Source organism: Streptomyces sp. NPDC052020 (assembly GCF_040680575.1).
Taxonomy (GTDB): domain Bacteria; phylum Actinomycetota; class Actinomycetes; order Streptomycetales; family Streptomycetaceae; genus Streptomyces.
The window spans coordinates 1-56361 of sequence record NZ_JBFAWY010000027.1 but is presented as its reverse complement, the minus strand read 5'-3'; the positions used below and the strand labels follow the sequence as shown (position 1 = coordinate 56361).

The 56361-nt window shown below is 74.8% G+C and carries 52 protein-coding genes (1 of these 52 only partly in view); 26 read left to right on the top strand and 26 right to left on the bottom strand.

What is annotated here, in order from left to right; genetic code table 11:
- Positions 1-393, top strand: partial view of a DUF4291 domain-containing protein gene (locus AB0L74_RS25075; RefSeq protein WP_365656519.1) — the 3' portion only. 207 nt of this gene lie to the left of the window's left edge; 393 of the gene's 600 nt are visible here — the last part of the coding sequence; the start codon falls outside the window, past its left edge; the stop codon is at positions 391-393.
- 40 nt (positions 394-433) lie between these two features.
- A complete protein-coding gene (locus AB0L74_RS25070) occupies positions 434-1174 on the top strand; it encodes an SDR family oxidoreductase (RefSeq protein WP_365656516.1) in 741 nt (246 codons plus the stop codon).
- Between the two features lie 176 nt (positions 1175-1350).
- On the opposite strand, the gene AB0L74_RS25065 is transcribed toward AB0L74_RS25070, so the two are convergent.
- Complete coding sequence (locus tag AB0L74_RS25065) at positions 1351-1530, bottom strand: hypothetical protein (protein ID WP_078969477.1); 180 nt, start codon at positions 1528-1530, stop codon at positions 1351-1353.
- Between the two features lie 186 nt (positions 1531-1716).
- Here AB0L74_RS25065 and AB0L74_RS25060 point away from each other — a divergent pair, with 186 nt between their 5' ends.
- The 3 genes from AB0L74_RS25060 (at position 1717) to AB0L74_RS25050 (ending at position 4744) form a co-directional block, all read left to right on the top strand.
- Positions 1717-1857, top strand: coding sequence for a hypothetical protein (locus tag AB0L74_RS25060; protein WP_365656513.1), 141 nt, complete (start codon positions 1717-1719; stop codon positions 1855-1857).
- A 214-nt stretch (positions 1858-2071) separates the two neighbouring features.
- Positions 2072-3838, top strand: a complete 1767-nt coding sequence (locus AB0L74_RS25055) for a hypothetical protein (protein ID WP_365656510.1) — start codon at positions 2072-2074, stop codon at positions 3836-3838.
- An 84-nt stretch (positions 3839-3922) separates the two neighbouring features.
- Complete coding sequence (locus tag AB0L74_RS25050; RefSeq protein WP_365656507.1) at positions 3923-4744, top strand: hypothetical protein; 822 nt, start codon at positions 3923-3925, stop codon at positions 4742-4744.
- Positions 4745-4833: 89 nt separating this feature from the next.
- Here the strand turns inward: AB0L74_RS25050 and AB0L74_RS25045 are convergent, their stop codons facing one another.
- Together AB0L74_RS25045 and AB0L74_RS25040 are read right to left on the bottom strand one after the other, a co-directional pair.
- On the bottom strand, positions 4834-5709 hold the full coding sequence (locus AB0L74_RS25045; RefSeq protein WP_365656504.1) for an undecaprenyl-diphosphate phosphatase: 876 nt from the start codon (positions 5707-5709) through the stop codon (positions 4834-4836).
- 346 nt (positions 5710-6055) lie between these two features.
- Positions 6056-6853, bottom strand: a complete 798-nt coding sequence (locus AB0L74_RS25040; protein WP_365656501.1) for a TVP38/TMEM64 family protein — start codon at positions 6851-6853, stop codon at positions 6056-6058.
- A gap of 521 nt (positions 6854-7374) precedes the next feature.
- On the opposite strand from AB0L74_RS25040, the gene tuf reads away from it, so the two are divergent.
- A complete protein-coding gene (gene tuf / locus AB0L74_RS25035) occupies positions 7375-8544 on the top strand; it encodes an elongation factor Tu (RefSeq protein WP_365656498.1) in 1170 nt (389 codons plus the stop codon).
- A 103-nt stretch (positions 8545-8647) separates the two neighbouring features.
- Positions 8648-9493 carry a fused MFS/spermidine synthase gene (locus tag AB0L74_RS25030; RefSeq protein WP_365656495.1) on the top strand — a complete coding sequence of 282 codons (846 nt, stop codon included), beginning with the start codon at positions 8648-8650 and terminating at the stop codon, positions 9491-9493.
- Here the strand turns inward: AB0L74_RS25030 and AB0L74_RS25025 are convergent.
- The gene (locus tag AB0L74_RS25025) at positions 9455-10765 is read right to left on the bottom strand and encodes an MFS transporter (protein WP_365656491.1); all 1311 of its coding nucleotides are present in this window, start codon (positions 10763-10765) and stop codon (positions 9455-9457) included. The genes AB0L74_RS25030 and AB0L74_RS25025 overlap by 39 nt on opposite strands.
- Positions 10766-10946: 181 nt before the next feature.
- On the opposite strand from AB0L74_RS25025, the gene AB0L74_RS25020 reads away from it, so the two are divergent.
- Positions 10947-11384: a DUF4442 domain-containing protein gene (locus tag AB0L74_RS25020; protein WP_365656634.1), complete on the top strand. Its 438-nt coding sequence runs from the start codon at positions 10947-10949 to the stop codon at positions 11382-11384.
- Between the two features lie 206 nt (positions 11385-11590).
- Positions 11591-12241 carry a DedA family protein gene (locus AB0L74_RS25015; RefSeq protein ID WP_365656488.1) on the top strand — a complete coding sequence of 217 codons (651 nt, stop codon included), beginning with the start codon at positions 11591-11593 and terminating at the stop codon, positions 12239-12241.
- An 11-nt stretch (positions 12242-12252) separates the two neighbouring features.
- On the opposite strand, the gene AB0L74_RS25010 is transcribed toward AB0L74_RS25015, so the two are convergent.
- Positions 12253-12786, bottom strand: coding sequence for a gamma carbonic anhydrase family protein (locus AB0L74_RS25010; protein ID WP_365656631.1), 534 nt, complete (start codon positions 12784-12786; stop codon positions 12253-12255).
- Between the two features lie 107 nt (positions 12787-12893).
- On the opposite strand from AB0L74_RS25010, the gene AB0L74_RS25005 reads away from it, so the two are divergent.
- Positions 12894-13661, top strand: coding sequence for an acyltransferase (locus AB0L74_RS25005; RefSeq protein WP_365656485.1), 768 nt, complete (start codon positions 12894-12896; stop codon positions 13659-13661).
- A 27-nt stretch (positions 13662-13688) separates the two neighbouring features.
- Here AB0L74_RS25005 and AB0L74_RS25000 read toward each other — a convergent pair whose 3' ends face one another.
- Positions 13689-14546: a DMT family transporter gene (locus AB0L74_RS25000; protein WP_365656482.1), complete on the bottom strand. Its 858-nt coding sequence runs from the start codon at positions 14544-14546 to the stop codon at positions 13689-13691.
- A gap of 97 nt (positions 14547-14643) precedes the next feature.
- Here AB0L74_RS25000 and AB0L74_RS24995 point away from each other — a divergent pair, with 97 nt between their 5' ends.
- Entirely contained in the window at positions 14644-15216 is a 573-nt protein-coding gene (locus tag AB0L74_RS24995; protein ID WP_365656479.1) for an XRE family transcriptional regulator, read from the top strand.
- A gap of 43 nt (positions 15217-15259) precedes the next feature.
- Complete coding sequence (locus AB0L74_RS24990; protein WP_365656476.1) at positions 15260-15817, top strand: YbaK/EbsC family protein; 558 nt, start codon at positions 15260-15262, stop codon at positions 15815-15817.
- Positions 15818-15864: 47 nt separating this feature from the next.
- Here the strand turns inward: AB0L74_RS24990 and AB0L74_RS24985 are convergent, their stop codons facing one another.
- Together AB0L74_RS24985 and AB0L74_RS24980 are read right to left on the bottom strand one after the other, a co-directional pair.
- Entirely contained in the window at positions 15865-17085 is a 1221-nt protein-coding gene (locus AB0L74_RS24985; RefSeq protein ID WP_365656474.1) for a 4-hydroxybenzoate 3-monooxygenase, read from the bottom strand.
- A 150-nt stretch (positions 17086-17235) separates the two neighbouring features.
- The gene (locus tag AB0L74_RS24980) at positions 17236-17643 is read right to left on the bottom strand and encodes a CoA-binding protein (RefSeq protein ID WP_365656471.1); all 408 of its coding nucleotides are present in this window, start codon (positions 17641-17643) and stop codon (positions 17236-17238) included.
- Positions 17644-17771: 128 nt separating this feature from the next.
- On the opposite strand from AB0L74_RS24980, the gene AB0L74_RS24975 reads away from it, so the two are divergent.
- On the top strand, positions 17772-18398 hold the full coding sequence (locus tag AB0L74_RS24975) for a YigZ family protein (protein WP_365656468.1): 627 nt from the start codon (positions 17772-17774) through the stop codon (positions 18396-18398).
- Between the two features lie 26 nt (positions 18399-18424).
- On the opposite strand, the gene AB0L74_RS24970 is transcribed toward AB0L74_RS24975, so the two are convergent.
- On the bottom strand, positions 18425-19621 hold the full coding sequence (locus tag AB0L74_RS24970) for an ABC transporter substrate-binding protein (RefSeq protein WP_365656466.1): 1197 nt from the start codon (positions 19619-19621) through the stop codon (positions 18425-18427).
- Between the two features lie 463 nt (positions 19622-20084).
- Here AB0L74_RS24970 and AB0L74_RS24965 point away from each other — a divergent pair, with 463 nt between their 5' ends.
- The 4 genes from AB0L74_RS24965 to AB0L74_RS24950 all read left to right on the top strand — a co-directional run bounded on the left by AB0L74_RS24965 (position 20085) and on the right by AB0L74_RS24950 (position 26136).
- Positions 20085-21014 (top strand): hypothetical protein, encoded by a 930-nt coding sequence (locus AB0L74_RS24965; RefSeq protein WP_365656463.1) that lies wholly within the window; start codon positions 20085-20087, stop codon positions 21012-21014.
- A 306-nt stretch (positions 21015-21320) separates the two neighbouring features.
- Positions 21321-21695: a peptidase inhibitor family I36 protein gene (locus AB0L74_RS24960; protein WP_365656460.1), complete on the top strand. Its 375-nt coding sequence runs from the start codon at positions 21321-21323 to the stop codon at positions 21693-21695.
- A gap of 207 nt (positions 21696-21902) precedes the next feature.
- Complete coding sequence (locus AB0L74_RS24955) at positions 21903-23063, top strand: exonuclease SbcCD subunit D (RefSeq protein ID WP_365656456.1); 1161 nt, start codon at positions 21903-21905, stop codon at positions 23061-23063.
- Between the two features lie 79 nt (positions 23064-23142).
- Positions 23143-26136 carry an SMC family ATPase gene (locus AB0L74_RS24950; protein ID WP_365656453.1) on the top strand — a complete coding sequence of 998 codons (2994 nt, stop codon included), beginning with the start codon at positions 23143-23145 and terminating at the stop codon, positions 26134-26136.
- Between the two features lie 6 nt (positions 26137-26142).
- Here AB0L74_RS24950 and AB0L74_RS24945 read toward each other — a convergent pair whose 3' ends face one another.
- Positions 26143-26589: an Lrp/AsnC family transcriptional regulator gene (locus AB0L74_RS24945; RefSeq protein WP_365656450.1), complete on the bottom strand. Its 447-nt coding sequence runs from the start codon at positions 26587-26589 to the stop codon at positions 26143-26145.
- A gap of 123 nt (positions 26590-26712) precedes the next feature.
- Here AB0L74_RS24945 and AB0L74_RS24940 point away from each other — a divergent pair, with 123 nt between their 5' ends.
- Together AB0L74_RS24940 and AB0L74_RS24935 are read left to right on the top strand one after the other, a co-directional pair.
- Positions 26713-27198 (top strand): rhodanese-like domain-containing protein, encoded by a 486-nt coding sequence (locus AB0L74_RS24940; RefSeq protein ID WP_365656447.1) that lies wholly within the window; start codon positions 26713-26715, stop codon positions 27196-27198.
- 107 nt (positions 27199-27305) lie between these two features.
- Positions 27306-28151, top strand: a complete 846-nt coding sequence (locus tag AB0L74_RS24935) for an SDR family oxidoreductase (protein ID WP_365656444.1) — start codon at positions 27306-27308, stop codon at positions 28149-28151.
- Positions 28152-28163: 12 nt separating this feature from the next.
- Here the strand turns inward: AB0L74_RS24935 and AB0L74_RS24930 are convergent, their stop codons facing one another.
- The gene (locus AB0L74_RS24930) at positions 28164-29852 is read right to left on the bottom strand and encodes a DUF885 domain-containing protein (RefSeq protein ID WP_365656441.1); all 1689 of its coding nucleotides are present in this window, start codon (positions 29850-29852) and stop codon (positions 28164-28166) included.
- Between the two features lie 94 nt (positions 29853-29946).
- Positions 29947-30426, bottom strand: a complete 480-nt coding sequence (locus tag AB0L74_RS24925) for an Lrp/AsnC family transcriptional regulator (protein ID WP_365656438.1) — start codon at positions 30424-30426, stop codon at positions 29947-29949.
- 71 nt (positions 30427-30497) lie between these two features.
- Here AB0L74_RS24925 and AB0L74_RS24920 point away from each other — a divergent pair, with 71 nt between their 5' ends.
- The 3 genes from AB0L74_RS24920 to AB0L74_RS24910 all read left to right on the top strand — a co-directional run bounded on the left by AB0L74_RS24920 (position 30498) and on the right by AB0L74_RS24910 (position 33998).
- Positions 30498-31661 (top strand): PLP-dependent transferase, encoded by a 1164-nt coding sequence (locus AB0L74_RS24920; RefSeq protein WP_365656435.1) that lies wholly within the window; start codon positions 30498-30500, stop codon positions 31659-31661.
- A gap of 253 nt (positions 31662-31914) precedes the next feature.
- Complete coding sequence (locus AB0L74_RS24915) at positions 31915-33429, top strand: carboxylesterase family protein (protein WP_365656433.1); 1515 nt, start codon at positions 31915-31917, stop codon at positions 33427-33429.
- Between the two features lie 98 nt (positions 33430-33527).
- The gene (locus AB0L74_RS24910) at positions 33528-33998 is read left to right on the top strand and encodes a hypothetical protein (protein ID WP_365656430.1); all 471 of its coding nucleotides are present in this window, start codon (positions 33528-33530) and stop codon (positions 33996-33998) included.
- A 142-nt stretch (positions 33999-34140) separates the two neighbouring features.
- Here the strand turns inward: AB0L74_RS24910 and AB0L74_RS24905 are convergent, their stop codons facing one another.
- From AB0L74_RS24905 to AB0L74_RS24895, 3 genes are all read right to left on the bottom strand, one after another.
- Complete coding sequence (locus tag AB0L74_RS24905) at positions 34141-35577, bottom strand: GNAT family N-acetyltransferase (RefSeq protein ID WP_365656428.1); 1437 nt, start codon at positions 35575-35577, stop codon at positions 34141-34143.
- Between the two features lie 233 nt (positions 35578-35810).
- Positions 35811-37397: an alkaline phosphatase D family protein gene (locus tag AB0L74_RS24900; protein ID WP_365656425.1), complete on the bottom strand. Its 1587-nt coding sequence runs from the start codon at positions 37395-37397 to the stop codon at positions 35811-35813.
- Positions 37398-37525: 128 nt separating this feature from the next.
- Positions 37526-38359, bottom strand: coding sequence for an alpha/beta fold hydrolase (locus AB0L74_RS24895; RefSeq protein ID WP_365656422.1), 834 nt, complete (start codon positions 38357-38359; stop codon positions 37526-37528).
- Between the two features lie 197 nt (positions 38360-38556).
- On the opposite strand from AB0L74_RS24895, the gene AB0L74_RS24890 reads away from it, so the two are divergent.
- Both AB0L74_RS24890 and AB0L74_RS24885 read left to right on the top strand, forming a co-directional pair.
- Positions 38557-39438 (top strand): RNA polymerase sigma-70 factor, encoded by an 882-nt coding sequence (locus AB0L74_RS24890; protein WP_365656419.1) that lies wholly within the window; start codon positions 38557-38559, stop codon positions 39436-39438.
- 323 nt (positions 39439-39761) lie between these two features.
- A complete protein-coding gene (locus tag AB0L74_RS24885; RefSeq protein WP_365656417.1) occupies positions 39762-40523 on the top strand; it encodes a GntR family transcriptional regulator in 762 nt (253 codons plus the stop codon).
- 81 nt (positions 40524-40604) lie between these two features.
- Here AB0L74_RS24885 and AB0L74_RS24880 read toward each other — a convergent pair whose 3' ends face one another.
- The gene (locus tag AB0L74_RS24880) at positions 40605-41765 is read right to left on the bottom strand and encodes an ROK family transcriptional regulator (protein WP_365656415.1); all 1161 of its coding nucleotides are present in this window, start codon (positions 41763-41765) and stop codon (positions 40605-40607) included.
- A gap of 347 nt (positions 41766-42112) precedes the next feature.
- Here AB0L74_RS24880 and AB0L74_RS24875 point away from each other — a divergent pair, with 347 nt between their 5' ends.
- The gene (locus AB0L74_RS24875; RefSeq protein ID WP_365656412.1) at positions 42113-42553 is read left to right on the top strand and encodes a hypothetical protein; all 441 of its coding nucleotides are present in this window, start codon (positions 42113-42115) and stop codon (positions 42551-42553) included.
- Between the two features lie 34 nt (positions 42554-42587).
- Here the strand turns inward: AB0L74_RS24875 and mug are convergent, their stop codons facing one another.
- The 5 genes from mug to AB0L74_RS24850 form a co-directional block, all read right to left on the bottom strand.
- Positions 42588-43085, bottom strand: a complete 498-nt coding sequence (gene mug, locus AB0L74_RS24870; RefSeq protein WP_365656409.1) for a G/U mismatch-specific DNA glycosylase — start codon at positions 43083-43085, stop codon at positions 42588-42590.
- 44 nt (positions 43086-43129) lie between these two features.
- Positions 43130-44572: an adenylosuccinate lyase gene (purB, locus tag AB0L74_RS24865; RefSeq protein ID WP_365656406.1), complete on the bottom strand. Its 1443-nt coding sequence runs from the start codon at positions 44570-44572 to the stop codon at positions 43130-43132.
- Between the two features lie 97 nt (positions 44573-44669).
- The gene (locus AB0L74_RS24860) at positions 44670-45452 is read right to left on the bottom strand and encodes an SGNH/GDSL hydrolase family protein (protein WP_365656403.1); all 783 of its coding nucleotides are present in this window, start codon (positions 45450-45452) and stop codon (positions 44670-44672) included.
- Between the two features lie 114 nt (positions 45453-45566).
- Positions 45567-46580: a hemolysin family protein gene (locus tag AB0L74_RS24855; RefSeq protein ID WP_365656400.1), complete on the bottom strand. Its 1014-nt coding sequence runs from the start codon at positions 46578-46580 to the stop codon at positions 45567-45569.
- Entirely contained in the window at positions 46577-47992 is a 1416-nt protein-coding gene (locus tag AB0L74_RS24850) for a hemolysin family protein (protein WP_365656397.1), read from the bottom strand. Before AB0L74_RS24850 ends, AB0L74_RS24855 begins: the two co-directional genes overlap by 4 nt.
- A 388-nt stretch (positions 47993-48380) precedes the next feature.
- On the opposite strand from AB0L74_RS24850, the gene AB0L74_RS24845 reads away from it, so the two are divergent.
- Entirely contained in the window at positions 48381-49976 is a 1596-nt protein-coding gene (locus AB0L74_RS24845; RefSeq protein ID WP_365656395.1) for a carbohydrate-binding protein, read from the top strand.
- 140 nt (positions 49977-50116) lie between these two features.
- Here the strand turns inward: AB0L74_RS24845 and AB0L74_RS24840 are convergent, their stop codons facing one another.
- The 5 genes from AB0L74_RS24840 to AB0L74_RS24820 all read right to left on the bottom strand — a co-directional run bounded on the left by AB0L74_RS24840 (position 50117) and on the right by AB0L74_RS24820 (position 55920).
- Entirely contained in the window at positions 50117-50542 is a 426-nt protein-coding gene (locus tag AB0L74_RS24840; RefSeq protein ID WP_365656391.1) for a GNAT family N-acetyltransferase, read from the bottom strand.
- 71 nt (positions 50543-50613) lie between these two features.
- The gene (locus AB0L74_RS24835) at positions 50614-51513 is read right to left on the bottom strand and encodes an LLM class F420-dependent oxidoreductase (protein ID WP_365656388.1); all 900 of its coding nucleotides are present in this window, start codon (positions 51511-51513) and stop codon (positions 50614-50616) included.
- 45 nt (positions 51514-51558) lie between these two features.
- Positions 51559-54126, bottom strand: coding sequence for an ABC transporter permease (locus tag AB0L74_RS24830; RefSeq protein ID WP_365656385.1), 2568 nt, complete (start codon positions 54124-54126; stop codon positions 51559-51561).
- Positions 54127-54130: 4 nt separating this feature from the next.
- Positions 54131-54955, bottom strand: a complete 825-nt coding sequence (locus AB0L74_RS24825) for an ABC transporter ATP-binding protein (protein WP_365656382.1) — start codon at positions 54953-54955, stop codon at positions 54131-54133.
- A gap of 284 nt (positions 54956-55239) precedes the next feature.
- On the bottom strand, positions 55240-55920 hold the full coding sequence (locus AB0L74_RS24820; protein WP_365656379.1) for a class I SAM-dependent methyltransferase: 681 nt from the start codon (positions 55918-55920) through the stop codon (positions 55240-55242).
- Between the last annotated feature and the right edge of the window lie 441 nt (positions 55921-56361).

Sequence of the window (56361 nt, the reverse complement as noted above, 5' to 3'; positions counted from 1 at the left end):
CAGGAGACCGTCCTCGCCGTGGAGATCAGCCGGGAGGGCTTCGCCTGGGCTCTGCGCCACGCGTGCCTGTCCCACTTCGTCCCCGCCCTGCACGGTGACACGGCCGCCTGGAAGCGGCGGCTGAAGCGGACCCCCGTGCGGGTGCAGTGGGACCCCGAACGCGATCTGCGCCTCGATCCGCTGCCCCACCGGTCGCTCCAGCTGGGACTCGGGGGCGAGGCGGCGGCGCGGTACGCCGACGAGTGGATCACCGGTATCGAGGAGGTGACGCTGCTGGCCCGCGAGATCCACGCGCTGGTCCGCGCGGGCGAGCTCGAACGGGCCGCTGTGCTGCTTCCCGAGGAGCGGCCCTATTCGCTGGAGGGGGGTGACCTCGCGCACCTGTGCCCCTAGGATGATCGATGATCGATCAAATCCGCTCCAGGAGGTTCCCATGTCACGTCCGGTCACGGTGGTCACCGGCGGCAGCCGCGGTATCGGCGCGGCGACCTGTCTGCGCCTCGCGGCGGACGGCCACGACGTGGCGGTGGGCTACGTCCGGGACGAGGCGGCGGCCGAGGCCGTGGCGGACGGCGTGCGCGAGGCAGGCGGGAGCGCGGTCGCGGTACGGGTGGACACCGCGGTGGAGGCGGACGTCGAGCGGCTGTTCGACGTGACGCGGGAGCGGCTCGGCCCGGTGACCGGCCTGGTGAACAACGCCGCGGTGACCGGGCCGCTGGGCCGCCTCGCCGACACCGCCACCGACAACCTGCGCCGGGTCGTCGACGTGAACCTCATGGGGGTCCTGCTCTGCTCCCGGCGCGCGGCGCAGCTCATGACGGAGCGGGGCGGCGGCGTGATCGTGAACGTGTCCTCGGGCGCCGCGACCCTCGGGAGCCCGGGGGAGTACGTGCACTACGCGGCGACCAAGGCCGCCGTCGACGCGCTGACCGTGGGGCTGGCCAAGGAGCTGGGCCCGGACGGGGTCCGCGTCAACGCGGTCGCCCCCGGGGCCATCGACACGGAGATGCACGCCGCGATGGGCGACCCCGACCGCGCCTTCCGGGTGGGGGCCTCCGTCCCGCTGGGCCGCCCGGGCCGGGCGGAGGAGATCGCCGCCGCCATCGCGTGGCTGATGTCGGCGGACGCCTCGTACACGACGGGGGCGGTGCTGCGGGTGGCGGGCGGACGCTGAGCGGCGGCGGCCTCGGGTGCCCGGGCGGGCCCTGCGGGCGGACCGCGGCCGTGACGCGGCCGCCCGGCGACCCGCAGGGAAGCCCTTCCCGGGCCCGGCAGGCCGCCGGGGCGGCGAGCGCACCGCTCGGCCGCCGCCCCGGGAACCGCTACGGCGGCGCCGGGGGCCTGTGCCGCTCACGCCGCCTCGATCACTTCACCCCTGATGGCGGCCGCCCACTCGACGACCAGCAACTCGTACTCGGCGCGGTCCTGGGCCGACAGGGACCCTCCCGCACGCCGCCACAGGTCACGGATCCGCTCGTTCAGCTCTGCGGCAGAGCGCACGGAACCAGGGGTCACGGAATCGGGGGACATGCGGACAAGCCTAGGGGCAAGCACTGACACTGCGCTACCGGACGGCTACAGAGCCCGTCACAGTCCCGCCACAACGCGCGCGGGCCGCCCGCACCGCGGCAGGGGCCCCGGGGCCCGGCGCTTCGGCCGCGCGGGCCGGGCCCTGCGGCGCGCGGCCCCTCCCGCTCACACGGAAGGCGGAAAATCATGGCCGTACCGCTCCTCGTCGGCGTCACCGTGCTGACCGGCGTCACCGTCGCGGCCGCCTGGATCGGCCGCGCGTTCTGGAAGGCGTGCCGGGAACGGGCGCGCTCGTCCACCGGCGGGGGCGCCGGGCGGCCTTCCTGACGCCGGGTATCGCCGGCCGGCACGGCCAGGACGGGGATGCCCCGCCCTCCCGTACAGCACCCTCGCGTCCCTGTCCCTCGGCTCAGCCGCACCGCGCTCCAATCGGCGGGACGGGACGTGCGCTGCCCGTCCGTCGCCCTATGCTGATGCCCTCTCAATAAGCCTTGTCACGGCGGTTTCCGTGCCGAGGCGAACCTGAGCGCGGAGGAGCGCCATGAGCACCGCCTACCTGCCGCCGCAGCCGCAGTCCCCGCCGGTCACCACACCGCCACAGGTCGTCGCCCCGCACGCGAGTGAGGCCGGCCGCCTGCTCTGTGCGGGCACGTATCTGGACGCGGAGTACCGGGACCGGGTCATCGACGAGCTCTACCTCCGAGAGCACCGGGTCGTGGCGCCTTCCCTCGGATTCGACGCCGCCCGGGTCCTCGCCCACGCCCTGCGCGCCCGGCGGGTGGAACTGGCCTGGGCCTGGAGCGTGCTGGGGCTGCTCGCGGCCGGAGCCGCGGCGACCGGCGGGTGGTTGCTGATCCTGGTCATTCCCGGGCTGCTGCTGACCCTCGGGCGCCGGATACGGGGCACTGCCGACGACCCGCCGGGACGTCGTCGCCTGCCCGCCTTCGGACTCCGCTGGGCCGGACGGCTTCTCCTCGCCTACCTCGTGACCACGAGTCTGGCCATCGGTTTCGGAGCGGCCGGCGAAGGCGGCGCCTACGGCGGCGTGTTGGAGTCCCTCCGCGCCCTCCTGCCCTCCGCTCTGCGATTCCTGCTGCCGGAGAGAGGGCCGGGCGGGGTCAGCGCACTGGAGGCGTGGCTCGCGCTGGCCGCTCTGCTGGCGATGGCGGGGTGTGTCGCCGGGCAGCAGGTGCATTTCACCCGGGTGCTGCGGGGCGAGTTGTCCCCGCAGCACTTCCCGGACGCGGCCAACGACCCGGCCGAGCGGGCCGGCGGGCGCCGGTGCCAGCTGCTCAAGCAACGCATCCGGCTTGAGCAGCACGCCCCGCTGGTCATGTACCACGAGGCGCGCCCGTTCTGTGGCGCCGGCACCGCGCACGACACCTGGGTCCTCGCGGTCGAGCTGCGGCCGGATCCGGCGAAGGAGAGACAGCCGATCGGGAACGCCACGGTCCTCTCCGCGGTACGTCCCTTCCTCGAGCAGTTGCGCGAGGTGGCCGAGTCGTCCGGGCGGGAGGGCCGGATCGTACGGGACCGGCTGCGCCATCTGGAGATCGACGAGTGCGTTTTCCTCCCGGTGGAGGGCCTGCCGCGCCGCGAGGACGCGCCGTACGACCCGCACTCGTTCGAGCTGCACCGCACGCGTGCGGTCGAGGAAGGCGCCGAGAAGCGCCGGCACTTCCTGCGGATCAGGGTGGACGGCTGGAAGGAGGAACTGGTCGTCACGGTCTTCGTACGTGTCCACACACAGGGACGGATGCTGATGCTGGAGGTGGCCCCGCATGTGCTGTTCCCCGTGCGCGCGGACTTCAAGGACGCCGATCACGAGGCCTACCGGTTCGCCGACCAGAACGTCCTCGGCAAGGCGGTCCACATCCTCACCCGCGTGGCCGGCGCGCCCGGAGCCGCCCTGGTCACGCTCGGCCGTCGCGCCGTCCGCGGCTGGCGCCGGCTCACCGGCGAGTTCGCCGCCGGGCAGCCCGAAGGCCCGGCGGTGTCGGTACGCGAACTCGCCGCGGAGCCGGGCGGGTCGCTCTTCCAGTCCATGGACGTCGACCGCTACCTGAGGAGTGTGCAGGACCGCATCGCGTACGGCGTGAAGGCAGCGCTCGCGGAAGCCGGTTACCAGACGGACGAGTTCGTCCAGAAGGTTGTCCACATCAGCAACGGTGGCGTCAACATCGAGTCGGTGGAGGGCAGCACGTTCGCCATCGGCGACCACGCCCGGGCCACCGCGGCCACGCGAGCCACCACGACGAGCGGCGGGCAGGCACCGCCTCGGAGGGGACCCGCCCCGGATGGCCGGTGAAGAGCCTCAGCCCCGCCCCGGCACCGGTGATGTGTCCAGGCGGAAACCGCCGCCGGACCGCTCGGAATGTGACGGAGGGGCGCGATGACCGAGAGACGGACCTACTGGAACGAGGACACCCAGAGCTGGGAGGACGGTTCCGGCCGCGGCGGGACACCCACGGTCACACCACCGCCCCCGCCCGGCACGGACCTCTCCCCGCCACGGCCGCCGACCCGTCGGGCGTACGCACTCCGGCCTCCCGCCGCCGGGTCGTCCACGTCCGCGAGGCCCGGTGGAACCGGCCGCCGTGTCCTGTGGGCGGTCATCGCCGCAGCCGCCGCGGTCGCCGTCGCCACCGTCCTGGTGCTCCTGCGGCCCTCCGGAGGCGAGACGTCCGGCGGCGCCGCCTCACCGGCCGACCCGTCGGCATCCGGCACCGGCAGCCCCGCCGCTCCCGGGCCGTCCGCCCCGCCCGCGGACCCTCTCCCCGACGGCTACCGCCTCGTCGACGAAGAGGAGGGCTTCAGTACCGCCGTCCCCGAGGGATGGGACCGGGCGCCGGCCGAGGAACCGACCGAGATCTTCGAGATCGACTACGACGCTCCCGACGGCGCGCGTTTCCTCCGCGTGTTCGAGGTGCCCGAGTCCACCCCCGAGCGATCGTTCGAGGAAGCCCGCCGGGGGGAGGGCTTCGAGGAACTCGCCGCTCCCGAGCCCTTCGAGGAGGCGCACGCCTCCGGGCACCGCATGGAGTACCGGGTCCGCGTCTCGCGGGAGACGATCTGGTACGTCGTCGACATCCGCTTCCAGGCCGCCGACGGCAACCTGTACGGCGTGGCCGCCTACGGGGCCGACAACGACGACCTGACCGACGAGCGAACGGTCGCCGAGGCAGCCCTGCGGCACTGGGAGACGACGGGGTGACGAGCCGGGAAACCGGGCCGGAACCACCGCTGTTTGCGCGGACCACCGCTAGGGCGTCACTCGCGCGAACCAGTGCCTCAGTCTCCCGTTCAGTGCGCCGGCTCGCCCGCGTGCGGGCTCAGCACGCCCATGCCCACCAGCACGATGATGACCACGCCGAGCGCGATCCGGTACCAGACGAACGGCATGAAGCTCTTCGTCGAGATGAACTTCATGAACCAGGCGATGACCGCGTACCCGACGCCGAAGGCGATGATCGTCGCGAAGATCGTCGGACCCCAGGAGACATGGCCGCCCTCCGCCGCGTCCTTGAGTTCGAACACGCCGGAGGCGAGTACCGCCGGGATCGCCAGCAGGAACGAGTAGCGGGCCGCCGCCTCACGCTTGTAGCCCATGAACAGGCCGCCGCTGATGGTCGCGCCGGAGCGGGAGACGCCGGGGATCAGGGCCATGGCCTGGCAGATGCCGTAGATCAGGCCGTCCCGCACGCCGAGGTCGTGCAGGTTCTTGCGCTGCTTGGCGGCGCGGTGCCGGCCGCCGCTCTCGTCGCGGGCCGCGAGCCGGTCGGCGAAGCCCAGGACCACGCCCATGCCGATCAGCATGGCGGCGGTGATCCGCAGATCGCGGAAGGGCCCCTCGATCTGGTCCTTCAGCGTCACGCCGAGCACGCCGATCGGGATCGAGCCGACGATGACCAGCCAGCCCATGCGCGCGTCCGGGTCGCCGCGCATCCCCTTGTCCGCGAGGGACCGGGTCCACGCCGAGATGATGCGCCCGATGTCCTTGCGGAAGTAGATCAGCACGGCGGTCTCCGTACCGATCTGGGTGATCGCCGTGAAGGCCGCACCCGGGTCCTCCCAACCGGAGAACGCCGCGGTCAGCCGCAGGTGGGCGCTGGAGGAGACGGGGAGGAACTCGGTCAGCCCCTGGACGAGTCCGAGGATGAGGGATTCAAACCAAGACATGAAGTTACGGAGTCCAAGTGCCGATCGTGGGAACGGGCCAGGGACACACCGGGCCGCCGTACGCGGTGATCGAAGACCGGGCGTGTCGGGGGCAGCGTAGCGTCCTTGGGTGACGACGCGGGCACAGGGGTTGGGCGGCCGCGCCGCCGTGGGCCCGGCGACCGTCCGGCCCCGGGCCCCGCGGCCGGCCGTCGGTGCTCGCCGAGGACGACGTGCCTGGCGGGGCGATCGCCCCCGGGCATCCGCTCGGGGCGAACGGCACCGCTGACGACGACGCTCGTCCACGCCGTGCGGGAGCGCGGCGCCCGTCAGGTCCCGCAGCGGACGCGCGCCGCCTGACCGGATGTCAGCGGGCCCGCAGGTGGTGGCGTTTGCGCCAGGCCACCACGGCGCCGGCCAGGCCCGGCAGCGCGATGCAGGCCAGCGCGATCAGGAAGGCGGGGGACGTCGGCGCCGAGGCACGGGCGCCGGCGACGACGTACGCGGCGGTGTTCGGGATCGATCCGAGCGCGGTCGCGAGCAGGAACGGCAGCAGGCCCATACGGGAGACGGCGGCGCAGTAGTTCGCGGCCGAGAACGGCACCCCGGGGAACAGCCGCGCGGCCAGCATCGAGCGGAACCCGTGCCGGCTGAGCTGCCCGTCCGCGGCCCTCAGCCACCGGCCGCGCAGCAGCGGGCGCAGCGCGTCCTGGCCCAGCGCCCGGCCCAGGCAGAAGGCGATCCCGGCGCCGAGCACCGTACCCGCCAGGGCCGCCCCGAGCCCGGCCTGGGAGCCGAAGAGCGCGCCGGCGGCGAGGTTGAGCAGCGGGCGCGGCACGAACGCCACGGTGCACAGCCCGTACGCCGCCGCGTAGGCCAGGGCCGCCGCGGCTCCGCCGAGCTGTGGCGGCCAGCCGTCCACCAGCAGCTTCTGCGGTTCGAACAGCAGCACCGCCGACGCGGCGGAGGCGAGCAGGGCGACGAGCAGCGACAGGCGGGACCAGGGCGAGAGCAGGACTCTCGTGCAGCGGGCGGCGAGTCCGCCCGCGACGACGGACGGGGCGCCGGGCGCGGCCGCGGCGGGGACGGCGGCGGCCAGCTCCGTGGCGGCGGCCCGGGGAGGGGCCGTGGCGGTGCCCCCAGAGCGGGTGGTGGCATCGAGCATCCGGTGACAGTAACCGACACATATGTGTGATCGCCGTATGGTTCGTCTCATCGGCTCCGCCGGAGGGTGAAATCCGGGTGACACCGCGCGCGGAAGGACCGGCGGGGGCCGGCCGGACGAACGGCGGGCGAGGCGCTGGGAAGGCCGGCCGGCGAAGTGCGCGAAGAGCGGCGGGAGATCCGTGCGGGGCCCGGTGTGCGGGCCGGCGGAAAATCATTCGACTCCCGGCGGGGAGTGGGCGAGGATCGGCGTCATGTTCCGGTACGCCTTCCTCCTCGCCGCATCCGCCGCCGCGGATGCCCCGAAGGCTGCCGTTCCCGTCCTCGCGGGCGCCGTCGACGGCGCCCGAAGCTGACCCTTCCCGGATCGTCCGGCGGACCCCGCAGGGGGAGGGTCGGCACCACCTCGGGGTCCCCGTCCCGGCCGCGTGCCCATGCCGCGCCGGGGCCGTCACCCGTCTCACCGACGCATCGAGCGACACCGAGACCACCGAGACCGCCGAGAGACTTCGAGGTACCGCCATGTCCAAGACGGCCTACGTCCGCACCAAACCACACCTGAACATCGGCACGATGGGCCATGTCGACCACGGCAAGACCACCCTGACCGCCGCCATCACCAAGGTCCTCGCCGCCCGGGGTACCGGTACGTTCACGCCGTTCCACCGGATCGACCGGGCACCGGAGGAGGCGGCGCGGGGCATCACCATCAACATCGCGCACGTCGAGTACGAGACCGACACCCGGCACTACGCGCACGTCGACATGCCCGGCCACGCCGACTACGTCAAGAACATGGTCACCGGCGCCGCGCAGCTCGACGGGGCGATCCTCGTGGTCTCCGCGCTCGACGGGATCATGCCGCAGACCGCCGAGCACGTCCTGCTCGCCCGGCAGGTCGGTGTCGACCACATCGTGGTCGCCCTCAACAAGGCCGACGCCGGGGACGAGGAGCTGACCGACCTCGTCGAGCTGGAGGTGCGCGAACTGCTCACCGCGCACGGCTACGGCGGCGACGCCGTGCCCGTCGTACGGGTCTCCGGGCTGAGGGCGCTGGAGGGGGACCCGCGCTGGGCGGCGTCCGTCGAGGCGCTGCTCGACGCGGTGGACACGTATGTGCCCGTGCCCGAGCGGTACCTGGACGCGCCGTTCCTGCTGCCGGTCGAGAACGTCCTCACCATCACCGGGCGGGGCACGGTCGTCACCGGCGCGATCGAGCGGGGCACGGTCAGGCCCGGCGACCGGGTCGAGGTGCCCGGGACCGGGCTGGAGACCGTCGTCACCGGTCTGGAGACCTTCGGCAAGCCGATGGCACAGGCGCAGGCCGGGGACAACGTGGCGCTGCTGCTGCGGGGCGTCCCGCGGGACGCCGTGCGCCGCGGGCACGTGGTCGTGGCGCCGGGCAGCGTCGCGCCGGGCCGCCGCTTCACCGCCCGGGTGTACGTCCTCTCGGCGCGCGAGGGCGGCCGGACGACCCCGGTGACGACGGGCTACCGGCCGCAGTTCTACCTCCGCACCGCGGACGTGGCCGGCGACATCGACCTGGGCGAGACGGGCGTCGCCCGGCCCGGTGACACCGTCACCATGACGGTCGAGCTGGGGCGCGCGCTGCCGCTGGAGCCTGGTCTCGGCTTCGCCATCCGCGAGGGCGGGCGGACCGTCGGCGCGGGAACGGTGACGTCGGTGGGCTGAACGGGCCCGGCGGCGGGGCGGGGCACGGCGGCACGGCCGCGGTGTCCCGCCCCGGACGTGGTCCACGCCCCGGCGCGGGGCGCCGCACCGGCACAATGGAGCCGTGAACGAGCCGATACCCGTCACCCGCGTCGTGGATCACGGCACCGCCAAGCTGATGCCGGACGTGGACCGGGAGCGCGCCTGGCTGCTGACGGTCGACGGGGCGCCGCAGTCGTACGTCGACCTCGACGCCCCGGCGCACCTGGAGTTCGAGTACGCCCGCCGGCTCGGGCACGTGCTGGACACCGTCGCCGAGCCGGGGCGCGCGCTGGACGTGCTGCACCTCGGCGGAGGCGCGCTCACCCTGCCCCGGTACGTGGCCGCGACCCGGCCCGGTTCCCGGCAGGACGTCGTGGAGGCCGACCGCGGCCTGCTGGAGCTGGTCGCCGAGCACCTGCCGCTGCCGGACGGCGCCGCCATCGCCCCGCACGCCGCCGACGCCCGGGCCTGGCTGGAGGCCGCCCCCGGGGACTCGGCGGACCTGGTGGTCGCCGACGTCTTCGGCGGCTCACGGGTGCCCGCCCACCTGACCTCCGTCGCCTATGCCCGCGAGGCCGAGCGGGTGCTGCGGGCCGACGGCGTGTACGTGGCCAATCTGGCCGACGGCGCCCCGTTCGCCTTCCTCCGTTCCCAGCTCGCCACCTTCGCGGAGGTCTTCGCGGAACTGGCGCTGATCGCCGAGCCGGGTGTGCTGCGCGGGCGCCGGTTCGGCAACGCGGTGCTGGCGGCGTCCCACCGTCCCCTGGCGGTGGCCGCGCTCGCCCGGCTCACCGCCGCCGACGCCTTCCCCGCCCGGGTGGAACACGGTGCCGCCCTGCGGGACTTCACCGGTGACGCCCGCCCGGTGCGGGACGAGGACGCCGTACCGTCACCCGAGCCCCCCGACGGGGCGTTCGGCATCGGGTGAGGCCGCGTCGGTCTCGTGGCCGCCGTGCGTCACGCACTGGGTACGGCGCCGCAGGTTCCGCACGTCCGGTACGCACAGCACCGCCGACGTCATCAGCACGATCAGCGCCGCGCAGCCCCACAGCGAGGGCGTCCGCCCGAACGCCTCCTCGGCCGGGCCCGCCAGCGCCGTCGCCAGCGGCATCAGCGCGACCGAGCCGAACCAGTCGTAGGCCGAGACCCGGGAGAGCTTCTCCTCCGGTATCTCCTGGTGCAGCGCGGTCATCCAGGAGACGCCGAACACCTCCAGGGTGACGCCGGTCACGAACATCACCGCGCACAGCACACCGATCGGGACCGGGACGGCGAGCGCCGCGGACGGCAGGGCGAGCGGGAAGACGCACAGCGTGCCCGCGAGCAGCAGCCGGCGCGGCTTCCAGCGGGTCATCAGCAGCGCGCCGGCGACCGTGCCGGCCCCGAAGAAGCCCAGGGCCACCCCCCAGGGCCCGGCGCCGCCCAGATGGTCGCGTGCCACGAGAGGGCCGTAGACCGCGTCGGCCGCGCCGACGACCGCGTTGGCGATCGAGAACTGGACGACGATGCCCCACAGCCACGGTCGGCCGGCGACCTCCCGCCAGCCCTCCCGCAGGTCGGCGAGGAGGCCGCCGCCCGGCTCCCGCGGCGGGATGTGGCGCACGTCGAGCAGGCCGCGCAGCGCCCCGGCGACCGCGAAGGCCGCGGCGTCCGCCGCCAGCACCCAGCCGGGACCGATCACGGCGACCATCGCGCCGCCCAGTGCCGCCCCGCCGAGCGCCGCGCCCTGCATCGCCATCCGGAACACCGCGAAGGCCCGGCCCGCCTGGTCGCCCCGGACCGAGGACATCAGCATGCCCTCGGCCGCCGGGCTGAAGAACGCCTGGCCGGTGCCGCCCAGCGCGGTCAGCAGCATCATCTGCCACAGTTGTGCCTCCCCGGCCAGCACGAGCGCGGCGAAGGCGGCCTGCGACAGGCAGTTCAGGGCGTTGGCCGCGACCATGACCCGATGGCGCGGCAGGCGGTCCGCGACCGCGCCGCCGATCAGCAGGAACAGCACCAGCGGCAGCGTGCGGGCGGCGGCCACCAGGCCCACGTCGCCGCCGTCGCCCCCGGCCTCCAGCACGGCGAACGCGGCGGCGATCAGCGCGCCCTGGCTGCCGAGGCTCGTGACCACCGCGGCGGCGGTCAGCAGGGAGTAGTTGCGGCCCGCCCAGGCGGGTCTGCGGGGGCGTCGGGAGGGTGCGGCGGCGGTGGTCACGGGCCGACTATCGCCGCAGCGCGTCCGACTTGCCAAATGGCATTCCAGCCCTCTCGCGCCGGTCCGCCGCGCCCGGCCGGCCCCCTGCGCCCGTTCCGCGCGCCCATGGCCATAAAGCCGGTCCCGGACTGTCACGGCACGGGCTACTCACGGGTAACATGCGACCATGACCGCAGACCAGATGTCGATCGGCGAGATGCTCGCCGCCACGGTGCCGATGGTGCGCACCCTGAACCTGGAGTACCTGGAGACCACACCCGAGAAGGCCGTGCTGGCCCTTCCGGACCAGGGCGAGTACCGCAACCACGTCGGCGGGCCGCACGCCGGGGCCATGTTCACCCTCGGCGAGTCGGCCAGCGGCGCGATCGTCCTGGCCGCCTTCGGCGACCAGCTCGCGCGCGCCGTGCCGCTGCTGGTCAACGCCGAGATCGCCTTCAAGAAGCTCGCGCTGGGCCCCGTCACCGCCACGGCGACGCTGGGCCGCCCGGCCGCGGAGGTCGTCGCGGAACTCGACGCGGGCCAGCGCCCGGAGTTCCCGGTGAGCGTCGCCATCCGGCGCGAGGACGGTGCCGTGACCGGGGAGATGACGGTCGTCTGGACGCTGCGGCCCAACGGCTGACACCCCCCGGCAGGCGGCCGGACCCGCCGCCCGCCGCGCGCGGTGCCGTCCGCTGCAGGGGAGAACCCACCGTGTCCCAGGTCACGGGCGGGTCCGCGGAGCGCCGGTGCGGACCGGTGACCCGGTAGGCTTCCCGGGCGTGCGCCGCCTCGCGCGCACGCCCGGGAAGCCCGGGATGCCGGGACGCGAATCGGGAGGATGGGGCGTTGCACGTCCAGGAGTGGCTCGACACCGTGCCCGCGGCGGCCGTCTACGCCGTCGTCGGACTGGTCATCGGTCTGGAGAGCCTGGGCATCCCGCTGCCGGGCGAGATCATCCTGGTGTCGGCGGCACTGCTGTCCTCCCAGCACACCGGCGTCGACCCCGTGATCCTCGGTGTGTGCGCCAGCGCCGGCGCCGTGATCGGGGACTCCATCGGCTACGCCATCGGCCGCAAGGGCGGACGGCCGCTGCTGGCCTGGCTGGGCAGGAAGTTCCCCGGCCACTTCAGCGAGGGGCATGTCGCCACCGCCGAGCGGTCCTTCCAGAAGTGGGGCATGTGGGCCGTCTTCTTCGGCCGTTTCGTCGCCCTGCTGCGCATCTTCGCCGGCCCGCTCGCGGGCGTGCTGCGGATGCCGTACTGGAAGTTCCTGACCGCCAACGTGCTCGGCGGCATCGTCTGGGCGGGCGGTACCACCGCCGTCATCTACTACGTCGGGATCGTCGCCGAGTCCTGGCTCAAGCGCTTCTCCTGGCTCGGCCTGGTGGCCGCCGTGCTGGTCGGCCTGACCTCGATGCTGGTGCTCAAGCGCAGGGCGAAGTCGGCGCTGCCCGGCCCGGCGGCGGCCGAGCCGGAGACGGTCCCGGCCGCCGACTGACCCCTCCGGGATCAGGGCCGGTCGTGGACCTCGCGATGCGCCCCGGCCAGCTCCGCGTACATCGTCCCGTTCAGCGTGACGCCCTCGCGCTCCTCGTCCGTCAGCTGCCGCTTCACCTTCGCCGGCACGCCCGCGACCAGCGAGCCCGGCGGCACCCGCATGCCCTGCGGGACCAGGGCCTGGGCGGCGACCAGGGAGCCGGCGCCGATCACCGCGCCGTTGAGGACGGTGGCGCCCATGCCGATCAGGCAGTCGTCCTCGATGGTCGCGCCGTGCACCACCGCGTTGTGCCCGATGGAGACGCGCTCGCCGACGGTGACGGGGAAGCCGGGGTCGGCGTGGAGGGTGCAGTTGTCCTGGGCGTTGCTGCTGGCACCGACCGTGATCCGCTCGACGTCGCCGCGCAGTACCGCCCCGTACCAGACGCTGGCCCCCGCGTGCAGCGTCACGTCCCCGATCACCGAGGACGTCGGCGCCACGAACGCCTCCGCGTCCACCTTCGGTTCCTTGCCGCCGATGCCCGTGATCAGCGCGTTGTGCGTCATCATCGCCTCCTGGTCGGGTGATACACCGCACCGTACGCCACTCGGTGGGGTGAAGATCACAGGGCCGGGGGCGCTGCGGCGCACCGCGCGCTGAGTACCGTAAGCGGGTGCCGAAGCCCAAGAACACGTTCTCCTCCTGGCGGCGCCGCCTCGCACAGCGCGCCGTGCACGCGGGGTGGGCCTGGGTGCAGCGCACGGGGTCCGTCACCGCCGAGCACCCCGGCGGCTTCCGCTTCGGCGCGCTGGGCACCGGCACCCGGCTCGCCTTCCCGCTCGGCACGGTCTTCGGTGAACCGTGGATCCATCTGGGCGCCCACTGCATCATCGGCGAGCAGGTCACCCTCACCGCCGGGCTGATGCCCGACCTCGACCTCGGCCCCGAACCGATCCTGCGCGTCGGCGACGGGGTCGTCCTGGGCCGCGGCAGCCATGTCATCGCCGACACGACCGTCACCATCGGCAGCGACTGCTACTTCGGGCCGTACGTCTACGTCACCTCCACCAACCACTCCTACGACGATCCCCACGAGCCCATCGGCAAACAGTGGCCCCGGATGGAGCCGGTGTCGATCGGGCCGGGCTGCTGGATCGGCACCGGAGCGGTGATCCTGCCCGGAGCGCGGATCGGACGGAACGTGGTGGTGGCCGCGGGCGCCGTGGTCCGCGGCACGGTGCCCGACCACAGTGTGGTGGCCGGCGCCCCCGCCCGGGTCGTACGGCGCTGGACCCCGGCCGACGGCTGGCAGCCGCCGCTGCGGACCCCGGCGCCGGTGCCGATCCCGGAGGGGATCACGCCGCAGCAGCTGCGGGCGCTGGCCGACGCGGCGGCCGGGGAGCCGGCGGCGCGCCCGGCCGGGGCCGAAGCCGAGGCGTGACCGCCCGGCCGGGACCGGGCCCCTGGATCAGCCCGCCGCCAGCAGGACCGTGCCCGCCAGCGCGAGCCCCGCGCCCGCCGTCTGGACGGCGCGCAGCCGTTCGCCCAGGAAGCCGCGTGCGGCGAGCGCCGTCACCACCGGGTAGAGGGAGGCGAGTACCGCGGCGGCCGTGACCGGGCCGTGCTGGGCGGCGACGGAGTACGTGCCGTTCGCCGCGACGTCCGCGAGGCCGACGAAGGCGAGCGCCGGGAGCGAGCGCCACGGGAAGCCCTCCGGCGGGAGGGCGGCACCGCCGCGCCGCACGGAGGCGCCCAGGGCCGCACCGCCCACGACGACGTTGGTGACCCGCTGCACGAACAGGGCGAGGAACAGGCCGGTGACCGTGGTCGACGCCTCCGCGATCAGGGCCATCACCGCGCCGAAGCCGAACGCCGCGACCAGGGTGAGGATCACCGCCTGCCGCTGGACCGGCGCACCCCGGAACTGCGGGCCGCCCGCGAGGACGACACCGGCGACGGCCACCAGGATCCCGGCGAACTGGAGCGGCCCCGGACGCTCGCCCAGCACCAGACCCACACCGACCGGGACGGCCACGCCGAGCGAGCCCAGCGGGGAGACGACGCCCATGGGGCCGAGGGCGAGCGCCTTGTAGAAGGCGAGCATCGCCACCGGGCCGACCAGGCCGGCGCCCACGGCGAACCACAGCCGCGGTCCCGCCTCGCTCCAGGCCCCGGTGGCCACCACGATCGCCCCGAGCACGGCGACCGCGACGCACTGGGAGACGACCACCACGGTGAGGGCGGGCGTGCGCCGGCTCAGCAGCCCGCCGCCGAAGTCGGCCAGACCCCACAGGAAGCTCGTGGCCAGTGCGAAGAGCGCGGTCATGGGAGGGCTGCCTCGCAGTACAGTTCAGTGAACGATCGGGTGCACCACACCATAGTTCAATCAGTTGCACTGTGTCATACAAAATAATGGACGGAATGTGTCGGACCTCGACCTGCTGACCCAGTCCCTGGCGCGCAACGTCAAACGCTGTCGCACCGAGCGCGGCTTCACCCTGGACGCGCTCGCCGCCCGCGCCGGGGTCAGCCGCGGCATGCTCATCCAGATCGAGCAGGCCCGCACCAACCCCAGCCTCGGCACGGTCGTCAAGATCGGCGACGCCCTGGGCGTCAGCATCACCACCCTGCTCGACTACGAACAGGGCCCGAGGGTCCGCGTCGTCCCCGCCGAGCAGGCCGTCCGGCTCTGGCACACCGGCGCCGGCAGCTACAACCGGCTGCTGGCGGGCACCGAGGCGCCCGGGCCGCTGGAGATGTGGGACTGGCGGCTCATGCCGGGCGAGAGCAGCCCGTCCGACCCGCACCCGGCCGGCACCTTCGAGCTCGTGCACGTCACGGCGGGCGAGCTGACCCTCACCGTCGACGGCGTGGCCTACCGCGTCCCCGAGGGCGCGAGCGCCTCCTTCGAGGCCGACACCCCGCACGGATACGGCAACGACGGCGACGTGCCCATGGAGATGATCATGGCCGTCTCGGTCCCGCCCGTGCGCTGAGACACCCGGCCGTGGGACCGCCCGCTGTTGCTAGCGTGCGGCCATGCACGCACCCATCGGACACTTCGACAACGCCCGGCCCGCACCCGACTGCCTCGGCGAACTGACCCGCCCGGTCGCCGACGCGGTGCGCCACTGGCGCGGCAGCGTCCCCGCCGACCAGATCGTCTACGTCGACACCGACCCGCGGTGGGCCGACACCGCCACCTTCGTCGAGCACTACGGCCGCGAGCTGCTCGAACAGTCCGCCAACTGTGTCGTGGTCACCGGCAAGCGCGGCGGCGAGACCACGCTCGCGGCCTGCGTGGTGCTCTCGACCACCCGGGTCGACGTCAACGGGGCCGTCCGCCGGCACCTGGGCGCCCGCAAGGCGTCGTTCGCCCCCATGGACACGGCCACGGGACAGACGGGCATGGAGTACGGCGGCATCACCCCGGTCGGCCTGCCCGAGGGCTGGCCGGTCCTGGTGGACCCGGCCGTCGTCGACCTGCCGTACGTCCTCGTCGGCAGCGGACGCCGGCGCGGCAAGCTGCTGGTGCCGGGCAAGGCGTTCGCCGAGCTGCCCGGAGCGGTGGTGCTGGAGGGACTGGGCGTCGCGTGACGCCACGGCCGGCCCTGTCCTGACCTGCCCTCACCCAGCGCGCCGGGTCAGTAGTCGGCGTCCTTGCCGATGTACAGGTCGGCGAAGGCGGCCGCCGCCGCGGGGGAGGCGAGCAGGCGGCGCAGCCGGGCCAGCGTGGTGCCGGCGCGGAACGGGTCGCCCGAGGAGGCGCCGTGGAACACGTCGGACAGCCACAGCGAGAACTCCTGGTACTGCCACACGCGCCGCAGACTCGCCGCGCCGTAGTCCCGCAGGCCGCGCTCGTCGCCCGTGGTGAGCCGGGCGGCCAGCGCGTCGCCCAGCAGGAAGGCGTCGTGCAGGGCCAGGTTCATGCCCTTGGCGGCGATCGGCGCGGTGAGGTGGGCCGCGTCCCCGGCGAGGAAGAGCCGCCCGGACACCATGGGCTCGACCACGTAGTTGTGCATGTCCAGGACGCGCTTCTCGATCAGCCGTCCCTCGGTGAGCGGCTCGGCGCCGGTGGCGGCCAGGCGCCGGCGCAGCTCGGTCCACACCCGCTCGTGCGGCCAGTTCCCCGGGTCGTCACCGGACGGGCACTCGAGGTAGTAGCGGGTGACCCTCGGGCTGCGGGCCATGTGCGCGGCGAAGCCCCCGGGATGGATGCCGAAGACGACGCAGTCCGAGGACGGCGGCGCCTCGGCCAGCAGCGCCAGCCAGCCGATCCCGTAGTCGTGCCGCGAGGTCCGCTCCGCCGGCAGCGCGGTCCGCGTCACCCCGCGCGCCCCGTCGCACCCGGCGACGAAGTCGCACTCCACCACCCGCCGTTCCCCCGTGTCCGCGCACCGGTACGACACCGCCGGCCGGTCCGTGCCGAGGTCGTGCGGCCGTACGTCCCGCACGCCGAAGGCGATCGCGCCGCCCCGCACGTCCGCGTACTCGCGGACCAGCTCCGTCACCAGCAGCGGCTGCGGGCAGACGAAGTGACGGTGACCGGTCAGCTCGGTGTACCGGAACCGGTGCCTGCCGCCGTCGACCCGGAACTCGCACTCGGTCTGCGTCGGCGCGCGGCCCAGCAGCTCCTCCGCCAGGCCCCGCCGCCTCAGGCCGCGTACCGCCCACTCCTCGACGAAGCCCGCGCGCGGCCGCTGCTCGATGAACTCCCGGGTCTCCGCCTCCAGCACCAGGCAGTCGACGCCCGCGGCGCGCAGGATGTTGCCGACGGTCAGCCCGGCCGGGCCCGCGCCGACGATGACGACCGGGAAGTGCCGCCGGGCACCGGCGGGGGCGTGGGAGGAGGAGCGGGAGGTCATCCGGGCATTATGGCGGGCCGCACCGGCGGCGGGCACGCGGGTGCGCCGCCCTGTACCGGTCGCGTCCGGCCGCGGCGGGCCCCCTCGCACCGGGGCGTGGCGAGCCGGGCCGGGCGCACGACCGCGGCCGGCGGCCCCCGCTCGGGGCGGTCAGCCCAGGCGCGGAATCTCGATGGCCGGGCAGCGGTCCATGACCATCTCCAGGCCGGCGGCCCGGGTCCGCGTGTAGGCGGCCTCGTCGACGACTCCGAGCTGGAACCAGACCGCACCGGCGCCCTTGGCGACCGCCTCGTCGGCGACCGCTCCGGCCAGGTCGCTGTTGACGAACACGTCGACGACGTCCACGTCGAAGGGGATGTCCGCGAGGGAGGGGTACCCTCGCTCGCCGAGCACCGTCTCCGCCTTGGGATGCACCGGCACCACGCGCTTGCCGAAGCGCTGGAGCACCCCGGCGACGCCGTAGGCCGCGCGCCGCTGGTTGGACGACAGGCCCACCACGGCCCACGTGTCGCCGAGCTCGGTGAGGATCTTGCGGACCGTTGCCTCGTCGCCGTACACCGGCGGCCTCCTCGCACTGTGGACACGCTGTCGCCGGGACAACGCCGGGCGGGCGTGCCGGATTCCCGGCAGGCCCGCCCGGCCCCCGCGCGGGCCGGCGCCCGGCCCAGCCCCCGTAGGCTGGCCGGATGCAGGACGAGTACCGCACCGTCGCCCGCGCGGGCGTGCACGAGACAGAGATCAACCGCTCCCGTTTCCTGTGCGCCCTCGCCCCGGCGGCCACCGAGCAGGAGGCGCAGGAGTTCATCGCGGCCGTGCGCAAGGAGCACGCGGACGCCACGCACAACTGCTGGGCGTACGTCATCGGCGCCGACGCCGCCGTCCAGAAGGCCAGCGACGACGGCGAACCCGGCGGCACCGCGGGGGTGCCCATGCTCCAGATGCTGCTGCGCCGCGACATGCGGTACGTCGTCGCCGTCGTCACCCGCTACTACGGCGGCGTCAAGCTGGGCGCCGGCGGACTCATCCGGGCCTACGGCGGGACGGTCGGCGAGGCCCTCGACGCTGTCGGCACGCTCACCCGCCGCCGGTTCCGCCTGGCCACGGTGACCGTCGACCACCAGCGGGCGGGCAAGCTCCAGAACGACCTGCGGGCGACCGGGCGCACGGTACGGGACGTGCGCTACGGCGAGGCCGTGACCATCGAGATCGGCCTTCCGGACGCCGACGTGGACGCCTTCCGCGCCTGGCTCGCGGACGCGACCGCCGGGACGGCCGGATTCGAGCCGGGCGGGGAGGCGTACGGGGACGCCTGACCGGGCGGGCGCGCGGCGGGCCGGCCCTAGCGGGCCGGTGTCAGGTCGCCGGTGAGCGGCACGTCCGGGAGCCCCTCGTTGGCGACGACGGCGAGGCGGGGGCCCTGCGGGCCGGGGTGCCACTGCCCGCCGGCCAGGCGCAGGCGAGCGACGTTGGGGGTGGGGCCGCCGGTCCAGTCGAGCGGGCCGGCGATGGTGTCGAGGCGGGCGCCGGCGAGGGCCTCGGCGACGGAGGCGCGGTCGGTGGGGTCGCCCGCGGTGGCCAGGGCGTGATGGGCGGTCTCCAGGAGGGCGTGGGCCACGCCCAGGGGCTGGAGCCAGCACTCGCCGGTGTCCTGCCGGTAGGCGTGCGCGAGGTCGGCGCAGGTGCTGCCGTCCAGGCTGGAGCGGTAGGGGTGGCCGGGGCTCCAGTAGACCAGGGTGGCCACGCGCGCGTCGGCGAGCTCGGCGTGGACGTCCGGGGCGGGCGTGGTGTGGGTGTGCGGGTAGGTGAGCCAGCGCGAGCAGGTGATCAGCCGGGGCCGCAGCCCCGCCCGGCGGGCCTGGCGGTGGAAGAGGGCCAGGTCGGTGGCGGTGGCGGCGCTGGTGATCACATCGACCCCGTGCTCACGCATCCGGTCGACCTGGGTGTCGAAGCCGTCGGCCGGCTCCCGGTAGGGGCCGAGGTCGACCAGGGTGTGCCCGCGCGCGGAGGTCACCGGGGCGAAGCCGTACCGGTCGTCCCGCAGCAGGGTGCCCTGCAAGTCGTCGTTCCACAGGCAGCCGACGGTGTGCCGGCCTTCGAGGCGCTCCCACAGGGAGGCGAAGACGGCGGCGATGTCGTCCAGGCCCCACGCGAAGTGGTAGGTCCAGCGGAAGCGGTGCGCGGGGTCGGCGCCGCGGGCCCGGACGTACGCCTGCCAGGGAAACGTGGTCGACAGGCACGGCACCCCCAGCTGCTCGCAGGTGTCGGCGACGGCGGGCAGCACCCGGCTCCCGGCCATGGTGAGCACGAGGCCGGCCTGGTCGGCGGTGGCCAGATCGCGTACGGCCTGCCGGGCCGCCTCCGGGTCGGAGCGGCTGTCCCGCACGGCGATCGTCACCTCGTGACGGCGACCGCCGTTGTCCACGTGCCGCAGCCGGGGCGCCAGCGCGCGCAGCACGTACGCCAGTGGCTTCCCCAGCGGGGCGAGCCGCCCCGTCAGCGGCGCCACCACACCGATGCACAAGCGCGTCGACGACATCTCCACCTGTACCGCCTGCCTTCCGTCGTTCCGCGTGCCGGGGATCCGGTGGCCGCCGGGCGGCGTCACCGGCCGGCCGGTTCAACCGGGGTAACGACGCCGCGGCTGATCGGCCATGGGATCGGCGCGGCGAATCGCCGGGGCGGCCCGGCCGGAGCCGCCGTGCGCCCGACGTAAAGGGCATACCAGGCATAAAGGGTACTCCGGACGGCGGTCGGGCTCCGCCGGGTGCGGACGCGTACGCGGGCCGGGTTCCGGTGGCGGCGGTCCGCCCCGCCGGGCCGGGCGGCCACCGGAGCGCGGGCGGCGGGCCCGCCCCCGTCCCCCACCATGGACCGCCCTATCACTTCCGAGGATCACAACCACCTTCCCCTCCCCTCTAATGGGAGGCGAGCCGACGGGGGAGTCGGAGGACGGCCGATCCGGTCCGTACCCGACCGGACGAGGGCAGGGGGTGACCACGGTGCGGGCTTCGAGGTTCGTCGCCACGGTGACGCTGTCGATGTGCGCGGTGTCCGTGGCGGGCGGCTGCGGGCACGGCCCGGGCGGGGACGACACGGGGCGGACGCGGACCGTGCCCCGGTCCGTCCGGGCCCAGGACGATCTGCTCAAGCGCGCCGAGTCCACGCTCGCGGAGCGCTGTCTGAGGCAGCGGAAGGTGGCGCTCGCGCCGCCCGGGGCGGCGGACGGGGCCCGGCCGGGCGGCCGTACCGCCCAGGCGGCCGGGGCGCAGCGCCGGTTCCCGTACGGGATCGACGACCCCGCCTGGGCCGCCGCACACGGCTTCGGCAGCGCCGCGGAGACCGGGCGCCACAGCGGCGCCGCCGCCCGGGAGTCCGCGCCGCGGCCCCGGGGCGAGGCGGCGCGGCGACAGCAGCGGCTCACCGACGCGCTCTTCGGCACCGGCCGGCGCGAACTGTCCACCCGGACGGCGACCGGGCTCGTCGTCCGGGCCCACAGCGACGGATGCCTCGCGTCGGCGCAGCGCCTCCTCTACGGCGACCAGGCGCGCTGGTTCCGTGCCACGGTCGCGGCCAACAACCTCGAAGCCGCCGCCCACCACCGCGTCACCCGCGACCCGGCCTACCGCGCCGTGCTCGCCCGCTGGGCCGACTGCGTCGCCCCGGTGTACAAGGCCGCGGACCCGGATGAACTGCGCGGGGCGTGGCAGCGCCGCGCCCGGGACCTCGCACCGCGCCAGGCCGCGGCGCTGCAACGGCGGTACGCCGTGGCCGAGGCACGGTGCGTACGGAGCACGGGCCTGGCCGGCACCGGCACCCGCCTGGAGAAACGCCACACGGCCGGCGTACGGGCCGAGTACGCCGCACTGATCGCCGACCACCGGCGGATGCGCGAGCGAGGTCTGCGCTACGCCGTCCGGCACGGCCTCTGAGACGACGCCGCCCGCCCGGTGACACCGGGCGCGGCCGTCGGGCCGGGGCCGCTCCCCGGGCATCCGCCCCGGCGCGGCACCCCTCTTCTGCTCTTCCGCCTTCCGCTCACCTTCGCGGACCGCACCGCGCGGCGGTACCGCGCGCCGCATCGCGGCACCGGACCCCCGGGGGCCGGACCGGCCGACCGGCCGGCCACCGGGTACGGCGAGCGCGCCCCGTCTGGGCCACTCGCTCCCGCCCACCGCACACCACCCATCACCGGGGTCGCCCGAGGCACGGCGATCCCCAGCGAAAGGACCGACACCATGCGCAAGATCATCGCCACCTCGGCCGGCCTGCTCCTCGCCGCCGGTGCCACCCTGGCCGCCGTGCCCGCCACGGCGCAGGCCGCCCCCTGTGCCCGCGGCAGCTTCTGCGCCTGGACCGACGCCAACTTCGGCGGTCTGTCCGTGAGCTGGACCGGCGACGACGGCTGGTGGGAGGGCAACATCGCCGACCAGGACAGCTCGTGGGCCAACCACGGCATCTCCGGGCCCGGGATCAAGGACCACGTCAAGGTCTACGCCAGCGCCTGGCAGGGCGGCGGGGTCACCATCTGCCTCGCCCCCGGCCAGGAGGTCGGCTACAACCCGGGCGCCAACGACCGCGGCGACTCCCACACGTGGACCTCCCGCTGCTGAACGCGCCAGGAGACCGGCCCGCCGCCCGGGGCACCCCCGGGTGGCGGGCCCTGTCCGCGTCCGGGCTCCGTTCCGCCCGCCTGAGGGCAATGGGGGAGCAGGTGCGCGTGGAGGTTACCGTGGTGGGTGCCGACAGCGCGGGCCGTGCGGGTCCGGCGCTGAGCCAGGGGGCCAAGTAAGGAGAAACATGCGGGTCGGAGCGGTGCTGTGAGGATTCTGCACACGTCCGACTGGCATCTGGGCCGGGCGTTCCACCGGGTGGGCATGCTCGGGGCCCAGGCCGATTTCGTCGAGCACCTCGTCACCACCGTGCGGGAACGCGAGGTGGACGCCGTGGTCGTGTCGGGTGACGTGTACGACCGGGCGGTGCCGCCGCTCGCCGCGGTCGAGCTCTTCGACGACACCCTGCACCGCCTCGCCGCACTCGGCGTGCCCACCGTGATGATCTCCGGGAACCACGACTCCGCCCGCCGGCTCGGCGTGGGCGCCGGGCTGATCGGCCGGGCCGGCATCCACCTGCGGACCGAGCCCGCGGCGTGCGGCACCCCGGTGGTGCTGGCGGACGAGCACGGGGAGGTGGCCTTCTACGGGCTGCCCTACCTCGAACCCGCGCTGGTGAAGGACGAGTTCGGTGTCGAGAAGGCGGGCCACGAGGCCGTGCTCGCCGCCGCCATGGACCGGGTCCGCGCCGACCTCGCCGCCCGCGCCCCCGGCACCCGGTCCGTCGTCCTCGCGCACGCCTTCGTCACCGGCGGGGAGCCCAGCGACAGCGAGCGGGACATCACCGTCGGCGGGGTGGCCGCGGTGCCCGCCGGGATCTTCACCGGCGTCGACTACGTGGCGCTCGGCCATCTGCACGGCTGCCAGACCATCACCGAGCGGATCCGCTACTCCGGCTCCCCGCTGCCGTACTCCTTCTCCGAGGCCGGTCACCGCAAGAGCATGTGGCTGGTCGACCTCGGCGCCGGCGGCTCGCTCGGCGCGGAGCGGATCGACTGCCCCGTACCGCGCCCGCTGGCCCGCCTGCGGGGAACGCTGGAGGAACTGCTCGCCGACCCCGCGCTGGCGCGGCACGAGGAGGCGTGGGTCGAGGCGACGCTCACCGACCCGGTGCGCCCGGCCGACCCCATGGCGCGGCTCACCGAACGGTTCCCGCACACCCTCAGCCTCGTCTTCGCCCCCGAGCGCGCCGCCGGGGACCCCGAGACCTCCTACGCCCGGCGCCTGGCCGACCGCAGCGACCAGGAGATCGCCGAGGACTTCGTCGCCCATGTGCGCGGCACCGGGCCCGACGCGCGGGAACGGGCCGTGCTGCGGGACGCCTTCGACGCCGTGCGCGCGGACGACGCCGTGCGCGAGGTGGCGTGATGAGACCGTCGTACGCGGTGGACGGAACGCAGCGGACGCCGGTGGGGCGGCCGCACACGGCGGACGCGGGGGAGGCCCGATGAGGCTGCACCGGCTGGACATCACCGCCTTCGGGCCGTTCGGCGGTTCGCAGACGGTCGACTTCGACGAGCTGTCGGCGGCCGGGCTGTTCCTGCTGCACGGCCCCACCGGCGCGGGGAAGACCTCCGTCCTGGACGCCGTGTGCTACGCGCTGTACGGCGCGGTGCCCGGTGCCCGGCAGAGCGGCCAGGGCATGACGCTGCGCAGCGATCACGCCGCGCCCGGCGTCCGCACCGAGGTGCGGCTCGAACTCACCGTCGCCGGGCGGCGGCTGGAGATCACCCGGCAGCCGCCCTGGGAACGCCCCAAGAAGCGGGGCACGGGCACCACCGTGGACAAGGCCCAGACCTGGCTGCGCGAGCACGACACCGCGGCCGGCACCTGGAAGGACCTCAGCCGCTCCCACCAGGAGATCGGTGAGGAGATCACCCGGCTGCTCGGCATGAGCCGCGAGCAGTTCTGCCAGGTCGTGCTGCTGCCCCAGGGCGACTTCGCGCGCTTTCTGCGCGCCGACGCCGAGGCACGCGGCAAGCTGCTCGGCCGCCTGTTCGACACCCGTCGTTTCGCCGACGTGGAGAAGCGCCTCGCCGAGCGGCGGCGCGCCACCGAGGCGCGGGTGCGGGACGGGGACGCCGCGCTGCTCGCCGACGCCCACCGCATGCAGCAGGCCGCGGACGGCTTCCTTGAGCTGCCGGAGCTCGCGCCGGGCGAGCCGGGCCTGGCCACGGCCGTGCTGACCGCCGCCGCCGTCGCGCGCAGCACGGCCCGGGAGCGGCTGACCGCCGCCCGACTGCGCCTGGCGGCGGCCGAGTCGGCCCGGGCCGCCGCCGAGCGCCACCTGGCGGAGGCCCGGGAGCGGGACCGGCTCCAGCGACGGTTCGCCGAGGCGCGGGAGCGGGCCGAGCGGCTGGCGGAACGGGCCGGAGCCCACCGCGAGGCGCAGGCCCGCATGGAGCGCGCCCGCAAGGCCGGGGCGGTGGCGCCCGCCCTGGAGCTGCGGGAGGCCGCCGACCTCGAACACCGGCGGGCCGCCGCCGCGGAGGCGGGCGCGCGCGCCGTACTGCCGGGCACCTACGCGGACGCCGGCGCCGCCGGGCTGGCCGCCGCCGCCCGCCGGACCGCCGAGGAACTGGGCGGACTGGAGTCGGCCCGCCGGGCCGAGCGGCGGCTGGCCGAACTCGACGCCGAGCGCCAACTCCTGGACCGGCAGGAGCGCGCCGACGAGGACGCCCGGCACGAGGCGGAGACCTGGCTCGCCGGCTGGGAGGCGGTCCGCGCCGGGCTCCAGACCCGTATCGACACCGCGCAGGAGGCCGCCACCCGCGCCGAACAGCTCGGCGTACAGCGGGAGCCGGCCCGGCAGCGGCTGGCGGCGGCCCGGCGGCGCGACCGGCTGGCCGCCGACGCCGACGACGCCCGGAGCCGGGCCCTGGCCTCCGCCGAACACGCCGTCGAGGCCCGCGCCCGCTGGCTCGACCTCAAGGAACAGCGGCTGAGCGGCATCGCCGCCGAACTGGCCGCGAACCTCGCCGACGGCCAGCCGTGCGCCGTGTGCGGCGCCACCGACCACCCCGCGCCCGCCCGCAAGGTGGACGGGCACGTCGACCGCGAGGCGGAGGAGCGCGCCCTCGCCGCCTTCCAGCGCGCCGAGGAACAGCGCGCGCGGGACGAACGCCACCTGGGCGCCGTACGGGAGGAACTGGCCGCCGCCACCGCCGAGGCCGGGGACACCCCCACCGGCCGGCTGGCCGAGCAGGCCGAGGAGCTGGAGCGGGCGTACGCGCGGGCGCGTGCCGCCGCCTCCGGGCTGCACGCCGCGCAGGAGGAACTGCGCCGGGCGGAGGCGGAGCGCGAGGAGCGCGTCGCCGCGCGGCAGCAGGCCGCGGTCCGCGCCGCCTCCCGGGTGGGCCACCGCGAGCGGCTGGACCGGGAACAGGCCGCGCTGGAGGAGGAGCTGGCGACGGCGCGGGGCGCCGCCGGCAGCGTGGCCGAGCGGGTCGCGCAGCTGGAGCGGCGGGTCGCCGACCTGACCGACGCCGCCGAGGCCGCCCGCGCGGCCGAGGACGCCGCCCAGCGCCTGAAGGACGCCGACGCCCGCCTCGCCGACGCCGCCTACCGGGCCGGTTTCGACACCCCGCGGGACGCGGCCGACGCGCTGCTCGACGATGCCGCGCACCGCGCACTGCAACGGCGGCTCGACGCATGGCAGACCGAGGAGGCCGCGGTCCGCGCGATCCTCGCCGAGGCGGACACCGCTGCCGCCGCCGGGCAGCCGCCCGCCGACCTCGCCGCCGCCGAGCGGGCCGCGGCCGACGCCGACCGGCGGGTACGCGACGCCGCCTCCGCCCGCGACGCCGCCCAGCGGCGCTGCGCCGAGCTCGACCGGCTCTCCGCGCGGGCCGCCGCCTCCGCGCGCCGCCTGGCGCCGCTGCGCGAGGAGTACGACCGCGTGGCCCGCCTGGCCGCCCTCGCCGCCGGCACCTCCGCGGAGAACGAGCACCGCATGCGCCTGGAGTCCTATGTGCTGGCCGCCCGCCTGGAACAGGTGGCCGCCGCCGCGACCGTACGGCTCCAGCGCATGTCGTCCGGCCGCTACACCCTCGTCCACTCCGACGGGCGCACCGGGCGCGGCCGCAGCGGTCTCGGCCTGCACGTCGTCGACGCCTGGACCGGCCGCGAACGCGACACGGCGACCCTGTCCGGCGGCGAGACGTTCTTCGCCTCCCTCGCCCTCGCGCTCGGGCTCGCCGACGTCGTCACCGACGAGGCGGGCGGCGTCCGCCTGGACACCCTCTTCATCGACGAGGGCTTCGGCAGCCTGGACGACCAGACCCTCGACGAGGTGCTGGACGTGCTCGACTCGCTGCGCGAGCGGGACCGCAGCGTCGGCATCGTCAGCCACGTCGCCGACCTGCGGCGGCGCGTCCACGCCCAGCTGGAGGTCGTCAAGGGACGGACGGGATCGGTGCTGCGGCAGCGGGGCGCGGGCTGAGGCGGGTCAGCGGCCGAGCGGGCGCCGGGGGAGCGGGGAGGAGTACACGACGCTGGTGGTCACCGAGCCCAGCGCGCCGATCCGGCCCGCCACCTCCTCAAGGTGCCGCATCGAGCGGGCCGCGACCTTGATGACGAAGCAGTCGTCGCCCGTGACGTGGTGCGCCTCCAGGATCTCGGGGGTGGCCGCCACCAGATCGTGGAAGGGCTTGTAGTTGCCGTTGGGGTAGCGCAGGCGTACGAAGGCCAGGATGGGCAGGCCCAGCCGGTCCGGGTCGACGATCGCCGTGTACCCCCGGATGACGCCCGCCTCCTCCATGCGCCGCACGCGCTCGGTCACCGCGCTCGCGGACATGGACACGGTGCGGGCCAGCTCGGCGAAGCCGGCCCGGCCCTCCCGCTGGAGGACGTCGAGGATGCGCCAGTCGGTGGCGTCCGGGGTATACGCGGTCATCCCCGAGGAATAGCAGGGGAATCACCGGCCGATCAAGGACAGGGCCGTGGATCGTCCCTTCTGCGAGCGGATCACCGCTCGTAGATTTCCGGACAGGACCTCCCGCCGACGAAGGGCAGCACCATGAACACCGCGACCATCACCGCGGCCAACCCCGTCCTGCGCGTCGCCCCGGCCGCCCCGGCCGACGCCGCCGCCTACTTCCGCGCCGCCCTCGCCTTCCACGCCGACGCGTCCGACGTCGCCGCCGCGCTCGCGGCCGGCGGTGACCCGGGGTTCGCCGTCGTCGACTCGCGCTCCACCGCCGCCTGGGACCAGGGCCACGTGCCCGGCGCGGTCCACCTGCCCACCGCGCTCATCCCCGAGCAGGCCGAGCGGCTCCTCGACAGATCCGTGCCGGTCGTGACGTACTGCTGGGGCCCCGGCTGCGACGGCGCCACCCGTGCCGCCCTCGCCCTGGCCGAACTAGGCTTCCGGGTCAAGGAGATGCTGGGCGGCTTCGAGTACTGGGTGCGGGAGGGTTTCGAGTTCGAGACCTGGCGGGGCCGCGAGCGCCGTCCGGCCGACCCGCTGACCGCGCCGGCGGACGCGCACGACTGCGGCTGCTGACCGGGCTGCCCGGGCCCGGCGCCGCCCGTACCGGCACCGGGCCCGGCGGCCACGCGCCGCCGATAACCGTGTGCGCCGCTCCCCGGAGTCGATCATCATGGGTGTCCATGCCACGACTTCCGCATCCCGACCCCACAGAGCTGCGACGCGACCGGCTGCCCCTGCGCGGCCGGACCGCCCTCGTCACGGGTGCCAGCAGACGCGACGGCATCGGGCACGCCGTCGCCCGGCGGCTGGCCGCGTACGGCGCGAGCGTGTACCTCCACCACCATGTGCCGCACGACGCCGCCATGCCCTGGGGTGCCGACCGCATCGACGAGGTGATCGCCTCCGTACGCGAGGCGGCCGGCGACACCGGCGCGACCGTCGCCCACGGGCCCGGCGACCTCGCCGATCCGGCCGTGCCCGCCGAGCTCGTCGCCCGGGCCGCCGACGCGCTCGGCGGACGGCTCGACATCCTCGTCGCCAACCACGCCCTCAGCGGCTCCGACGGCCCGCTGGAGGCCCTCGACGCGGCGATGCTCGACGCCCACTGGGCGGTCGACGCCCGCTCGGTGCTGCTGCTCGTCCAGGCCCACGCCCGGCTGCGGGCCGCGCTGCCGCCGCGCACCCCGGGCGGGCGTGTGGTGATGATGACCTCGGGGCAGGACAAGGCGGGCGGCATGCCCGGCGAGATCGCCTACGCGCTCCAGAAGGGAGCCCTCGCCTCGATCACCCGCTCGCTGGCGACGGCGCTCGCCGAGTACGCGGTCACGGTGAACACGGTCAACCCCGGCCCCGTGGACACCGGTTACCTCACCGGCGAGACCTACGACGCCGTCGCCGCCCGCTTCCCCGCCGGACGGTGGGGCGTGCCCGACGACCCGGCCCGCCTCATCGCGTGGCTCGCCACGGACGAGGCGCACTGGATCACCGGTCAGGTCATCGACTCCGAGGGCGGCTTCCGCCGCTGACCCGCGGCCGGATCACAGCCGCGACAGCTCGTCCACCAGGTCGTCCAGTCCCAGGGAGCCCTGGGACAGGGCGGCCATGTGCCAGGACTTCAGGTCGAAGGAGTCTCCGTGCCGCTTGCGCGCGTTCTCCCGGCCCAGCAGCCAGGCCCGCTCGCCCAGCTTGTAGCCGATGGCCTGCCCGGGGATGGTCAGATAGCGGGTCAGCTCGCTCTCCACGAAGTCCGCCGGGCGGCTGCTGTGCGCGCCGAAGAACTCCTGCGCCAGCTGTGGCGTCCAGCGCTCGCCCGGGTGGAACGGCGAGTCCGCCGGGATCTCCAGCTCCAGGTGCATGCCGATGTCGACGATGACCCGGACCGCCCGCATCATCTGCGCGTCCAGGTAGCCGAGCCGCTGCTCGGCGTCGGTGAGGAAGCCCAGCTCGTCCATCAGGCGCTCCGCGTACAGCGCCCAGCCCTCGGCGTTGGCGCTGACCATGCCGATGGACGCCTGGTAGCGGGAGAGGTCCCGGGCCACGTGCACCCACTGCGCGAGCTGGAGGTGGTGGCCGGGGACGCCCTCGTGGTACCAGGTCGAGACCAGGTCGTAGACCGGGAAACGGTTTTGGCCCATGGTCGGCAGCCAGGTGCGGCCGGGACGCGAGAAGTCCTCCGAGGGCGGCGTGTAGTACGGCGCCGCCGCGCTGCCGGGCGGTGCGATGCACGACTCCACCTTCCGGACCCGCTCGGCCAGGTCGAAGTGGGTGCCGTCCAGCGACTCGATCGCCTGGTCCATCAGGTTCTGAAGCCAGTCGCGGACCTCGTCGACGCCCTCGATGTGCCGGCCGTGCTCGTCCAGGTGCGCCAGCGCCGCCCAGGGGGTCGGGGCGCCCGGCAGGATCTTCTCCGCCTCCCGCCTCATCTCCGCGAGCAGATGGTGGTACTCGGACCAGCCGTACGCGTACGCCTCGTCCAGGTCCAGGTCGGTGCCGTTGTAGTAGCGGGACCAGCGGGCGTAGCGCTCCCGGCCCACCGTGTCCGGGGCGCCCTCGATCGCCGGGGCGTACACGTCGCGCATCCAGTCCCGCAGCCCGGCCACGGCCGCGGTCGCCGTGCGGGCGGCCTCGTCGAGTTCCGCGCGCAGCGCCTCGGGACCGGCGGAGGCGAAGTCCTCGAACCAGCCGCGGCCCCCGCCCGTGTCGGCCCACTCGTCGAGCTGCCCGATGAAGGTGGCGGTCGGGCGCGGCCCCCCGTACAGCTTGCGCTCCAGGCCGAGCGCGAGCGACTCCCGGTAGCCCGCCAGCGCGGCCGGCACCGCGCGCAGCCGCTCGGCGACCGCCGCCCAGTCCTCGTCCGTCGCCGTGGGCGTCACGGTGAAGATCTCCCGGACGGAGTGCGCCGGGGTGCCCATGTTGCCGACCGAGCGCAGCCCCTCCTCGGCCTCGTGCACGGCGAGTTCGGCGGTGAGCCGCTCGCGCAGCAGCCGGCCGCAGCGCCGCTCCGCATCGCTGTCCGCGCCCGGCCGGCGCTCCGCCTCGTCCAGCTTCGCGAGCGTCGCCCGCGCCAGCCGGGCCAGCGCCTCCTGCCCCGCGGGCGAGAGGTCGGGCAGACGGCTGGAACTCTCCCGCACGCCGAGGTACGTACCGGTGACCGGGTCGAGGGCGATGAGCTCGTCGACGTAGGTGTCGGCGACTTCACGGGGCAGCGGGCTGTTTGTCTCTGACATGCGCACATCCTCGTACGGACCCGGGTGCCGCGTCAGCACGATAGGGCCGGTTCGTCCGCCGGGGCGGCCGGATTTCGCTCAGGGCGAGCCCGGCTCACGGCGCGGACGGCGGCAGCAAGGGCCCGCAGTCCCACTGCTGGAAGATCAGCCGGGTCTCGACCCGCGCCACCTCCCGCCGGGCCGTGAACTCGTCCAGGACCAGCCGTTGCAGATCCGCCATGTCCGCGACCGCGACATGGACCAGGTAGTCGTCCGGGCCGGTCAGATGGAAGACGGTCCGTGACTCGGGCAGCGCCCGGATCCGCTTGACGAACGGTCCCACCAGCTCCCGCCGGTGCGGCCGCACCTGTACCGACAGCAGCGCCTGGAGGCCGCGCCCCAGCTTCGCCGGGTCCAGGCGCAGCCGATGACCGAGGATCACTCCGGAGCGGCGCAGCCGCGTCACCCGGTCCAGGCAGGTCGACGGCGCCACCCCGACCCGCGCGGCGAGCTCCCGGTAGGTCGTCCGGGCGTCGTTTTGCAGCAGCCGCAGCAGGTGGAGATCGACCGGGTCCAGTACGACAGAGTCGGCCATCGGGCGAACGTAGCACGGAGCCGGACCCCGGTGATCCGGCCGCCGTTCACCCTTCCGTCATGGACACGCCTATGACTTCGAGAGGGCGGGACACCGAGGCCGTGCACGCCGGCCGCGACGACCTCGCCCGGCGGGGACTGCACGCCCCGCCGATCGACCTGTCCACCACCTACCCCTCCTACGACAGCCGCCGCGAGGCCGCCCGCCTCGACGCCTTCGCCGCCACCGGCGCGGAGCCGGACGGCCCGCCCGTGTACGGGCGGCTGGGCAATCCGACCGTGGCCCGGTTCGAGACGGCGCTGGCCCGCCTGGAGGGCACCGAGGCCGCCGTCGCGTTCGCCAGCGGGATGGCCGCGCTGAGCGCCGTCCTGCTGGCGCGCGCCTCGCTGGGACTGCGGCACGTCGTGGCCGTGCGTCCCCTGTACGGTTGCAGCGACCACCTGCTGACCGCCGGGCTGCTGGGCACGGAGGTGACCTGGACCGACCCGGCGGGCATCACGGACGCGCTGCGGCCCGGCACCGGGCTGGTCCTGGTGGAGTCCCCGGCCAATCCCACACTCGCCGAAGTCGACCTGCGGGCCGTGGCCCACGCCTGCGGGTCCGTGCCGCTGCTGGTCGACAACACCTTCGCCACGCCGGTGTTGCAGCGCCCCGCCGAACAGGGCGCGCGGCTGGTGCTGCACAGCGCCACCAAGTACCTGGGCGGGCACGGGGACGTGCTCGCCGGCGTGGTGGCCTGCGACGAGGAGTTCGCCGGGCGGCTGCGGCAGGTGCGGTTCGCCACCGGGGGCGTGCTGCATCCGCTGGCCGGCTACCTGCTGCTGCGCGGCCTGGCGACGCTGCCCGTGCGGGTACGCGCGGCCTCCGCGAACGCCGCCGAACTCGCCCGCCGGCTCGCCGCCGACCCGCGCGTGGCCCGCGTCCACTACCCGCGCGTCGGCGGGGCGATGGTCGCCTTCGAGGTCCACGGCGACCCCCACGAGGTCATCGCCCGCGTCCGGCTCGTCACTCCGGCGGTGAGCCTCGGCAGCGTCGACACGCTCATCCAGCACCCCGCGTCCATCAGCCACCGCGTCGTCGACGCGGGCGACCGCCGCGCCGCCGGGGTGAGCGACCGGCTGCTGCGGCTGTCGGTGGGCCTGGAGGACGTCGACGACCTGTGGGCCGACCTGGACGGGGCGCTGGGACAGCGGCCGACGCCGAGGGCGCACCGGGAGGAGGCGGCGCGGAACTGACGCGGAACCGGCGCGGAGGCGAGGGGGACCGGGGGAACGCGGGAGAGCCGGGACCCGCGCACCGGCGGTACCCGGCCCCGCCCGGGGAGGTCCCCCCGGACCTCGCACATCGGCGCCGCCCGGCAGGCCGCCGCCCGGCAGGCCGCCGTCGCTCCTGGGCGCCGTGCCGGTCCGCGACGTGCGGCCTGCCGTGCCGGGGCGCTGTGAAAAGTCGCTCGCGAAGCCGCGGGCGGCTGTGGAAGGCTCGTGGCGTATGGGTGACACGTCATGGGCGGGGCCGGATTTCCGGACGGCGAGCGGCCGTGTGCGCGGCAGGCGAGCGGCCGACGGGACGGTGGCGGTCCTCGGTGTCCCGTACGCCGCCGCGCCCTTCGGCCCCAACCGGTTCCGTCCGCCGCGCCCCGCTGCCGGCTGGAGCGCCTGGCGTGACTGCACGGGTTTCGGGCCCATCGCGCCGCAGTCGGCACAACTCCCCGGTTCGCCGGTGTGGCGCCCCGGGGACGAGGACATCCTCACCGTCAACGTGTGGGTACGGAAGCAGCCGGACGACGGCCCGCTGCCGGTGCTGTTCTGGATCCACGGCGGCGCCTACACCTTCGGCTCCTCCGCTCAGCCCGACTTCGACGGCACCGCGCTCGCCCGCGCCGGACTGGTCGTGGTCAGCTGCAACTACCGGGTCGGCTTCGAGGGCTTCGGCCATGTGCCGGGCTTCCCCGGCAACCGCGGCCTGCTCGACCAGGCGGCCGCTCTGCGCTGGGTGCGGGAGAACATCGCCGCGTTCGGTGGCGATCCCGGCAATGTCACGGTCGCCGGGCACTCCGCCGGAGCGGGATCGGCCGCCTGCCTGATGGCCATGGGGCGGGCGCGCGGGCTGTTCCGCAGGGCCATCACCCACAGCGTGCCCCACGCCTTCTCCACCGCCGAGGTCGCCGCGGCGATCACCTCGAGGATCGCGGCCGCGGCCGGGGTGGCCCCCACGGGTGACGGACTGCTCTCCGCCTCGCCGCAGGAGCTGGTGACCGCCTCCGACAAGGTCGCCGGAGAGTGCGCGGACGATCCCGTGACGGCGGTCCAGGCGTACGACCCGGTGATCTTCCAGCCCGTCGTCGACGGTGACGTGCTGCCCGTGGATCCGCTCCGCGCGCTCGCCGCCGGCGCGTCCCGCGACGTGGACCTCCTGGTGTGCCACGCCCTGGAGGAGTACTGGTTCCTGCACGAGGTCGGAGGCGTGCGGGAGGTCACCTCCGAACCGGAACTCGTGGACTTCGCCCAGGCCCTTCGCCTGCCCGCCCGTCTGGTCCCCGGTTACCGTGCGCTGATGCCCGGCGCTCCGGTGCTCGACCGCTACCTCGCGCTCTTCGGCGACGCGACATTCGGCGAGTACAGCAGCCGGCTCGCCGAGTACCACGCGAGAGCCGGCGGCCGGGCGTATCTCTCCCGCTTCGCCCGCAGACGCCTCACCCCGGGCGGCGAGGCCAGGCCCTGGCACACCGCCGACATCCCGTTCGCGTTCGGCAACCTGGACGCGGACGGCGCCGCCTTCCTCATCGGCGGCACCCCCGACGAACAGGACCGGGCCCTGTCCCGGCGAATGCTTCGCGCCTGGGCCGACTTCGCGGCCCGCGGTGACCCGGGCTGGCCTACGGTCACCGCCGACGCCACCACCGTGAAGGTCTGGGCCGTTCCGGACGACCACATGGCCGACGACGGCACGTCCGGCGTGCGCGCGCTGTGGCGGGGCGTCCCGTTCGACCCTCTGCGACGGTGAATACCTGACTCTGTCAGGCGCTCGGTTCGGCCGCTCGTGTCACGGGGTGTGACCAACGCCGCAACGGCGAACCGGGCTGCCCGGGTGATGATTTCCCGATGTTGAACGAGGCCGACGCGCACGAGGCCGAAAGAACGGCTCTCTTGCTGACCGCGATGTACCGGCTCCACCAGCGGCTGGACGACTTCACCACCGAGCTCTACACCGCCCACGACTTCGGGGAACGGTCGGGCCTGGTGCCTTCCCTCGTCATCGAAGAGCACCCCGCGGGACCGGAGCTGAAGCTCCACCACCGCTTCGGGTTCTCCGCGGAGGGGGACGCGGACGTCAGCGAGCTGCGGTTCTCCGCGGGACTGACCGTCACCTCGGCCGGGTACCTCGTGGAGGCCATGGTCGACGCCGACCTCGAACTGCCCCAGGGGGAGTACGGCGCCGGCGTCCACACCCTCTACCGCGAGCGGGTCGGCCGGCTTTCCCTCACGGACGCCCTGAGCGTGTTGGAGGAGCAGGTCACGGCACTCTGCACCATGGACGACGTCCCGAGCCGTCTGGGTTTCGACACACGTTGACCGCGGTCTTCCCCATGTTCTGGCCGGCCCTCCGCCCCGCCCGGCGCCGGCCTGCCGCGCTGGGCCGGGGGCGTGGCCCCGGATGAGGGGCAGAGCCGGGGCACCGGCCAAGAGCTCCGGAGCGCCGCAGGCGCCCTGCGTGTCAGATCCGCCCGCCGTACTGCTCCCCGGCCCGGTCGTACGCCGCGTGCGAGCCCGGGGCGGCGGAGGCCAGGCGGGCGGTGATGACCAGGGTGCCCTCCTCGATCTGGTAGTCGAGGGGCAGGTCCAGTCCGCGCATCGCGGCGACCATGCCGGTGTTCGACGACTGGGTGACCGCGTACACGCTGGCGCAGCCCGCCTCGGCGGCCATCGCGACCAGCCGGCGCAGCAGCTCACCGCCGATACCGCGGCGCTGCCAGGCGTCCTCGACGAGCAGCGCGACCTCCGTCTCGTCACCGTCCCACAGCAGGTGCCCCAGGCCGACCACGCGCCCCGAGGCGGTCTGCACCGCGAGCGTCCGCCCGAAACGCGGACTGAGCAGATGGTTCAGATAGCGGTCGGCGTCACCGACCGGCCCGTGGTACCGCATCCCGAGCGTCGCCGGGGAGCAGCGCTCGTGCATCGCCTTGGCCGCCTCCACGTCATGGGTGTCGGCCCGGCGTACCGTGATGTCGCCGCCCTCGGGCAGCGTCAGCACGTCCCCGCTGCGCGGAACGCGCGGACCGAGCCGGGCGTCCAGCTCCACCAGCGCCCTCGCGCGCGCGAACTCGGTCGGGGTGAACGGCAGATACGGCCGCTCGACGGTGATCGTTCCGCCCTCCGGCGCGCGCAGCCGCATCACGGTGTCCTCCAGGACTCCCTCCACCGGCACACCGTACGGCCCCCGCCCCTCGCCGGCCGGCGGCGCGGGCAGCGACCGGATCGTGCACCGGCCCAGCAACTGCCGCAGCGCCAGCGGGAGTTCCGCCGTGTCCAGCGCGGTCCGCGTGGCCAGTCCCAGGACGCGGGTCGGCGCGTCCACCAGATCGTGGGCGTCGGCCCGCTCGATCCAGGACCCGGTGCCGCCCGCCCGCGACACCGCGCGGGTGATCTCCGGCGCCTCGACCGTGCCCGGGGCGCGCAGCAGGAACTCGTCGACCGTGCCTTCGGCGAGCGGGTGCGTCTGCAGGCTCAGGATGTCGACCCGCCGGTCGGCGAGGGCGGCGCACAGGGCGGCCAGCGACCCGGGTTCGTCCCGCACCGTCGTCCGCATCCGCCAGAGCACGCCGTCCGTCTCCTCGGCGCGTCCGGGCAGCGCCCGGTCGACCGGCCCGGCCTGCCGCTCGGCGGACGGCGGCCGGGCGCCGGTATCGTCCGCCGGCGGTGCGGGACCACGGCGCCGTGACCACCACAGGTGGAACACCGCCGTGGCGACCAGGGCGATCGCCGAGATCACCAGCAGGGCCGGGCCGTCCGGGCCGTGCCCCACCAGCTGCGCCACGGTGTCCGCCGCGGCGACCGCCGTGAACAGGGCGGCGAGTTCGACGAGGTCCCGCCGCCAGTGGCGCACCGGACGACCGTGCCGGGCACGCGTCACATCAGACATTTCTCGACTCATGCGGCCACTGTGAAGGAACGGTGTTGCGCGATCACGAACGCCCTGTGTCCGCTGAGTAAAGACGCTTCCTTCTATTTTGTTGCTTTTTCTACGGGTTGTCGGCGTGCCGTACCCCGCGCCCTCTCGGCGGGGCGTGCGGGAAACCGCGGGCACCCGGGCCCGACGCCCCGGCCGGGTGTGCCGCGCACCAGGGGATGACGCCGGTGCGCGGCACACCCACCAGGCTAAGGGAGTTACTGCCCGACCCGCCCCGGCTGGAGCACCCGCGTGAACAGCACGGTGCCGTCCTGTTCGCGCAGCCGCACCGTCATCTCCCCGCTGCCGCCGTCGATGTCGACCTCGCCGAAGAACTGGTAGCCGCCGGCGGGCGAGACGTTGGAGGCGGCCGGCGCCTTCACGAAGACCCGTTCGGGACCGAAGGTGCCGTCCAGCGCGCTGGCGGGGAACGCGCCCGCGTTCAGCGGGCCGGAGACGAACTCCCAGAACGGCTCGAAGTCCGTGAACGCCGCCCGCGAGGGCTGGTAGTGCTGGGCCGAGGTGTGGTGCACGTCGGCCGTCAGCCACACCGTGCCGGTGATCCGGCGGTGTTTGACGAACCGCAGCAGCTCGGCGATCTGGAGCTCACGCCCCAGCGGCGCGCCCGGGTCGCCCTGCGCCACCGCCTCGACGTTCGCCTTCCCCTCCGTGGTGTCGGGCACCACCAGGCCGATCGGCATGTCGGCGGCGATCACCTTCCACACGGCCCGGGACCGCGCCAGTTCCCGCTTGAGCCACTCCAGCTGCTCGCGCCCCAGGATGCCCTGCGGGTCGACCCTCTGGTCGCCGGGCGAGTTGGCGTCGCGGTAGGTCCGCATGTCCAGCACGAACACGTCCAGCAGGGGGCCCTGCCGGAGCACCCGGTAGACGCGTCCCTCCCGCGCTCCCGGCCGCAGCGTGGAGATCGGGAAGTACTCGGCGAACGCGCGTCGTGCCCGGGCCGTCAGCACGTCCACCCGCTTCTCGGTGTAGCGGCTGTCGGTGTCGGCGATCGTCTGGCCCGGGTACCAGTTGTTGCGGACCTCGTGGTCGTCCCACTGCACGATCGCGGGGACCTGGGCGTTGAAACGCCGCAGGTTCTCGTCGAGCAGGTTGTAGCGGAAGGTGCCGCGGAACTCGGCCAGCGTCTCGGCGACCTTGGACTTCTCCTCGGTGGTGATGTTGCGCCAGGTGGTGCCGTCGGGCAGGGCGGCCGTCTCCGGGAGGGGGCCGTCGGCGTAGACGGTGTCGCCGCTGAAGAGGAAGAAGTCGGGGTCCAGGCGGGCCATCGCGTCGTAGATGCGGTAGCCGCCGAGGTCGGGGTTGATGCCCCAGCCCTGGCCCGCCTGGTCGCCCGACCACACGAACCGCACCCCGTCGCGCCGGCGCACCGGCACGGTCCGGAAGGTGCCGGTGACCGGCTCTCCGGTGCGGCGCGGGTCGTCCGGGTCGGCGAGCACCACCCGGTAGTGGATCTGCTCGCCGGGCGGCAGGCCGCGCAGCCGGGTGGTGCCGGTGAAGTCCGTGTCCGGGCCCAGCAGCGGGCCGTGCCATCTGCGCGGGGCGCGGAAGGACTCGGTCGCCGACGTCTCGACGATCATGCGGGCGGGCCGGTCGGAGCGCACCCACACCAGTCCCGAGTCGGTGGTCACGTCCCCCGTCTGCACGCCCCAGCCCGCGCGGGGACGCCCGGACCGGGCGAACGCCGGCGCCGCGCCGAGCGCCGTGGGCAGGGTCAGGGCCGCCGAGGCGGCCAGGGAACCGCGCAGGACGCCGCGGCGGCCTGGGAAGGGACGGTGGGACATGACTGCGCCTCCAGGGACGTGATCCGGCCGTTGTGCAGTGCCACACCTACGCGGGTGCCGCGGCGCCCATGGAAACCGGAGGTGAACAACCGGCCGCGAAAGACCCCGCCCCGGTGCCCGGCGGCGCGTCAGCGCCTGCTGCCGTCCAGGACGACCCGGGCGACCAGGGCCGGGTCGTCGCTCATCGGGACGTGGCCGCAGTGCGGCAGCCGCACCAGCCGTGCCCGGGGGATGACGTGCTTGGCGCGTATGCCCTGCCGCGGCAGGAGCAGCCGGTCCCTGCTGCCCCAGGCCACGGTGACCGGTATGCCGGGCACGTCGTCGGTGACGCGGACCCGCCGGCCGGAGCGCAGCGTCTCGAAGAACCCCTCCGCGCGGGCCAGCGCGAGCGTCTCGGCGACCACCGCCTCCGGGGAACGGCGTCCGGGACGGGCGTAGATGGTGCTCGTCAGCACCGCGCGGCCGGCCGCGGTGCGCGACAGCCGCTCGACCAGGGGAACCGGCATGCGCTGGGCGGCGTGCCGCATGCCCGCGAGGACGCCGAAGGCGTAACGCCGCTCGGCGGGTGCCCAGAACCCCGCCGGGGACAGGGCGGTGACGGTCCGTACGCGGCCCGCGCGGCCCAGTTCCAGGGCGAGCAGGCCGCCGAGGGAGTTGCCCGCCGCGTGCGGCCGGTCGATCTCCAGCGCCTCGCAGAACGCGCCGAGCACGGCGGTCGTGGTCGGCAGGTCGTGGGGCAGGCCGTCCGGCAGCGCCGGTGATTGACCGCACCCGGGCAGATCGACGGCTATGACGTCGCGTTCGGCGGCCAGGATGTCCGCCACCGGGTCCCATGCCTGGCGGTGGTGGCCGATGCCGTGCAGCAGGAGCAGCGGATCGCCGGTGCCCTTGCGCGCGTAGGCGAGGGTCGTGCGCCGCGGGCCGTGAGGGGTGGGGACCTGGAACGAGGCGGTGGCGGTCATGGGGCTCCTTGTGGGGACGCGCGGGAACCCGCCAGGGCGGCGGAGCCGCGACGGTCGTGTACGTAGACAGACTGTCAGCAGTGGCTACCGATCGGTAGCCCCCGGATTTCCCCCGGCACCGCGGCCCGCGTCCGCCCCGCCCACCGGGGCGCTCGTTCCGTCTGGACACCACCGGACGCGTCCGGTGGGATGGACCCGTGACCACCGACACCGCCACCGACGTCTTCGAAGAGCACCGCCCCGTCCTCCTGGGAGTCGCCTATCGCATGCTGGGGCGCCTGGCCGACGCGGAGGACGTGGTCCAGGACGCCTGGCTGCGCTGGTCATCCGCCGACCGCGCGACGGTGCGCGAGCCGCGCGGCTACCTCGTGCGCGTCACCACCCGGCTGGCCATCGACCGGCTGCGCCAGATCAAGACGCGGGGCGAGACGTACGTCGGCCCCTGGCTGCCCGAGCCCTACGCCACCGACTTCGCGGGCACGGTCCCGGACACCGCCGAGCGTGCCGTGCTCGCCGACTCCGTCTCCCTCGCCGTCCTCGTCGTCCTGGAGTCGCTGTCGCCGCTGGAGCGGGCGGTGTTCGTGCTCAGGGAGGCGTTCGGCTACCCGTACGCCGAGATCGCCGCGATGCTCGACCGCGGTGAGGCGGCGGTGCGGCAGCTCGCCGGGCGGGCCCGCAAGCACGTCGACGAACGGCGGCCGCGCTACGACGTCGATCCCGCCCAGCGCCGCGATCTCACCGAGCGTTTCCTCACCGCCGCGGCGGGCGGGGACCTTCAGGGGCTGATGGCCCTGCTCGCACCCGACGTGCGCCTCGTCGGCGACAGCGGCGGCAAGGCCCAGGCGCCGCTGCGGGTGCTGGAGAGCGCCGACAAGGTGGGCCGCTTCCTCGTCGGCGCGGCCCGCAAGAGCGGGGCCGGCCTGTCCTTCCGCCTCCTGGAGCTCAACGGCGGCCCCGCCGCGCTGGTGCTGTCCGGGGACAAGCCCGACTCCGTCTTCCAGCTCGATGTGGCCGACGGCCGTATCCAGGCCGTCTACGTCATCCGCAACCCCGACAAGCTGCGCGCCCTGGCCGCCTGACTGCCCCCTCCCGGACCGCGTAAAAGCCCCTGCCCGGCCCCCGCCCGGCGGGGGCTTCGCGCGTGGCCCGGGCCGGACGGGGGCCGGATCACGCGGGGATTCACGCGCGCCCGGCCGCGAGCCCTGCGCGCGCCGGACGCACGGCACCGTACGAACACCCTGTGAACGCTCTTCGACGCCGCCCGCGCGCCGCGCCCGCCGGAGGGAGGATTGGTCTTGACCAAGGGTGGGGGCCGACCTATGGTCGCAGAGAAGTGCAACAACCTTTAATAAACAAGGGCGCTGAAAAACGCCGTCGGATCACGGCGATTGCGGAGGACAGGGTGGGGACCACGCAGGTGGAATCGGTGCCGGAGCCGAAGTACTGGCACCTGAGGACCGTGCTCAGCGAGGCGCTGGACTCGGAGTTCTCCGTCGGTGAGATCCTGCCCAACGAACGGGAACTCGCCGCGCGCTTCGGCGTCGCCCGCGCCACGCTCCGCCAGGCCCTGGAACAGCTGGAACTCGAAGGCCGGCTCCAGCGCCGCCGCGGAGTCGGCACGACCGTCGCGCCGCCGCGCGTGGGCGTGTCCGTCGGCACGGAACAGCACGCCTGGCCCGGAGCGGCCGGGGACGCCTGGCAGGCGTGCGACTGCGCCCTGGCGGCCCCGCCCGCGGCCGTCGCCGACGCCCTGGGCACCGGGCGCGACGAGGCCGTGCACACGGTGCGCCGCTCCCGCCGGACGCACGGCCGTCCCGTGGCGGCGGAACTGCTCTACGTCCCCGCCTCCTCGGTGCCCGACCTGTCCGCGATAGAGGCCCCGTCCGGGCCCGCACGCGCGCGTGCCGTGCTGCGCGAGCTCCAGCACCGGGAGCTCCAGCGCCAGGAGAGCGCCGTGGAACTCGGCTCGGCCCACGCGGAGGACGCCAAGGTGCTGGACCGGCTGCCGGGCTCCCCGGTTCTCGTGGTCACCACCCGCTACGTCGCCGATGGCCGCACCGCCGCGCTCTCCGTGGCCACCTACCGGGCCGACACCTGCCGCCTGACGTTCGGCGACTCGGGCGGCGTGGAGATCCACCACGACCCGCACAGCCGGGCCTCCTGACGGCCGTACCGCCGCCGGTCGCCGGCCGTTCCGGCAAGACGTCCGCCCCGCGGGGCTCTCGGGGCCGGGCGCCCCGGCGGGTCACCGGTGGCGGGCCGTCACCGTGCCCTCCACCGCGAACAGCTGCTCCTCCACGTGGTCCAGGGCCAGCCGCAGCGCGCCCGTGGCCACGGCGGCCTCGCCGAGCAGCGACAGCGTCACCCTCGGCGGGCGCAGGCAGTACCGGGCCAGCTCCCCGCGCAGCGGCTCCAGCACGCCGTCCAGCCCCGACGCCCAGCCGCCGATCACCACCAGCTCGGGGTCGAGCGCCAGCACCAGCGCCGCCACGTCGTGCACCAGCCGCTGGATGAACCGGTCGACGGCCGCGCGGGCCCGCCGGTCCCCTTCCCGCGCCCGCGCGAACACCTCTGCCACCGCCTGCTCGTCGAGCGGGTGCAGCGGCTGGTCCGTGGTCGACAGCAGCGCCTCCGGCGTCGCCTCCCGGCCCAGCAGATGCAGCGCCCCGATCTCCCCGGCCGCCCCGCCGTAGCCCCGGTGCAGCCGCCCGCCGATCAGCGCGCCGGCCCCCGGGCTCAGCCCGGCCAGGACGAACACCACGTCGTCGGACTCGGTCGCGGCGCCCTTCCAGTGCTCGGCGACCGCCGCCGCGTTCGCGTCGTTCTCCACCAGCACCGGGCACCTGAAGGAACGGCCCAGCCGCTCGCCGAGGCGCAGCCCCGTCCACTCGGGCAGCGCCGTGCCCAGCCGGACCGTGCCGTCCGCCTCGACGATGCCCGGCGTGGCCACGCCCACGGCCCGCAGGGAGCCCCGCGCGACACCGGCCCGGCGCAGCAGTTCGGCCACCGCCGTGCGCAGCCGTTCCAGCCGCTCGTCGGCCGTGGCGGACTCGCCGACGTCCTTGGCCTGCGCGCCGATCATCCGGCCGTCCAGGTCGGCCAGCAGCGCCGAGACCCGGTGCGCCCCGATCTCCAGGCCCAGCAGATGACCCGCCTCCGCCCGGAACCGGAACCGCCGCGCCGGCCGCCCCTGCCGCCGCGCGGCTCCCTCTTCCGCGGCCGTCTCGACGACGAGCCCCGCTTCGGTCAGCCCCTCCACGACGCCCTCGACGGTCGGCCGGGACAGTCCCGTCACCCGCGTGATCTCGGTGAGCGTCGCACAGTCCGTGGCACGCAGCGCGTGCAGCACCACCGCGGAATTGATCCTCCGCAGCAGCGAGGGATCCCCGCCGGTCAGCCGCCCCACCGTCCGTCCTCCCAGCTCGTGCGCGTGTTGGCCGGATCGTACTCGGCACGGCGTACCCCGGCGAGGGCGGCCCCGGGCGCCCGCCCGGCCGGGCCCGCCGGTCCCGGCGGCCAGGCGCCCCGACGCCCGACCGCGCCGGCATCGGCACACCCGAGCGGGGCCCCCGCCGGACCGGGCGGGGCGGACGGGCCCGCCGGGGACGTACGACGGGACGCCGGGCGACGGGACGCCGGGCCCGCCCGGAACGTGCGACGGGAGCCGGAACCGGCCGCGCCACCCGGGACCGCTGCCGCCGCCGGACGCTGACGGACCGCCAATTGTCAGTGGCGGCTGCTCTACTGGGAGTCATGGACAGCGCGCGGTACATCGCCCTCATCGACGAGCTGTGCTTCCGTCCCTTCCCGGCGGAGCACGGCCCGTCGGACACCGGCGCCGGGGGGCCCGGCTGGCACCTGGCCGAGCTGACGAGCAGTCACGGCCTGCGGGGCGGCGGCCCGGCGCGGCGCGCGGCGACGGTGGAGCAGTGCGAGAAGGAACGCGACGCGCTGTACGAGCGCGTGGCGTCGCGGTGGGGGGAGGGGGACGTCCTGAATCTGCAGACCGTCCTGCTGCGCACGGAGCGGGAGGAGATACCCGAGCCCTGGGCCTCGCTCAGCGCCCGTGCGCGCGTGGCCTATCTCTGGGCGGCACGGGGGACCGGCCGCTGGGTCGCCGTGGCCGTGGCCGACCGGGACGAGGCGGACGAGGTGCAGCTCGTGGCCGTGGTCACCCAGACGGACCCGCCGTGAACGTGAAGGGGCCGGCCGGCCGCGCCCCCGCCGGTCACGCCTCGGCGGCGACGCGCAGCCGGGCGAACTCCTCCGCCATCGTCCGCGCCGTCCAGTGCGCGTTCAGCCCGCTGGGGTTGGGCAGCACCCACACGCGCGTGTCGCCGATCCTCCGCTCCTGCGGGCCCACCTGGGCCTTGCGGTCGTCGAAGGCCGCCCGGTACGCGGTCACGCCCACGACGGCCAGCCAGCGGGGCCGCAGCCGCGCCACCTTGAGCGCGAGCAGCCGCCCGCCCTCCTGGTACTCCTCCGCGCTCAGTTCGTCGGCCCGCGCCGTCGGCCGCGCGACGACGTTGGTGATGCCGAGCCCGTACGACAGCAGCTCCCGCTGCTCGGACGGCTCCAGCCGCCTGGGCGTGAACCCCGACAGGTGCAGTACCGGCCAGAACCGGTTGCCGGGGCGGGCGAAGTGGTGGCCGGTCGCGGCCGACATCAGACCGGGGTTTATACCGCAGAAGAGCACCCGCAGGCCGTCCGCGACCACGTCCGGCACCGGACGGTCGCGGGCGGCCTGGAGCTCCTCGGGGGTGAAGCGCGTCAGAGGATCGCCCCCGGGGTGTAACCGGCCGCCTCCGGGCGCTGCTTGACGATCTCCTCGACGCGGCCGACGACGGTGGTGACCTGATCGGCCGCGGCACCGGTGAAGGACAGCTTGTCGGCCATCAGCGCGTCCAGCTCGGCGCGGTCGAGCGGGATGCGCTCGTCGGCGGCCAGCCTGTCGAGCAGCTCGTTGCGCTCGGCGCCCTGTTCCCGCATGGCGAGCGCGCAGGCGACGGCGTTCTCCTTGATCGCCTCGTGCGCGACCTCGCGGCCGACCCCCGCGCGCACCGAGGCCATCAGCACCTTGGTCGTGGCCAGGAAGGGCAGGTAGCGGTCCAGCTCCCGGGCGACGACGGCCGGGAAGGCGCCGAACTCGTCGAGCACGGTCAGGAACGTCTCCAGCAGACCGTCCAGCGCGAAGAACGCGTCCGGCAGCGCGACCCGGCGCACCACCGAGCAGGAGACGTCGCCCTCGTTCCACTGGTCGCCCGCCAGCTCGCCGGTCATCGAGGCGTAGCCGCGCAGGATCACCATCAGGCCGTTGACGCGCTCGCAGGAGCGGGTGTTCATCTTGTGGGGCATCGCGGAGGAGCCGACCTGGCCGGGCTTGAACCCCTCGGTGACCAGCTCGTGCCCGGCCATCAGCCGGATCGTCTTCGCCAGCGACGACGGCGCCGCCGCCAGCTGCACCAGCGCGGTGACGACCTCGTAGTCCAGCGAGCGCGGGTAGACCTGGCCGACCGAGGTGAAGGCGTCGGAGAAGCCCAGGTGCCCGGCGATGCGGCGCTCCAGCTCCGCCAGCTTGCCCGCGTCCCCGCCCAGCAGGTCCAGCATGTCCTGCGCGGTGCCCACCGGGCCCTTGATGCCGCGCAGCGGGTAGCGGCCCAGCAGCTCCTCGACGCGGCCGTAGGCCGCCAGCAGCTCGTCGGCGGCGGTGGCGAAGCGCTTGCCCAGCGTCGTGGCCTGCGCGGCCACGTTGTGCGAGCGACCGGCCATGACCAGCTCGCCGTACTCGCCGGCCAGCTTGCCCAGGCGGGCCAGGACGGCGACGGTCCGGTCGCGCATCAGCTCCAGCGAACGCCGGATCTGGAGCTGCTCGACGTTCTCCGTCAGGTCGCGGGAGGTCATGCCCTTGTGCACGTGCTCGTGCCCGGCGAGGTCGTTGAACTCCTCGATCCGCGCCTTCACGTCGTGCCGGGTGACCTTCTCGCGCTCGGCGATGGAAGCCAGGTCGACCTGGTCGAGGACGCGCTCGTAGTCGGCGATCGCCTCGTCGGGCACCTCGATGCCGAGGTCCTTCTGGGCCCGCAGCACGGCGAGCCAGAGCTGCCGCTCCAGCTTCACCTTCTGCTCGGGCGACCAGAGCGTGGCGAGCTCGGCGGAGGCGTAGCGTCCGGCGAGGACGTTCGGGATGCGGGGCTTGGCGGGAGCGGAAGTCACGTGTACGGATTCTACTGGCGATTCGTGCAGGCCAGCGCCACGGGGTTCCTTGGCGGAACCTACGAGAGGCGTCTCACGGGACAGTCGGCGGCCGACCTCAGGCGGCCGGCCCCTCGTACGGCAGCAGCTCGGGCCGCTTGGCCGGGCGGCCGTCCCCGGAGGAGCGGCCGGTCAGCCGGCGGCCGATCCAGGGCAGCAGATGCCGCCGGGCGAACCGGACGTCCGCGACCCGCCGCGTGAGCCAGCCCGGCGGCGGGGCCATCGGCATCGGCGTGTGCCAGTGGGGATCCTCCGGCTCGTAGCCGAGCGCCTGCCACACCGCCTCCGCGACCCGGCGGTGCCCCTCGGCGGTCAGATGCAGCCGGTCCACGTCCCACAGCCGCGGGTCGGCCAGCGCGGGCGCCCCGTACAGGTCGACCACGAGGGCGCCGTGCCGTGCGGCGAGGTCGTCGACGCAGGCGTACAGCGCCTCCATGCGCGGCCGGAAGCGCTCCAGCACCGGGCCCTGGCGGCCGGGGCTGCGCATCAGCACCAGCTGCTTGCAGCCGGGCGCCAGCCGCTCCACGGCCTCGGTCAGCAGAGCGCGCACCCGCCCCATGTCGCACTGGGGCCGCAGGGTGTCGTTGAGCCCGCCCACCAGCGTGATCACGTCGGCGCCCATGGCCGCCGCCACGTCCACCTGCTCGTCGACGATCTGCCCGATCAGCTTGCCGCGCACCGCGAGATTGGCGTACCGGAATCCGGGGGTGCGGGCCGCCATCCGCGCGGCGAGAAGGTCGGCCCAGCCGCGGTAGGAGCCGTCCGGCAGCAGGTCCGACATGCCCTCGGTGAAGGAGTCGCCGACCGCGACGAGGCTGGAGTACGTGGGGTTCATCTGCATGGCGACGGACATGCTAACCCGGGCACATACCCGCCGGTCGGTCGCCCCCGGCCCGGACGAAAGACCCAGGGCCTGCCGTTTCTGATCGTGCCGGGCCGATCAGGACGAAAGACCCTAGGTCCGCTGCCCGAACAGCTCCCGCAGCACGTCCTCCATGGTCACCAGCCCCGCCAGCCGCCCGTCGGCGCCGAGCACGGCCGCCAGGTGGGTGCGGCCGCCCCGCATCGCGGTGAGCACGTCGTCCAGCGGCGTGTTTTCCCGCACCCGCGCGATGGGCCGCATGTCCCGGGGCCGGAACGGCACGTCCCGCGGCGTGGCGTCCAGCGCGTCCTTCACATGCAGATAGCCCACGATCCGCCGTCCCTCGTCCACCACCGGGAAGCGGGAGAACCCGGATTCGGCCGACAGCCGCTCCAGCCGTTCCGGCGTGACGCCCACCCGCGCGTGCACCACGCGCTCCAGCGGCAGCACCACGTCGCGCACCGGCCGCCGGCCCAGCTCCAGCGCGTCGTGCAGCCGCTCCTGGGCCCGGTCGTCGATGAGGCCGGCCTCACTGGCGTCCTTGACGATCTGGGCCAGCTCGGTGTCGGTGAACGTGGCCGACACCTCGTCCCTGGTCTGGACCCTGAGCAGCCTGAGCAGGGCGTTGGCGAAGGCGTTGATCGTGAAGATCACCGGGCGCAGCGCCCGGGAGAGCGCCACCAGCGGCGGGCCCAGCAGCAGCGCGCTGCGCACCGGCTCCGCGAGAGCGATGTTCTTCGGCACCATCTCGCCGAGCAGCATGTGCAGATAGGTGGCCAGGGCCAGGGCGATCACGAAGGACACCGCGTGCCCGGCGCCGCTCGGCACGCCCATCGCGTGGAACGCCGGCTCCAGCAGATGCGCGATGGCCGGCTCCGCGACCACGCCGAGGACCAGGGTGCACAGGGTGATGCCGAGCTGCGCCGCCGCCATCAGCGCGGACACGTGCTCCAGGCCCCACAGCACGCTGCGCGCCCGGCGGTCGCCCTGCTCGGCGTACGGCTCCACCTGGCTGCGGCGCACGGAGATCAGCGCGAACTCGGCGCCCACGAAGAAGGCGTTGACGACCAGCGTCGCCAGACCGATCAGCAGCTGTACGGCGGTCATCGCCCGGCCTCCTCGGTCCCGTGGCCCTCGCGGTCCGCGGCGTTCCGGGGACGGCGGAGCCTGCCCGGAGTGCGGACCTCGCCGAGGCCGTCCGGCGGTAGCCGGTCCGGCGGCGGCGCGTGCAGCAGGACGCGGGCGGCCCTGCGGCCGGCGGCGTCCAGCACGTCCAGCCGCCAGCCGGCGAGGCGGACCGTGTCGCCGGCCGCCGGGATCCGTCCCAGCGCGTGCGCGACCAGTCCGGCCAGCGTCTCGTACGGACCCTCCGGCACCCGGAACCCGACCCCCGCGAGGCGGTCCACCCGGGCCGCGCCGTCGGCCCGGTACAGCAGGCGCCCGTGCTCGTCCGTGCCGGCCGGGTCCAGCTCGGGCGTCTCGTGCGGGTCGTGCTCGTCGCGCACCTCGCCGACGACCTCCTCCACGATGTCCTCCAGCGTGGCCACGCCCGCCGTCCCGCCGTACTCGTCGATCACCACGGCCATGGTGCGCCGGCCGGAGAGCCGGTCGAGCAGCCGGTCGACGGTGAGCGTCGCGGGCACGAGCAGGGGCTCGCGCATCAGCTCGGAGACCGGCACCCGGGGCCGGCGCTGGGCGGGCACCGCCAGCACGTCCTTGATGTGCGCGGTCCCCACCACCGCGTCCAGGGTGCCGCGGTAGACGGGGAACCGGGACAGGCCGGTCGCCCGGGTCGCGTTCGCCACGTCCTCGCAGGTCGCCTGGGCCTCCAGGGCGACCACCTGCACGCGCGGGGTCATCACGTTCTCGGCGGTCAGGTCGGCGAGGTTGAGCGTGCGTACGAACAGCTCCGCGGTGTCGGCCTCCAGGGCGCCCTCCTTGGCGGAGTGCCGGGCCAGGGCCGCCAGCTCCTGCGGCCCGCGCGCGGCGGCCAGTTCCTCCGTGGGCTGCACGCCGAGCCGGCGCACGATCCGGTTGGCCGTGTTGTTCAGGTGGGTGATGAAGGGCCGGAAGGCGGCACTGAACCAGCGCTGCGGACTGCCCACCCGGCGGGCCACCGCCAGCGGCGAGGAGATCGCCCAGTTCTTGGGCACCAGCTCGCCGACGACCATCAGGAACACCGTCGACAGGGCCGTGCCCAGCACCAGCGCCAGGGAGCGGGCCACCGTGCGGGAGGCGCCGGCGTCCTGGAGCGGGCCTGAGATCAGCGCGGCGATGGAGGGCTCGGCCAGCATGCCGACCACCAGATTGGTGACCGTGATGCCAAGCTGAGCCCCGGAGAGCTGGAAGGTCAGGTTCCGTACGGCCTTCAGGGCGCCCGGCGCGCCCCGTTCGCCGCGCGCCGCGGCCCGTTCCAGCTCGCCGCGTTCGACGGTGGTCAGCGAGAACTCCGCGGCGACGAAGGCACCGCACGCGAGCGACAGCAGGATCGCCACCAGCAGCAGGAGTACCTCGGTCATCGGTTCACCTCCCTTCCACGATCGGCCGGGCGACGGGAGACCGCGCGACGAGGCGGACGCTCACAACCGTTCATGGAGCACCGAGTGGCCCGGACCGGGCAAAGGATGGGTAAAGAAGAGGTGCCGGGCGGGCGGCCGGGAGGGGCGGCACCCGCGTCCTCTCAGGGCGTCACCGTTCGCCCGCGCGTTCATGTTCTTGAATAGCAAACAAGTACACGACTATTGACGCGTTCACGGCAACCCCTCTAGCGTCCCGGGAAAGCGCTTTCCCCCGTTCCTCCCCCTCCGGACGGGATGTAGGCGCCGAGCGTCATGGGCACGGCCGTTCCACCGGCCGGCATCCGCCCCCAGGAGCCGGCCGGACCACCCCACACCCTGGAGACGAACGATGCACTCGAGACCAGCCACGCCCCTGCGACCGGTCCTCGCCTGCGCCGGTCTGCTGGCCGGCACACTCGTCGCCCTGTCCGGCACCGCGGCGCAGGCCGCCCCCACCCGCTACGAGGCCGAGACCTCCCCGGCGGTCTGCACCGGCACCATCGACTCCGACTGGGCCGGATACACCGGCAGCGGATTCTGCAACGGCACCAACGCCGCCGGGGCCTTCGCCCAGTTCACCGTCGACGCCCCGGCCGCGGGCACCGCCACGCTGACGGTCCGCTACGCCAACGGAACCGGCACCGCCCGGCCCGCGAACCTGCTGGTGAACGGCGCGGTGACCGCGTCGGCGCCCTTCGAGGGCACCGGCGCCTGGACCACGTGGGCGACCCGGGCGTTCACGGTGCCGGTGAAGGCGGGCGCCAACACGGTCCGGCTCAACCCCACCACCTCCGCCGGCCTGCCCAACGTCGACCGTCTCGACGCCGAGACGGGCGGCACCACCACGCCGCCTCCGGCCACCGGCGCGCTGTACGTGGCGCCGAACGGCAGCGACGGCGCGGCCGGCACCCAGTCGGACCCGACGACGCTCACCTCGGCGATCTCCCGCGTCGCCCCCGGCGGAACCGTCTACCTGCGCGGTGGCACCTACCGCTACGACCGGACGGTCACCATCCCGCCCGGCAGCGGCGGCACGGCGAGCGCCCGTACCAAGCTGTCCGCCTACCCGGGCGAGACCCCGGTGCTCGACTTCTCCGCCATGAGCGAGGACCCGGCCAACCGCGGACTCGCCCTGAACGGCTCCTACTGGCACGTCTCCGGCCTCGTCGTGCAGCGGGCCGGCGACAACGGCATCTTCGTCGGCGGCAGCGGCAACGTCATCGAGCGCACGGTGACGCGGTTCAACCGCGACACGGGGCTCCAGCTCTCGCGGGCGGCCTCCACCACCCCCCGCGACCAGTGGCCGTCGAACAACCTCATCGTGAGCGCGGAGTCGCACGACAACGCCGACTCCGACGGCGAGGACGCCGACGGCTTCGCCGCGAAGCTCACCTCCGGGCCGGGCAACGTCTTCCGGTACGCCGTCGCCCACCACAACATCGACGACGGCTGGGACCTGTACACCAAGTCCGACACCGGCCCCATCGGCCCGGTGACCATCGAGGACTCCCTCGCCTACGAGAACGGCACGCTCAGCGACGGCACCGTGAACTCCAACGGCGACCGCAACGGCTACAAGCTCGGCGGCGAGGACATCGAGGTCGACCACGTCATCCGGCGCAACATCGCCTACGGCAACGGCAAGCACGGGTTCACCTACAACAGGAACCCGGGCACGATGGCGGTCTCCGGCAACGTCAGCATCGACAACGACCAGCGCAACTACTCCTTCGACGCCGGTACGTCGGTGTTCCGCGACAACCTCTCCTGCCGCAGCGGCAGCGGCTCGAACGACCGGATCGTCGGTGACGCCGACGCCTCCAACCAGTTCTGGTCCGGCGCGAACGGGTCGCGGTGCTCCGCCTACGCCGGTGCGCTGCGCTGGTCCTTCGCCGCGGACGGCCGACTCGTCGTGACCTTCGGCGGCGCGCGAGTCACGTCCTGACGGATTCTCGCTGACGGTATCCCCAGCGGACGCTGACGCGTCGTCACCGAGACATCTCACGACCCGACACGGGTACTCCACGCCGCCCTGCCGGGCGCGTCACCCCCCCGCCGGGGGCGGTGGCGCGCCCATCCGCGTGTTCAGGGCGCCAGGTGCTTCACCCAGCGCCGCCACTGCTCCTCGGGCGCGTACCCGGCGGCCCGCCAGGCCCGCTGCCCCCGCTCGTTGCGTACCAGCACCATCGCGTCCCCGCGGCGCCCCCCGAGCCGTACGAACCGCTCCTCCGCGGCGGCGAGCAGAGCCGAGGCGACGCCCTGGCGGCGGCGGTCCGGACGCACCGCGAGCCGGTACAGGTGGCAGCGCCAGCCGTCGAAGCCCGCGATCACCGTGCCGACCAGCTCACCGTCACGCTCGGCCAGGATCAGGGCATCGGGGTCCCGGGCCACCAGCCGCTCCACACCGTCCCGGTCGTCGCTGATGCTGGTGCCCTCGGCGGCCGTCGTCCAGAAGGCCAGCACACCGTCCAGGTCATCGGGCCCGGCGGCCCGTATCCGCAGCTCCGCCATATCCCGATGAGATCACCCGCGGCGGCGGACCGGGACGGCGTTTCCGCCATGCGGACACCAAGGGCCGGCCGTCACCCTCCCGACGCCTCGCGCAGAGCCGCCATGACCGGGGCGAACGTTTCCATGCACGGCTCCAGAACGGTCAGGTAAGTGAACCCGTACCGCTCCCGCTGGGCCCGGACCTGCGCGGTGATCTCCTCCACGGTCCCCACCAGGACGATCGGCAGCTCCAGCACCTGAGCGGCGGTCAGATGCGGCACGTGCTCCAGGAAGGGCCGCACCGCGGCCTCGCGGTCCTCGGTGATGACCACCTGCTGGACGAGCAGGTTGAGCTCCGCGGGTTCCGCGCGGCCCGCGGCCAGTTCCCGGTACCGCGCCACCCGCTCGTCCAGTTCCCCCGCCGTGATGGGGGCGAGCTGCCCCGTGGCGCTGCCCGGCACGCTCCGGGCGCCGGTGAAGGCCGCGATGTCGGCGTGCTCGGCGGTCAGCCGCAGCATCCGGTCGCCGTTGCCGCCGATCAGCAGCGGCACCCGGGGCCGCTGCGCCGGCCGCGGCCGGTGTTCCGCGGAGCCGAGCAGCTTGGCCAGCTCCTCCACCGTGCGCCGCAGGTGGTCGACCCGTTCGCGCGGCGAGCCGAACGGCAGCCCGGCCGCCTCGTGCTCCGCCCGTACGTAGCCGGTGCCGAGCCCGAGTTCCAGGCGCCCACCGGTCAGGGCGTCCGCCGTCGCGACCTCGCGGGCCAGCAGAGCCGGGTTCCAGAAGCCGGCGTTGAGGACGAAGGTGCCCAGCCGCGGGCGCTCGGTCGCCTCGGCCGCCGCCACCAGGGCCGGAAAGGGCGCCACCGTGCCCAGGTGGTCGGGGACCAGGATCACGTCGTACCCCAGCTCCTCGGCCCGGCGGCACTTGGCCCGCCATTCCTCGCCCGGGGCGGGGGCCACCAGGTTGACGCCGAATCGGAACGAACGTGCCATCAACTCTCCTTGGCTGACAGGGATTTCAGGACGCGGGCGAGTCAATCACTCGTGCGCGATGGCCGCCAGCACGTTCATGCGTGAGGCACGCGACGCGGGCAGCAGCGCCGCCGCGATCCCCACCGCCACCGAGCCGAGCACCACCGCGACGACCGTGTCCCACGGAACGGACAGCTCCGTCATGCCCTCCAGGGCCAGCACCCGCTGGGTGCACACGCCCCACACCAGGCCCAGCGCCAGGCCCAGTACCGCCCCGAAGACCGCGATCATCACCGACTCCAGCCGGATCATCCGCCGCAGCCGGCGCCGGGACAGCCCGATCGCCCGCAGCAGCCCGATCTCCCGGGTGCGTTCCACCACCGACAGCGCGAGCGTGTTCACCACGCCGAGGACCGCGATGACGATCGCCAGCCCCAGCAGCGCGTACACGAGATACAGCAGGACCGCGATCTGGTCGCGCACCAGCTCCTTGTAACCGGCCAGGTCGCGCACCTGCACATGCGGATACGGGGCGAGCGACCGCTCCAGGGCGGCCCGCAGCTCGTCCTCGCCCGTGCCGGGGGCGGCGTTCACGTACACCACGGCGTCCTGGCCCCCCGGCGCGTACCGCTCCAGCGTGGCCAGCCCGAGGAACAGCCCGCCCGGCGACCTGAACCGCCCGGCGGACTCCTGCCCGGTCAGGGCGCCCACGGTCAGCCCGGCGGTGCGCCCGCCCTGGAACTCGACCGCGACCGTGCCGCCCGGACGCACGCCGTGCTCCCGGGCGAACCGGGCGTCCATGGCGAGGTGCCCCGGCGCGAGCGCGGCCCGGCCGTCCCCGTGCGTGTAGGCGAGGTCGGTGACCTCGTCCAGCCCCTGGCCGTAGGCCGTGGCGGTCGTGGTCACCCGCTCGCCGTCCGGCAGCCGCACCGCCACCGGCGCGTACCGCGCCCGTACGACGAGCCCCGCGCCGGGCGTCGCGCGCACCGCGTCGGTCACCTCGCGCGGGAACGGCGCGGAGTTGCCGTCGCGCACGATGAAGTCCGAGCCCAGCGTCCGGTCGATCTGCCGGTCGAAGGACGCGGTGATCGAGGCGCCGGCCACGGACAGCCCCACGGCCAGGGCGATCCCCACCATCAGCGCGGCGGCGGTGGCACCGGTGCGGCGCGGATTGCGCAGGGCGTTGCGCCGGCTCAGCAGGCCGACGGCGCCGAACAGGGCGGGGAAGGCCGCGCCGAGGACCCGGATCACCGGCCGCACCAGCAACGGGCCCGCGACCACGGTGGCGATGAGCGTCAGGGCGACACCGGACCCGAGCGACAGCGCCGCCCGGTCGGTCCGGGAGGAGACGGCGCACCCGGCGAGCGCGGCGGCGCCCACCGCCCCGACGGCCGCGCCCGCCCTCGCCCGCGTCCGCAGCGGACGGCCCGTACCGGCGGCCTCGGTCTCCGCGATCGCCGCCATCGGGGAGACGGCCGCGGCCCTGCGGGCCGGGAGGTACGCCGCCACGAACGTCACGCCGACGCCGACGGCGTACCCCGCGACCGGGGTCGGCCAGCCGATCACCATGTCGGTGGAGCGGATGTGCATGCCGATCACGTTCATCACCCGGATCAGCCCGGCGGCCAGCCCGACACCGGCGGCCAGCCCCAGCGTGGCACCGGCCACGCCGAGCAGCAGCGCCTCGGTGAGCACCGACCGGCGGACCTGGCGCCGGTCGGCACCCAGCGCGCGCAGCAGGCCCAGCTCGCGGGTGCGCTGGGCGATCAGCATCGAGAAGGTGTTGACGATCAGGAAGACGCCGACGAGCACCGCGACCCCGGCGAAGCCGAGCATGACCCCCTTGAGGACGTCGAGGAAGCCGCCCAGCCGCTGGACGTCGGACTCGGCCTGCTCGGCGGCGGTCCGGTAGGTGTACGCGTCCGCGCCCAGCGCGTCGGCCACCCGCCGCTTGAGCTGTTCGGCGGCCACGCCTTTCTCGGCGTCGACGGAAATGCCGGTCGCGGCGCGGGCGTCGCCCAGCAGCCGCTCCTGCGCGGCCGGGGTGTCCAGGAAGATCAGCGCGGCGCCGGGGTTGGCGGCGGTGAAGGCGGCGATGCCGACGACCTCGACCGGGAAGGAGCCCGGCGGCGCGATCACCGTGAGGGTGTCGCCGATCCGTACGCCCGCGCGGTCGGCGGTCACCTCGTCGAGCACCGCCTGCCCTGGTCCGCGCGGGGCGTGCCCGGAGCCGAGCTCGACGGTGCGGCGGCCGGCCGGGTCCCAGTTGGCACCGGTGGTGGGGGCGCCGGTGGTCGGGCTGACGGGCCGGCGCCGGGCGTCGACGACCGTGATGTCCCCGGCCTCGACGTCCACCCGGGCGGCGGCGACTCCGTCGACGGCGGCCACGCGGCCGGCGAGCGCGGCGGGCACGGTGGCGATCCGGCCGGAGGGCAGGGATTCGTCCAGGCCCTCCTCGGGACGGACGGTCACGTCGGCGGCGGTCGAGGTGAACAACTGGTCGAAGGTGCGGTTGAGCGTGTCGGAGAAGATCAGGCTGCCCGCGACGAACGCCACCGACAGCGCGACGGCCAGCGCCGACATCAGCAGCCGGCCCCTGTGCGCCAGGAAGCCGCGCAGCGTCGCCTTGAGCATCGCGTCAGCCCCTCTCCGGGCCCCGGGCGGGCGGGCCGCCGTCGCCGGACGGGCCGCGCACGGCGTCGAAGCGCTTCATCCGCTCCAGCACCGCCCGAGCCGTCGGCCGTTCCATCCGGTCCACGATCCGCCCGTCCGCGAGAAAGAGCACCACGTCGGAGTGGGCGGCGGCGCCCGGGTCGTGGGTGACCATGACGACGGTCTGCCCCAGGTCGTCGACGGCCCCGCGCAGAAAGCCCAGGACCTCCAGTCCGGACCGCGAGTCCAGGTTGCCGGTCGGCTCGTCCGCGAAGATCAGCTCAGGCCGGGAGACCAGGGCCCGCGCGCAGGCCACCCGCTGCTGCTGCCCGCCGGACAGCTGGGCGGGCCGGTGCCCGAGCCGGTCGCCCAGGCCCAGCGTGCCGACGACCCGGTCGAGCCACCGCGCGTCCGGCCGCCGGCCCGCGATGTCCAGCGGCAGGGTGATGTTCTCCAGCGCGTTCAGGGTCGGGACCAGATTGAACGACTGGAACATGAACCCGACCCGGTCCCGGCGCAGCCGGGTCAGCTCCCGGTCCCTCAGCCCGGTGATCTCCGTGTCCCCGAGCCACACCCGACCGGCCGAGACCGTGTCCAGCCCCGCGAGGCAGTGCATCAGCGTGGACTTGCCGGAACCCGACGGCCCCATCACCGCCGTGAAACGGCCGCGCACGATGTCGACGTCGACCGCGTCCAGGGCGAGCACCACCGTCTCGCCCGCGCCGTACGCCTTGGTCAGGCCCCGGGCGCGCGCCGCGAGCCGGCCGGCCGGCTCGGGCCCCGGGGCGTGCTCCGCGGCAGGTGTGGGCAAGGGTGCCTCCTGGCTCGGCGAGGCGGGGACGTCCGTGCCCCGTCCGAGGACGAGGGTGGTCCTTCTCAGTGGTCCGTCTCACACAGTACGGCGGTCGCGGCGCACGTGCGGACGCGGCGGCCTTGCCGCTGCCCGGGGCCTGTCGTCACGCTCCCGTCGTCCGCCCGGTGGGCGGGCCTCACGGCGTCAGGCGCGTGCTCTCGCCGTGCCGGGTCCTGGCCCACGGGGACGTACGTGGGTCAGGACCCGGCACGGCGAGAGGCGCGTGACCACCGCGCGCGGCCTCAGACGCCGGGCCGCCACGCCGCGCCCGTCACACAGAAGGACGCCGGCAGCCGCGGTCCCTTCTCCGGCATCAGGGTGCGCCGGTAGGGACCGATCTCGAACCCGGCCTCGCGCAGCGCGGCGACCGGGTCCCGGGACAGGTGGCAGCCGCCGCTGAGCGCCGGCCACACCGTCCGGTCCAGCGCCCGCTGGGTCACGCCCATGAGCCGGCCGCCGCCCCGGCCGTGCTCGAAGAACCGCACCTCGCCGCCGGGCCGCAGCACCCGCCGCACCTCCGCGAGCGCCCGCGGCACGTCCCGCACGCTGCACAGCACCAGCGACAGCACGGCCGCGTCGAACGCCTCGCCCTTGACCGGCAACGCCTCCGCCGCCCCCGGCACCACGTCGACGGGCACCTCCGCGCGCAGGGCCGCCTCCACCGCCGACCGCCGCAGCACCCGCTCCGGTTCGATGGCGACGACCTCGGCGACCGTGCCCGGATAGTGCGCGAAGTTCAGCCCGTTGCCCGCGCCGATCTCGATGACCCGCCCGGACAGCCCGGCGAGCAGCCTCTCCCGCACCGCGCCCATGCCCATCCGGGTCTCGGCGGCCGTACTGACCCGGGCGTAGCAGCGGGCGAACAGGGGATGGTGCACGGCGTCCCGCGGCGCCGTGCGGGAACGGGGCGGGCGGAGCGCCATACGACCTCCTCGCGGGGCGGACCTACCGCGATTCTCCCCCGCGCGGCCCGGCGCATCCCCGGCTGCCGGGTCACGTCGCGGCAGGCACGCCCGGGGCACGCGCGGGTTGCGGCGCAGGCGCGTGGCGGACGGGCCGTGCCGGGCGGGCCGCGGCGGACGGCTCCCTGCCGCGGCGCCGGCTCCGACCGTGGACGACCCATGGCCGCGGCGGGCGCGGACGGCGTCCGCCGCGGCCCGCCGGCGTCCGGGCGAGCGCTCGCAGCACCGGGCGAGGAGGCCGGACGCGCAGCGGAACCCGCCCCGGCGGGAGATCCCGGATACCGGGGCGGACAGCCGGCGGGCGGGGCTTCCGCGGTGACCTCCTCGTTGGCCAGCACGGTGCCCAGGCCCGGGCACCAGTTGACCGGCGCGTCGGAGGCGTACGCCAGCCGGAACCCGCTG

Excerpts from the sequence above, each read along its gene's own strand:
- AB0L74_RS25070 (WP_365656516.1), top strand. The coding sequence starts at position 434 with ATGTCACGTCCGGTCACGGTGGTCACCGGCGGCAGCCGCGGTATCGGC.
- AB0L74_RS25065 (WP_078969477.1), bottom strand. The coding sequence starts at position 1,530 with ATGTCCCCCGATTCCGTGACCCCTGGTTCCGTGCGCTCTGCCGCAGAG.
- AB0L74_RS25060 (WP_365656513.1), top strand. The coding sequence starts at position 1,717 with ATGGCCGTACCGCTCCTCGTCGGCGTCACCGTGCTGACCGGCGTCACC.
- AB0L74_RS25055 (WP_365656510.1), top strand. The coding sequence starts at position 2,072 with ATGAGCACCGCCTACCTGCCGCCGCAGCCGCAGTCCCCGCCGGTCACC.
- AB0L74_RS25050 (WP_365656507.1), top strand. The coding sequence starts at position 3,923 with ATGACCGAGAGACGGACCTACTGGAACGAGGACACCCAGAGCTGGGAG.
- AB0L74_RS25045 (WP_365656504.1), bottom strand. The coding sequence starts at position 5,709 with ATGTCTTGGTTTGAATCCCTCATCCTCGGACTCGTCCAGGGGCTGACC.
- AB0L74_RS25040 (WP_365656501.1), bottom strand. The coding sequence starts at position 6,853 with ATGCTCGATGCCACCACCCGCTCTGGGGGCACCGCCACGGCCCCTCCC.
- tuf (WP_365656498.1), top strand. The coding sequence starts at position 7,375 with ATGTCCAAGACGGCCTACGTCCGCACCAAACCACACCTGAACATCGGC.
- AB0L74_RS25020 (WP_365656634.1), top strand. The coding sequence starts at position 10,947 with ATGTCGATCGGCGAGATGCTCGCCGCCACGGTGCCGATGGTGCGCACC.
- AB0L74_RS25010 (WP_365656631.1), bottom strand. The coding sequence starts at position 12,786 with ATGACGCACAACGCGCTGATCACGGGCATCGGCGGCAAGGAACCGAAG.
- AB0L74_RS25000 (WP_365656482.1), bottom strand. The coding sequence starts at position 14,546 with ATGACCGCGCTCTTCGCACTGGCCACGAGCTTCCTGTGGGGTCTGGCC.
- AB0L74_RS24990 (WP_365656476.1), top strand. The coding sequence starts at position 15,260 with ATGCACGCACCCATCGGACACTTCGACAACGCCCGGCCCGCACCCGAC.
- AB0L74_RS24985 (WP_365656474.1), bottom strand. The coding sequence starts at position 17,085 with ATGACCTCCCGCTCCTCCTCCCACGCCCCCGCCGGTGCCCGGCGGCAC.
- AB0L74_RS24975 (WP_365656468.1), top strand. The coding sequence starts at position 17,772 with ATGCAGGACGAGTACCGCACCGTCGCCCGCGCGGGCGTGCACGAGACA.
- AB0L74_RS24970 (WP_365656466.1), bottom strand. The coding sequence starts at position 19,621 with ATGTCGTCGACGCGCTTGTGCATCGGTGTGGTGGCGCCGCTGACGGGG.
- AB0L74_RS24960 (WP_365656460.1), top strand. The coding sequence starts at position 21,321 with ATGCGCAAGATCATCGCCACCTCGGCCGGCCTGCTCCTCGCCGCCGGT.
- AB0L74_RS24950 (WP_365656453.1), top strand. The coding sequence starts at position 23,143 with ATGAGGCTGCACCGGCTGGACATCACCGCCTTCGGGCCGTTCGGCGGT.
- AB0L74_RS24945 (WP_365656450.1), bottom strand. The coding sequence starts at position 26,589 with ATGACCGCGTATACCCCGGACGCCACCGACTGGCGCATCCTCGACGTC.
- AB0L74_RS24940 (WP_365656447.1), top strand. The coding sequence starts at position 26,713 with ATGAACACCGCGACCATCACCGCGGCCAACCCCGTCCTGCGCGTCGCC.
- AB0L74_RS24935 (WP_365656444.1), top strand. The coding sequence starts at position 27,306 with ATGCCACGACTTCCGCATCCCGACCCCACAGAGCTGCGACGCGACCGG.
- AB0L74_RS24930 (WP_365656441.1), bottom strand. The coding sequence starts at position 29,852 with ATGTCAGAGACAAACAGCCCGCTGCCCCGTGAAGTCGCCGACACCTAC.
- AB0L74_RS24925 (WP_365656438.1), bottom strand. The coding sequence starts at position 30,426 with ATGGCCGACTCTGTCGTACTGGACCCGGTCGATCTCCACCTGCTGCGG.
- AB0L74_RS24920 (WP_365656435.1), top strand. The coding sequence starts at position 30,498 with ATGACTTCGAGAGGGCGGGACACCGAGGCCGTGCACGCCGGCCGCGAC.
- AB0L74_RS24915 (WP_365656433.1), top strand. The coding sequence starts at position 31,915 with ATGGGTGACACGTCATGGGCGGGGCCGGATTTCCGGACGGCGAGCGGC.
- AB0L74_RS24910 (WP_365656430.1), top strand. The coding sequence starts at position 33,528 with ATGTTGAACGAGGCCGACGCGCACGAGGCCGAAAGAACGGCTCTCTTG.
- AB0L74_RS24905 (WP_365656428.1), bottom strand. The coding sequence starts at position 35,577 with ATGAGTCGAGAAATGTCTGATGTGACGCGTGCCCGGCACGGTCGTCCG.
- AB0L74_RS24900 (WP_365656425.1), bottom strand. The coding sequence starts at position 37,397 with ATGTCCCACCGTCCCTTCCCAGGCCGCCGCGGCGTCCTGCGCGGTTCC.
- AB0L74_RS24895 (WP_365656422.1), bottom strand. The coding sequence starts at position 38,359 with ATGACCGCCACCGCCTCGTTCCAGGTCCCCACCCCTCACGGCCCGCGG.
- AB0L74_RS24875 (WP_365656412.1), top strand. The coding sequence starts at position 42,113 with ATGGACAGCGCGCGGTACATCGCCCTCATCGACGAGCTGTGCTTCCGT.
- AB0L74_RS24860 (WP_365656403.1), bottom strand. The coding sequence starts at position 45,452 with ATGCAGATGAACCCCACGTACTCCAGCCTCGTCGCGGTCGGCGACTCC.
- AB0L74_RS24855 (WP_365656400.1), bottom strand. The coding sequence starts at position 46,580 with ATGACCGCCGTACAGCTGCTGATCGGTCTGGCGACGCTGGTCGTCAAC.
- AB0L74_RS24850 (WP_365656397.1), bottom strand. The coding sequence starts at position 47,992 with ATGACCGAGGTACTCCTGCTGCTGGTGGCGATCCTGCTGTCGCTCGCG.
- AB0L74_RS24845 (WP_365656395.1), top strand. The coding sequence starts at position 48,381 with ATGCACTCGAGACCAGCCACGCCCCTGCGACCGGTCCTCGCCTGCGCC.
- AB0L74_RS24840 (WP_365656391.1), bottom strand. The coding sequence starts at position 50,542 with ATGGCGGAGCTGCGGATACGGGCCGCCGGGCCCGATGACCTGGACGGT.
- AB0L74_RS24835 (WP_365656388.1), bottom strand. The coding sequence starts at position 51,513 with ATGGCACGTTCGTTCCGATTCGGCGTCAACCTGGTGGCCCCCGCCCCG.
- AB0L74_RS24830 (WP_365656385.1), bottom strand. The coding sequence starts at position 54,126 with ATGCTCAAGGCGACGCTGCGCGGCTTCCTGGCGCACAGGGGCCGGCTG.
- AB0L74_RS24820 (WP_365656379.1), bottom strand. The coding sequence starts at position 55,920 with ATGGCGCTCCGCCCGCCCCGTTCCCGCACGGCGCCGCGGGACGCCGTG.